The organism is Streptomyces sp. NPDC001604, from assembly GCF_042893475.1.
Taxonomy (GTDB): domain Bacteria; phylum Actinomycetota; class Actinomycetes; order Streptomycetales; family Streptomycetaceae; genus Streptomyces.
Genome location: NZ_JBIAUY010000024.1, coordinates 1 through 57,671, shown reverse-complemented (window position 1 = coordinate 57,671; position 57,671 = coordinate 1). Strand labels below are relative to the sequence as shown.

Annotated in this window: 48 protein-coding genes and 1 tRNA gene (1 of these 49 running past the window's edge); 17 read left to right on the top strand and 32 right to left on the bottom strand. The window is 70.5% G+C overall.

Annotated features, from left to right (window positions below; genetic code table 11):
• The 3 genes in view from ACFY1E_RS42115 to ybaK are tightly spaced (at most 31 nt apart) and all read left to right on the top strand, a layout consistent with a single transcriptional unit that may run on beyond the window.
• Positions 1–221, top strand: partial view of a hypothetical protein gene (locus ACFY1E_RS42115; RefSeq protein ID WP_389086331.1) — the 3' portion only. The gene continues 814 nt to the left of window position 1, outside the view; only the last 221 of its 1,035 coding nucleotides appear in the window; its start codon lies beyond the left edge, outside the window; its stop codon occupies positions 219–221.
• Between the two features lie 11 nt (positions 222–232).
• Complete coding sequence (locus ACFY1E_RS42110) at positions 233–973, top strand: LON peptidase substrate-binding domain-containing protein (protein WP_389086328.1); 741 nt, start codon at positions 233–235, stop codon at positions 971–973.
• A 31-nt stretch (positions 974–1,004) separates the two neighbouring features.
• Positions 1,005–1,508, top strand: a complete 504-nt coding sequence (gene ybaK / locus ACFY1E_RS42105) for a Cys-tRNA(Pro) deacylase (RefSeq protein ID WP_389086326.1) — start codon at positions 1,005–1,007, stop codon at positions 1,506–1,508.
• Between the two features lie 374 nt (positions 1,509–1,882).
• Here the strand turns inward: ybaK and ACFY1E_RS42100 are convergent, their stop codons facing one another.
• The 4 genes from ACFY1E_RS42100 to ACFY1E_RS42085 form a co-directional block, all read right to left on the bottom strand.
• Entirely contained in the window at positions 1,883–2,578 is a 696-nt protein-coding gene (locus ACFY1E_RS42100; protein ID WP_389086323.1) for an AAA family ATPase, read from the bottom strand.
• A 34-nt stretch (positions 2,579–2,612) separates the two neighbouring features.
• Positions 2,613–3,434 carry an ABC transporter permease gene (locus ACFY1E_RS42095; RefSeq protein ID WP_389086320.1) on the bottom strand — a complete coding sequence of 274 codons (822 nt, stop codon included), beginning with the start codon at positions 3,432–3,434 and terminating at the stop codon, positions 2,613–2,615.
• Positions 3,435–3,540: 106 nt separating this feature from the next.
• The gene (locus ACFY1E_RS42090; protein ID WP_389086517.1) at positions 3,541–4,515 is read right to left on the bottom strand and encodes an ABC transporter ATP-binding protein; all 975 of its coding nucleotides are present in this window, start codon (positions 4,513–4,515) and stop codon (positions 3,541–3,543) included.
• A 158-nt stretch (positions 4,516–4,673) separates the two neighbouring features.
• Positions 4,674–5,885: an NYN domain-containing protein gene (locus ACFY1E_RS42085; RefSeq protein ID WP_389086318.1), complete on the bottom strand. Its 1,212-nt coding sequence runs from the start codon at positions 5,883–5,885 to the stop codon at positions 4,674–4,676.
• A 224-nt stretch (positions 5,886–6,109) separates the two neighbouring features.
• Between ACFY1E_RS42085 and ACFY1E_RS42080 the strand changes: the two genes are divergently transcribed.
• Positions 6,110–6,274: a hypothetical protein gene (locus tag ACFY1E_RS42080; protein WP_389086315.1), complete on the top strand. Its 165-nt coding sequence runs from the start codon at positions 6,110–6,112 to the stop codon at positions 6,272–6,274.
• An 85-nt stretch (positions 6,275–6,359) separates the two neighbouring features.
• Here ACFY1E_RS42080 and dnaE read toward each other — a convergent pair whose 3' ends face one another.
• Entirely contained in the window at positions 6,360–9,899 is a 3,540-nt protein-coding gene (gene dnaE / locus ACFY1E_RS42075; RefSeq protein ID WP_389086313.1) for a DNA polymerase III subunit alpha, read from the bottom strand.
• A 205-nt stretch (positions 9,900–10,104) separates the two neighbouring features.
• Here dnaE and ACFY1E_RS42070 point away from each other — a divergent pair, with 205 nt between their 5' ends.
• The 4 genes from ACFY1E_RS42070 to ACFY1E_RS42055 all read left to right on the top strand — a co-directional run bounded on the left by ACFY1E_RS42070 (position 10,105) and on the right by ACFY1E_RS42055 (position 14,929).
• Positions 10,105–11,430, top strand: coding sequence for a DUF2252 domain-containing protein (locus ACFY1E_RS42070; protein ID WP_389086310.1), 1,326 nt, complete (start codon positions 10,105–10,107; stop codon positions 11,428–11,430).
• Positions 11,431–11,508: 78 nt separating this feature from the next.
• Positions 11,509–12,213 carry a hypothetical protein gene (locus ACFY1E_RS42065; protein ID WP_389086308.1) on the top strand — a complete coding sequence of 235 codons (705 nt, stop codon included), beginning with the start codon at positions 11,509–11,511 and terminating at the stop codon, positions 12,211–12,213.
• Between the two features lie 118 nt (positions 12,214–12,331).
• Positions 12,332–13,150: a thioredoxin domain-containing protein gene (locus tag ACFY1E_RS42060; RefSeq protein WP_389086305.1), complete on the top strand. Its 819-nt coding sequence runs from the start codon at positions 12,332–12,334 to the stop codon at positions 13,148–13,150.
• Positions 13,151–13,258: 108 nt separating this feature from the next.
• Complete coding sequence (locus tag ACFY1E_RS42055) at positions 13,259–14,929, top strand: alkaline phosphatase D family protein (protein ID WP_389086303.1); 1,671 nt, start codon at positions 13,259–13,261, stop codon at positions 14,927–14,929.
• Between the two features lie 15 nt (positions 14,930–14,944).
• Here the strand turns inward: ACFY1E_RS42055 and ACFY1E_RS42050 are convergent, their stop codons facing one another.
• Positions 14,945–15,514, bottom strand: a complete 570-nt coding sequence (locus tag ACFY1E_RS42050; protein WP_389086300.1) for a dienelactone hydrolase family protein — start codon at positions 15,512–15,514, stop codon at positions 14,945–14,947.
• Between the two features lie 107 nt (positions 15,515–15,621).
• Here ACFY1E_RS42050 and ACFY1E_RS42045 point away from each other — a divergent pair, with 107 nt between their 5' ends.
• Entirely contained in the window at positions 15,622–16,731 is a 1,110-nt protein-coding gene (locus ACFY1E_RS42045) for a mechanosensitive ion channel family protein (protein ID WP_389086298.1), read from the top strand.
• Positions 16,732–16,735: 4 nt separating this feature from the next.
• On the opposite strand, the gene ACFY1E_RS42040 is transcribed toward ACFY1E_RS42045, so the two are convergent.
• The 6 genes from ACFY1E_RS42040 to ACFY1E_RS42015 all read right to left on the bottom strand — a co-directional run bounded on the left by ACFY1E_RS42040 (position 16,736) and on the right by ACFY1E_RS42015 (position 22,360).
• Positions 16,736–17,476 (bottom strand): SDR family NAD(P)-dependent oxidoreductase, encoded by a 741-nt coding sequence (locus tag ACFY1E_RS42040; protein ID WP_389086295.1) that lies wholly within the window; start codon positions 17,474–17,476, stop codon positions 16,736–16,738.
• Positions 17,477–17,527: 51 nt separating this feature from the next.
• Entirely contained in the window at positions 17,528–19,114 is a 1,587-nt protein-coding gene (locus ACFY1E_RS42035; protein WP_389086293.1) for a Na+/H+ antiporter, read from the bottom strand.
• A gap of 84 nt (positions 19,115–19,198) precedes the next feature.
• Positions 19,199–19,669: a GNAT family N-acetyltransferase gene (locus tag ACFY1E_RS42030; protein WP_344404054.1), complete on the bottom strand. Its 471-nt coding sequence runs from the start codon at positions 19,667–19,669 to the stop codon at positions 19,199–19,201.
• Positions 19,666–20,610 (bottom strand): RluA family pseudouridine synthase, encoded by a 945-nt coding sequence (locus ACFY1E_RS42025; protein WP_389086290.1) that lies wholly within the window; start codon positions 20,608–20,610, stop codon positions 19,666–19,668. The genes ACFY1E_RS42030 and ACFY1E_RS42025 overlap by 4 nt, the downstream gene beginning before the upstream one ends.
• A gap of 57 nt (positions 20,611–20,667) precedes the next feature.
• Positions 20,668–21,243, bottom strand: a complete 576-nt coding sequence (gene lspA, locus ACFY1E_RS42020; RefSeq protein ID WP_389086287.1) for a signal peptidase II — start codon at positions 21,241–21,243, stop codon at positions 20,668–20,670.
• Between the two features lie 61 nt (positions 21,244–21,304).
• A complete protein-coding gene (locus ACFY1E_RS42015) occupies positions 21,305–22,360 on the bottom strand; it encodes a TraR/DksA C4-type zinc finger protein (protein WP_389086514.1) in 1,056 nt (351 codons plus the stop codon).
• A 1,393-nt stretch (positions 22,361–23,753) separates the two neighbouring features.
• Here ACFY1E_RS42015 and ileS point away from each other — a divergent pair.
• The gene (ileS, locus tag ACFY1E_RS42010) at positions 23,754–26,891 is read left to right on the top strand and encodes an isoleucine--tRNA ligase (RefSeq protein ID WP_389086285.1); all 3,138 of its coding nucleotides are present in this window, start codon (positions 23,754–23,756) and stop codon (positions 26,889–26,891) included.
• Between the two features lie 84 nt (positions 26,892–26,975).
• On the opposite strand, the gene ACFY1E_RS42005 is transcribed toward ileS, so the two are convergent.
• From ACFY1E_RS42005 to rsmH, 17 genes are all read right to left on the bottom strand, one after another.
• A tRNA-Pro gene (locus tag ACFY1E_RS42005) sits at positions 26,976–27,050 on the bottom strand.
• A gap of 113 nt (positions 27,051–27,163) precedes the next feature.
• Complete coding sequence (locus ACFY1E_RS42000) at positions 27,164–28,312, bottom strand: DivIVA domain-containing protein (RefSeq protein ID WP_389086282.1); 1,149 nt, start codon at positions 28,310–28,312, stop codon at positions 27,164–27,166.
• Between the two features lie 56 nt (positions 28,313–28,368).
• Positions 28,369–28,653: a YggT family protein gene (locus ACFY1E_RS41995; RefSeq protein WP_016435858.1), complete on the bottom strand. Its 285-nt coding sequence runs from the start codon at positions 28,651–28,653 to the stop codon at positions 28,369–28,371.
• A gap of 72 nt (positions 28,654–28,725) precedes the next feature.
• Entirely contained in the window at positions 28,726–29,367 is a 642-nt protein-coding gene (locus ACFY1E_RS41990) for a cell division protein SepF (protein WP_115908675.1), read from the bottom strand.
• Between the two features lie 128 nt (positions 29,368–29,495).
• The gene (locus ACFY1E_RS41985) at positions 29,496–30,215 is read right to left on the bottom strand and encodes a YggS family pyridoxal phosphate-dependent enzyme (RefSeq protein WP_389086278.1); all 720 of its coding nucleotides are present in this window, start codon (positions 30,213–30,215) and stop codon (positions 29,496–29,498) included.
• A gap of 5 nt (positions 30,216–30,220) precedes the next feature.
• Positions 30,221–30,958 (bottom strand): peptidoglycan editing factor PgeF, encoded by a 738-nt coding sequence (pgeF, locus tag ACFY1E_RS41980; RefSeq protein WP_389086276.1) that lies wholly within the window; start codon positions 30,956–30,958, stop codon positions 30,221–30,223.
• Positions 30,955–32,151 (bottom strand): cell division protein FtsZ, encoded by a 1,197-nt coding sequence (ftsZ, locus tag ACFY1E_RS41975; RefSeq protein ID WP_389086273.1) that lies wholly within the window; start codon positions 32,149–32,151, stop codon positions 30,955–30,957. The genes pgeF and ftsZ overlap by 4 nt, the downstream gene beginning before the upstream one ends.
• A 278-nt stretch (positions 32,152–32,429) precedes the next feature.
• Complete coding sequence (locus ACFY1E_RS41970; RefSeq protein ID WP_389086271.1) at positions 32,430–33,224, bottom strand: cell division protein FtsQ/DivIB; 795 nt, start codon at positions 33,222–33,224, stop codon at positions 32,430–32,432.
• A gap of 25 nt (positions 33,225–33,249) precedes the next feature.
• Positions 33,250–34,347, bottom strand: coding sequence for an undecaprenyldiphospho-muramoylpentapeptide beta-N-acetylglucosaminyltransferase (murG, locus tag ACFY1E_RS41965; protein WP_389086268.1), 1,098 nt, complete (start codon positions 34,345–34,347; stop codon positions 33,250–33,252).
• A 6-nt stretch (positions 34,348–34,353) separates the two neighbouring features.
• Positions 34,354–35,715 carry a putative lipid II flippase FtsW gene (ftsW, locus tag ACFY1E_RS41960; RefSeq protein WP_389086266.1) on the bottom strand — a complete coding sequence of 454 codons (1,362 nt, stop codon included), beginning with the start codon at positions 35,713–35,715 and terminating at the stop codon, positions 34,354–34,356.
• A 255-nt stretch (positions 35,716–35,970) separates the two neighbouring features.
• A complete protein-coding gene (gene murD / locus ACFY1E_RS41955; protein WP_389086263.1) occupies positions 35,971–37,389 on the bottom strand; it encodes a UDP-N-acetylmuramoyl-L-alanine--D-glutamate ligase in 1,419 nt (472 codons plus the stop codon).
• Entirely contained in the window at positions 37,371–38,444 is a 1,074-nt protein-coding gene (mraY, locus tag ACFY1E_RS41950; protein WP_181922491.1) for a phospho-N-acetylmuramoyl-pentapeptide-transferase, read from the bottom strand. The genes murD and mraY overlap by 19 nt, the downstream gene beginning before the upstream one ends.
• A complete protein-coding gene (gene murF, locus ACFY1E_RS41945; protein ID WP_389086260.1) occupies positions 38,441–39,856 on the bottom strand; it encodes a UDP-N-acetylmuramoyl-tripeptide--D-alanyl-D-alanine ligase in 1,416 nt (471 codons plus the stop codon). Before murF ends, mraY begins: the two co-directional genes overlap by 4 nt.
• 4 nt (positions 39,857–39,860) lie before the next feature.
• Entirely contained in the window at positions 39,861–41,381 is a 1,521-nt protein-coding gene (locus ACFY1E_RS41940; RefSeq protein WP_389086512.1) for a UDP-N-acetylmuramoyl-L-alanyl-D-glutamate--2,6-diaminopimelate ligase, read from the bottom strand.
• Between the two features lie 161 nt (positions 41,382–41,542).
• Positions 41,543–43,510: a peptidoglycan D,D-transpeptidase FtsI family protein gene (locus ACFY1E_RS41935; protein WP_389086257.1), complete on the bottom strand. Its 1,968-nt coding sequence runs from the start codon at positions 43,508–43,510 to the stop codon at positions 41,543–41,545.
• 5 nt (positions 43,511–43,515) lie between these two features.
• A complete protein-coding gene (locus ACFY1E_RS41930) occupies positions 43,516–44,037 on the bottom strand; it encodes a septum formation initiator family protein (RefSeq protein WP_389086254.1) in 522 nt (173 codons plus the stop codon).
• A 55-nt stretch (positions 44,038–44,092) separates the two neighbouring features.
• The gene (rsmH, locus tag ACFY1E_RS41925) at positions 44,093–45,049 is read right to left on the bottom strand and encodes a 16S rRNA (cytosine(1402)-N(4))-methyltransferase RsmH (RefSeq protein WP_389086252.1); all 957 of its coding nucleotides are present in this window, start codon (positions 45,047–45,049) and stop codon (positions 44,093–44,095) included.
• Positions 45,050–45,407: 358 nt separating this feature from the next.
• Here rsmH and ACFY1E_RS41920 point away from each other — a divergent pair, with 358 nt between their 5' ends.
• From ACFY1E_RS41920 to ACFY1E_RS41905, 4 genes are all read left to right on the top strand, one after another.
• Complete coding sequence (locus tag ACFY1E_RS41920) at positions 45,408–46,016, top strand: beta-class carbonic anhydrase (RefSeq protein WP_389086250.1); 609 nt, start codon at positions 45,408–45,410, stop codon at positions 46,014–46,016.
• A gap of 235 nt (positions 46,017–46,251) precedes the next feature.
• Positions 46,252–47,292 carry an AAA family ATPase gene (locus ACFY1E_RS41915; protein WP_389086248.1) on the top strand — a complete coding sequence of 347 codons (1,041 nt, stop codon included), beginning with the start codon at positions 46,252–46,254 and terminating at the stop codon, positions 47,290–47,292.
• Positions 47,292–48,665, top strand: a complete 1,374-nt coding sequence (locus ACFY1E_RS41910) for a DUF58 domain-containing protein (RefSeq protein ID WP_389086245.1) — start codon at positions 47,292–47,294, stop codon at positions 48,663–48,665. The genes ACFY1E_RS41915 and ACFY1E_RS41910 overlap by 1 nt, the downstream gene beginning before the upstream one ends.
• A complete protein-coding gene (locus ACFY1E_RS41905; RefSeq protein ID WP_389086243.1) occupies positions 48,662–51,166 on the top strand; it encodes a DUF3488 and DUF4129 domain-containing transglutaminase family protein in 2,505 nt (834 codons plus the stop codon). Before ACFY1E_RS41910 ends, ACFY1E_RS41905 begins: the two co-directional genes overlap by 4 nt.
• Before the next feature lie 133 nt (positions 51,167–51,299).
• On the opposite strand, the gene ACFY1E_RS41900 is transcribed toward ACFY1E_RS41905, so the two are convergent.
• The 3 genes from ACFY1E_RS41900 to ACFY1E_RS41890 form a co-directional block, all read right to left on the bottom strand.
• Entirely contained in the window at positions 51,300–51,692 is a 393-nt protein-coding gene (locus tag ACFY1E_RS41900) for a DUF3040 domain-containing protein (RefSeq protein WP_115908659.1), read from the bottom strand.
• A 277-nt stretch (positions 51,693–51,969) separates the two neighbouring features.
• On the bottom strand, positions 51,970–52,740 hold the full coding sequence (locus tag ACFY1E_RS41895; protein ID WP_389086240.1) for a methyltransferase: 771 nt from the start codon (positions 52,738–52,740) through the stop codon (positions 51,970–51,972).
• Positions 52,741–52,921: 181 nt separating this feature from the next.
• Positions 52,922–53,488, bottom strand: a complete 567-nt coding sequence (locus tag ACFY1E_RS41890) for an SAV_6107 family HEPN domain-containing protein (protein WP_389086238.1) — start codon at positions 53,486–53,488, stop codon at positions 52,922–52,924.
• Positions 53,489–53,649: 161 nt separating this feature from the next.
• Between ACFY1E_RS41890 and ACFY1E_RS41885 the strand changes: the two genes are divergently transcribed.
• The 3 genes from ACFY1E_RS41885 to ACFY1E_RS41875 are packed head-to-tail and all read left to right on the top strand — an operon-like array spanning position 53,650 to position 57,141.
• A complete protein-coding gene (locus ACFY1E_RS41885) occupies positions 53,650–54,402 on the top strand; it encodes an ATP-binding cassette domain-containing protein (RefSeq protein WP_389086235.1) in 753 nt (250 codons plus the stop codon).
• Positions 54,374–56,458: a YhgE/Pip family protein gene (locus tag ACFY1E_RS41880; RefSeq protein ID WP_389086233.1), complete on the top strand. Its 2,085-nt coding sequence runs from the start codon at positions 54,374–54,376 to the stop codon at positions 56,456–56,458. Before ACFY1E_RS41885 ends, ACFY1E_RS41880 begins: the two co-directional genes overlap by 29 nt.
• Before the next feature lie 47 nt (positions 56,459–56,505).
• Positions 56,506–57,141, top strand: coding sequence for a TetR/AcrR family transcriptional regulator (locus ACFY1E_RS41875; protein ID WP_389086230.1), 636 nt, complete (start codon positions 56,506–56,508; stop codon positions 57,139–57,141).
• The last annotated feature ends 530 nt before the right edge of the window (positions 57,142–57,671 follow it).

Sequence of the window (57,671 nt, the reverse complement as noted above, 5' to 3'; positions counted from 1 at the left end):
ACGTCCTCGTACGGCTCGACCGCTGGGAGGAGGCGCTCACCGAGCTGTACCGGATCGGCCCGTACGCCACGTCCTTCCCGTGGGGCCGGTTGTCGGACGACCCGCTGGCACTCTTCCTGAAGGTGCGCGGCGAGATCCTCGCCCGTACGACGGGCGTCATGCCCTCGCCCCGGCATCCACGAAGTGGGCGCGCCGGACGCGCCCGCTCCGCCGACCACTAGGCTCTTGCGTCGTGACCACCGTCCGTCTCCCGCTCTTCCCTCTGAACTCGGTGCTGTTCCCGGGGCTGGTACTGCCCCTGAACGTCTTCGAGGAGCGCTATCGCGCCATGATGCGCGACCTGCTCAAGACACCCGAGGACGAACCGCGCCGGTTCGCCGTCGTGGCGATCCGCGACGGCCACGAGGTGGCGCCGAGCGCGCCCGGCATGCCGGACCCCACGGCCCTGCCCGACCTCGGGCCCGCCGCGGGCTTCGGCCCCGACCCGGCGAAGTCGTTCCACGCGACGGGCTGCGTCGCGGACGCGGCGACCATCCGGGAACGCGAGGACGGCACCTTCGAGGTCCTGGCGACGGGCACGACCCGGGCGCGCCTGGTGTCCGTGGACGCGTCGGGCCCCTTCCTGACGGCGGACCTGGAGGAGCTCCCGGAACAGCCGGGCGACGAGGCCGGCGCACTGGCCGAGGGCGTGCTGCGGGCTTTCCGCCAGTACCAGAAACGCCTGGCGGGTGCGCGCGAACGGTCCCTCACGACCGGCGCCGACCTCCCGGACGAACCGGCCGTGGTCTCCTACCTGGTGGCGGCGGCGATGATGCTGGACACCCCCACCAAGCAGCGCCTGCTGCAAGCCCCGGACACCGCGTCCCGGCTGCGGGACGAGCTGAAACTCCTTCGCTCCGAGACGGCGATCATCCGTAACCTGCCGTCACTGCCGGCGTCGGAGCTGACGCGCGGCCGCACGAGCCTCAACTGAAGTCACCGCATCAGTCACTGCGAAGGCCGGAATGGCAAAGAAGCCGAAGAAGAACCAGCAGCAGGGCGGCACCCCCGCGACGGTCGCCCTGACGTCCGCCGGGGTGCCGTACACGGTCCACTCCTACGACCACGACCCGTCCCACCCGTCCTACGGCGAGGAGGCGGCGGAGGCGATGGGCGTGTCCCCGGACCGCGTCTTCAAGACCCTGGTCGCGGACGTGGACGGCGCCCTGACGGTGGCCGTGGTCCCCGTGGCGGGCCAGCTGGACCTCAAGGCCCTGGCCTTGGCGGTCGGCGGCAAACGGGCCACCATGGCGGACCCCGCCCTCGCCGAGCGCACCACGGGCTACGTCCGCGGCGGCATCTCCCCCCTGGGCCAGCGCAAGAAACTCCCCACGGTCCTGGACGCCTCGGCCTCCGCCCACGGCACGATCTGCATCTCGGCCGGCCGCCGCGGCCTGGAGGTGGAACTCTCCCCCGAGGACCTGACCAGACTCACCGAAGCGGTGGTGGCCCCCATCGGCCGTGCATGACCCCTCGACGACTGCCCGTCCCTCGGCTAAGTACGAGGGACATGTCGAAGAAAACCCGCAAACGCAAGTGGCGCACCAAGAAGGGCCGCTCCAACCACGGCCACCGCCCCGCGTAGGAGAACCGGCCGGGCTTGACCTTCTCAGCACGGCCGGATGCTTGATCTTTTCAGCCCGTCCGGAGGCTCGATCTTTTCAGCCCGTCCGGAGGCTCGATCTTCTCAGCCCGTCCGGAGGCTCGATCTTTTCAGCCCGTCCGGCGTTTGAGGACGAGGCCGTTCAGGCCGAAGCGGGGGTCTGGGGGCGCCAGCCCCCAGGGACGGGACGGGTAGGGGCGGCGGGGGCGAAAGAAACCCTGCGACCCCAAGGGCGCGCCCCTAGGCCATCGGCGCGCCATAAGGATCCTTGGGAACACCCCCGTGTTCCTGATACTGCTCCGGATCCCGAGGCCCGAACAACGCCGTCAACCCCAGATGCACCACCAGCGCAGCCAACGACCACGCCAACAACGCCCCCTTCGCCCCGAGCTTCAGCGGCGCAGAGAACGTAACCCCCTTGCCCACATGCTTCGCATGGGCGATCACATCCTGCGACGGCCCCAGCCACACCCCTAGCTTCCAGGCCAGCAACGACGCGAGCAGCCCCCCGACCCCCAGCGCCACCGCCAACGGCACACCCCCACGCCGCCGCCAGAAAAAGACCCCGAGCGCACTCACCGCTCCGAAGGCCACCGCAAGCAGCGTGAACGTTCCGTCCACCCCGATCGCCTGCTCCCCCTCACTGTCCGAGAGATAGACGACCCAGCTCTTGTCGACCACGTCACCGACGAGCGGCACATGCGGCGCCAGCCACCACCACAGCACCCCGAGCAGCGCGCCCGCGACCGTCACCGCCGCCGTGATCACGGCGGCCTCCCGCACTTCGGTCTTCATCCCGGGCCCGTCCTGTCCGTACGTGCCGTCCCACGTGACGTCATACGTCACAGGGGCCACGTACCCGGCAGCCGGGGGCTGCCACGCATTCTGCGAGGACTGTTCATGCGGCGGCGGAGGCGGAGTCAACGGTGCGGTCACCCTGCCATCGTGCCAGGCCCGTCCGTGCGGCGCGTCACCGGACGGCCGCCCGACGGTACGCCCACGTGGCGACGGCCAGTGAGACCACACCCACCCCGGCGCACACGGCGAGGTCCCCGGCCACGAAGGCCCAGTCGGGCTGCGCCCCGAAGGTCCGCGCGAAGGCCTCGACACCGTACGTCGACGGCAGCAGATCCCGCGCGAACCGCACGACCTCGGGCATCCGGTCGGCCGGCAGCACCCCGAGCAGCAGCGCCGCGGACATGCCCAACTGACCGAGCAGAGTGGCCAGTTCCGGCCGCGGAGCCAGCAGCCCGAGCGCCGCGCCCAGCCCGGCCAGCGCCGCCCCCGCCAGCGGGATCACCGCGGCGAGCACCCACAGATGCGCCAGCGGCAGCCCGAACAGCACGCATCCGAACACCGCCGTGACCACGGTCCCCGGCACGGTGAAGGACGCATACGCCCCGGCCGCCCCCAGCACCACGGACGCGGGCGGCACCGGCAGGGTCGCGTAATGGTCGAGCCCGCCGCTCGCCCGTAGCTGCCCGAAGTACTGCGCGAGCAGATTCAACGCGACGAACGCCACCACGAGCACCGACGCCCCGGCGACCACCGACTCGGCCTCGCCGCCGCCGTCCACGACCCCCCGCATCAGGATCATGATCCCGATCGACTGGAAGGTCGCCACGAACAGCAGCGGGATCCGGGCCACCCGCGCACGCGACAGCTGTGCCCGGTACACGGCGACGAGGGCCGGCCACATCCGCGCCCGCGGCCCGAGTTCGGCCGCGTCGCGGCCGTCCTCCTCCACGGCCAGGGCTCCGCCCGGCAGGACACCGGCGGGTACGACACTCACGACGCGCTGCTCCCCTTCTCGCTCGGGCCCACTGGGCCCACCGAGCCGATCGCTCGTAGGGACCATACGGCCGCGGCGGCCCGCGCACTCACACCGACGACAACGCTCATGCCTTCACCAGCCCCTGTTGCGCGGCGCCCCCCAGCGCCAGGTACACGTCCTCCAGGCTGGGCGTGGCCAGCGTGAAGTCGTCGAGCGCGGCGAAGGCGCTGCCTCCGGTGACCGTGGCGACGATCGCGCGGGCCTCCTCGGGGGCGAGCCTGAGCGTCCAGCGGCGCCCGGACTCGGCGGCCCGTTCACGCAGCGCGGCAACCTCGGGCACGTGCAGCGGCGCGCTCTCGCGCCACACCAGCTCGACCCGGACCTCCCCGGCGACCTGCTCCTTGAGCCCGGCGGGGGTGTCGCAGGCGATCACCCGCCCCTGGTCGAGGACGGCGACCCGGTCGAGAACCGTTTCCGCCTCGATGACGTTGTGGGTGACCAGCAGAACCGTCGTCCCGCGTTCGGCCCGCCGCCGGTCCACGGCCGCCCACACGGCCCGCCTGGCCACCGGATCCATCCCGGTGGTGGGCTCGTCGAGCACCAGCAGCGGTCGCTCCCCGACCAGTGCGGCGGCAAGACACGCCAGCCGCCGCTGTCCGCCGGACAGCTTCTTCAGCGGCCGCCCGGCAAGGGGCGTGAGCCCCAGTTCCTCCAGTACGGCATCCCGCTCGGCCCGCGCCTGACGGGCCTCCAGGCCGCGCAGCCGCCCGGTCGTCTCGGCGGCCAGGGACACGGTCAGTTCGTCGAGGGCGCTGGACTCCTGCCCCAGGTAGGCGAGGATCCGCGCGGCCCGCTCCGGGTGCCGCACGATGTCGTGCCCGAGGATCTCCACCCGCCCGGCGTCGGGCCGCATCAGCCCGGTCATCTGTCGTACGAGGGTGGACTTGCCCGCACCGTTCGGTCCGAGGAGACCGAAGATCTCGCCGCGCCGGATGTCGAGGTGCACATCGTCGGTGGCCCGCACCGCGGGCGTCCCCGGGGCACCCCGGCGTCCCCGCACCGCCGGATAGGTCTTGGTCAGTCCGCGCACCGCGCACACGACGTCCCCACCGTGCCGAAGTGCCTGTGCCGCGCGCGTACTCACAAAGGACGAGGGTACGGGGTCCGCGGGCCCCGCCCGCTCTCGGGTTGGTCCAAAGCGGCACAACCACCGGTAAAGAACCCGGTGAAGTACATGGTCAGCAGACCGGTGAGGAACTACTCACCCGCGGGAGCGTGCTCCGCCGCAGTCCGCACGTCGATCTCCCGCCAGAACCCGGCCCGGATCGCATACCGGTCGTGCTCGTCGATCTGGTCGTCCTTGTGGGCGAGCAGCCCGAACCGGGCGGCGTAACGCAGCAGCTCCCCGTCGATGCGGTGCGGGACGCGCGGGTACATCCCGGACAGCTTCTGCAGATGGCTCTGGTCGCCGAGGCGCTCCATCCAGCGCCGTGCGAACACCTGCCCGACCTCGTACGGGTCGCCGCCGACCGTGGTGATGTCCTCCTCGCGGTCGGCCCACCGCTGCTCGGCGGTGGTCAGCTGGGCCAGCGTCGGCATCGAGGCGGCCTCGGGGGCCTCCGCGGGGGGCCGGTCGACCCAGCCCTTGTCGGAGGACCAGCGCAGGGTGGCGTTCGCGGGATGCCGGTCGGGCTGCACCCCGGGGGCGCGCAGCGCGGCCAGGTCCTTCGGGGTGGGCACGCCCTTGGGTGCGGGCACCCGCTCCTGCGTGCCGTTCTCGGAGCGGGCCGCCGCGGGCGCGTGCTCGCCGTCCTCGGCGCTCCGCTCGGCCGCGGAGAGCGCGGACTCCGGCAGCGGCGCGGAGAGGATCGCGGCGATCTCGGGCCGCGGCACGGGTGGCGGTGCGCAGATCCCGCCGAGCTCCTTGGCCTGTACGGCCTTGGTGATCCACGTACGGTCGAGGACCCGCCGCTCGTCGGCCTCGGCGACCAGGTCCTCGGACTGGTTGTAGTCCCCGTCGGCGGCCTGCACGGCCCACAGGTGTACGGCGACGCCGTGCTCCTTGGCGGCCATCATGCCCGGCAGCAGATCGCCGTCGCCGGTGACGAGGACGATGTCGGAGCAGGCGCGGTTGCGGGCCAGCTCGGTGAGCTCGGCGTGCATGGCGGCGTCGACGCCCTTCTGCGCCCAGCGTCCGTCGCTGCGGGTCAGGGCGCCGAGCCGGACGGTGACCCGGGGCATCACGCGGAGCCTGCGGTGCTCGGGCTGCGGGACGCGGTCGGGGGCGCCGTCGAACCAGTAGATGCGCAGCAGCGGTCGTTCCGTGTCGGACTCGGCGCGTTCGCGGAGGGCCTGGATGAGGGCGGCGTGATCGACGGTGATGCGGGAGCGGGAGGGCTCCCCGGCAAGGAGACTGGCGGCGGCCCCCAGCAGATACCCGGCGTCCACCAGGACGATGCAGCGGTCCACGCGATCCACCCTCTTTCCGGGAGGTTTGCTTCGGGCTTCCTTCGAGTCTGCCCGACTACGCGGGGGTTAACGGCCCGAACTCGATCTTCGGCGTGGCGTTTCAGGTCCTCGCGCTCCGACAAACCATGTCACCGACGGTAATTATCCGAAATGCGCTCATTGTCAGCCTATGTGAATCTGGTCGCGGCCCTGGCCCCTAGACCCCCCACAGGAGGCAGATCACCATGGCCAAGAACAAGAAGCAGAACCGCAAACAGCCGCAGTCCGAGCGCAGTCCGCAGCAGACCGGGCAGTCCTCGATGGAAGCGCAGGCCGAGCAGCACGCCCCGCACCTCACGCCGGGCGACATGCCCCGCAAGGGCCGGCAGAAGAGCTTCGGTCACAACTGACATTTGCATAACGGGTTGTTGAGACCCAGGCACAGCCGAGGGGTGCACCTCGTTCAAGGTGCGCCCCTCGCGCTCGCTCATCTGCTCAGCCGGCCAGACAGGACGGTCCGAGCAGCACCTTCAGGTCTCCGAAGAGCGCCGGATCGGGCTTCACGCGATGCCGGTCCAGACGCAGGACGGTCGTCTTGGTCGGGCCCTGGAGCTTGATGCGGACCTCGCTGTCGCCCTTGTGGTGGCTGAGGATCTCGCCGAGGCGGCTGACCATCGGCGGGGTGACCCTCGTTGCCGGGATGGTGAGGATCACGGGCGCGTTGGTGCCCGCGTTGGACAGGTCCGGGACCTGGAGTTCCATCGCCACCAGCCGCGGCACGTCCTCCCGCTTGTCGAGCCGGCCCTTGACGAACACGACGGCGTCCTCGACGAGTTGGGTCGACACCAGCTGGTAGGTCGCCGGGAAGAACATGCACTCGATGGAGCCCGCGAGGTCCTCGACGGTGGCGATCGCCCAGGCGTTGCCCTGCTTGGTCATCTTGCGCTGCAGGCCCGAGATGATGCCGCCGATGGTGACGACCGCGCCGTCCGCGTGCTCACCGCCGGTGAGCTGGGCGATGCCCGCGTCGGCCTTGTCGGACAGCACGTGCTCCAGGCCGAAGAGCGGGTGGTCGGAGACGTACAGACCGAGCATCTCGCGTTCCTGGGCGAGCAGATAGGTCTTGTCCCACTCCTCGGTGGTGAACTCCACGTCGAGTCCGAAGCCGGGCTCGTTGCTCTCCTCCTCGCCCATGCCGCCGAAGAGGTCGAACTGGCCCTCGGCCTCCTTGCGCTTGACCGCGACCACGTTGTCGATCATCGACTCGAAGTGCGCGGTGAGGCCCTTGCGGGTGTGTCCCAGGGTGTCGAACGCGCCCGCCTTGATCAGCGACTCCGTGGTGCGCTTGTTGCAGGCGACCGCCTCGACCTTGTCGAGGTAGTCGGGGAAGGAGGCGTACTTGCCCTTGGCCTGGCGGCTCTTGATGATCGACTCGACCACGTTGGTGCCGACGTTGCGGACGGCCTCGAGGCCGAAGAGGATCACGTCGTCGCCCTGGGCGGCGAAGTTGTGCACCGACTCGTTGACGTTCGGCGGCAGCACCTTGATGCCCATGCGGCGGCACTCGTTGAGGTAGACCGCCGACTTGTCCTTGTCGTCCTTGACGGAGGTCAGCAGCGCGGCCATGTACTCGGCCGGGTAGTTCGCCTTGAGGTAGGCCGTCCAGTAGGAGACCAGTCCGTACGCGGCGGAGTGCGCCTTGTTGAAGGCGTAGCCGGCGAAGGGGACCAGCACGTCCCACAGGGCCTGGATGGCCTCGTCGCTGTAGCCGTTCTTCTGGGCGCCGGCCTGGAAGATGGTGAAGTTCTTCGCCAGTTCGTCGGGCTTCTTCTTGCCCATCACGCGGCGCAGGATGTCGGCCTCGCCGAGCGAGTAGCCGGCGATGATCTGGGCGGCCTTCTGCACCTGCTCCTGGTAGACGATCAGGCCGTAGGTGACGTCCAGGACCTCCTTGAGGGGCTCCTCCAGCTCCGGGTGGATCGGGGTGATCTCCTGGAGCTTGTTCTTGCGCAGCGCGTAGTTGGTGTGCGAGTCCATGCCCATCGGGCCGGGACGGTAGAGCGCGGAGACGGCGGAGATGTCTTCGAAGTTGTCGGGCTTCATCAGACGCAGCAGCGAACGCATGGGCCCGCCGTCGAACTGGAAGACGCCGAGGGTCTCGCCGCGCTGGAGGAGTTCGAAGGTCTTGGGGTCGTCCAGCGGGAGGCTGAGCAGCTCCAGGTCGATGCCCTTGTTGGACTTCACCATCTTGACGGCGTCGTCCATGATCGTCAGGTTGCGCAGGCCGAGGAAGTCCATCTTCAGCAGGCCGAGCGACTCACAGCTCGGGTAGTCCCACTGCGTGATGGTCACGCCGTCGGTGTGGCGCACCCACACGGGCACGTGCTCGGTGATGGTCTCGCTGGACATGATCACGCCGGCGGCGTGCACACCCATCTGCCGGACCAGGCCCTCGACGCCCTTGGCGGTGTCGATGACCTTCTTGACGTCCGGCTCGTTCTCGTACATCCCGCGGACCTCGCCCGCCTCCGAGTAGCGGGGGTGCGAGGGATCGGTGATGCCGTTGAGGTCGATGCCCTTGCCGAGGACGTCGGCGGGCATGGCCTTGGTGATGCGGTCGCCCATCGCGTACGGGTAGCCCAGCACGCGCGCGGAGTCCTTGATCGCGTTCTTGGCCTTGATCTTGCCGTACGTACCGATCATGGCGACCTTGTCGGCGCCGTACTTCTCGGTCACGTACCTGATCACCTCGACGCGCCTGCGCTCGTCGAAGTCGATGTCGACGTCGGGCATGGAGACGCGCTCGGGGTTGAGGAACCGCTCGAAGATCAGGCCGTGCGGGATCGGGTCGAGGTCGGTGATGCCCATGGCGTAGGCGACGATCGAGCCGGCCGCGGAGCCTCGGCCGGGGCCGACCGCGATGCCGTTGTTCTTGGCCCACATGATGAAGTCGGCGACGACGAGGAAGTAGCCCGGGAACCCCATCTGGATGATGACGTCCATCTCGTACTCGACCTGCTTCTGGCGGTCCTCGGGGATGCCGTCGGGGAAGCGGCGCTCCATGCCCCGGCGGACCTCCTCCTTGAACCAGGTGACCTCGGTGTAGCCCTCGGGGATGTCGAACTTCGGCATGAGGTTCTTCGCCTCGAACATGCCGGTGGTGTCGATCTGTTCGGCCACCAGGAGGGTGTTGCGGCAGCCCTCCTGCCAGGCGTCCGAGGAGTCGATGGCGTACATCTCGTCCGTGGACTTCAGGTAGTAGCCGGTGCCGTCGAACTTGAAGCGGTCCGGGTCGGAGAGGTTCTTGCCGGTCTGGATGCACAGCAGGGCGTCGTGGGCGGCCGCCTCGTGCGCGTACGTGTAGTGCGAGTCGTTGGTGACCAGCGGAGGGATGCCGAGCTTCTTGCCGATGTCGAGGAGACCGTCGCGGACCCGGCGCTCGATCTCGATGCCGTGGTCCATCAGCTCCAGGAAGTAGCGGTCCTTGCCGAAGATGTCCTGGTACTCGGCGGCCGACTTCAGCGCCTCGTCGTACTGGCCGAGCCGCAGCCGCGTCTGGAGCTCACCGGAGGGGCAGCCCGTGGAGGCGATCAGCCCCTCGGACCACTGGGAGATGGTCTCCTTGTCCATACGGGGCCACTTCTGCAGCCAGCCCTCGGCGTACGCGTCCGAGGAGAGGCGGAAGAGGTTGTGCAGACCCGTCGAGTTCGCCGCCCAGATCGTCTTGTGGGTGTAACCACCGGAACCGGAGACGTCGTCGCGCTTCTGGTGCGGCTGGCCCCACTGGATCTTGCGCTTGTTGCGCCGCGACTCCGGGGCGACATAGGCCTCGATACCGATGATCGGGGTGACCCCGGCCTTCTTCGCGGAATGGAAGAAGTCGTACGCCCCGTGCAGGTTTCCGTGGTCGGACATGGCGATATGGGTCATGCCCATCTCGTTGCACGCGTTGAACATGTCCTTGAGCCGCGCGGCACCGTCCAGCAGCGAGTACTGGGTGTGGACGTGCAGGTGCGTGAACGGCGGCTTTGACACGGTTCGGCCTCCAAAGGAAACGCGCGGCGACGGGCTGGCGGACAGTCCTGGGGTCAGCGTCGAAGTCTATGCCTCGGGACTGACAATCCGGGGGCTGCCCCGCGTACCTTCACTGCGAGGATCGCGGGCACTTCCGCGCACCCTCGACCGTTGCAAAAAGCAGAAACGCCGTCGTACACATCAAGGCACCAGGAGGCACCCCGCGATGTCGGTTCCCCAGCTCAACGACGAGCAGCGCGGCGAGGAGATCCTCGCCGTCTTCGACACCGCCTTCGGCCGGCTCCTGGCCGCCGACCCGGCCGCGTTCCGCGTGAAGTTCCGCAAGATGGCCGCCTCGGCCTTCGCGTTCTACCGGGGCACGGCGTGCCTCTTCTACCACGACCTGGAGGCGGAGAAGCGGGGCGGCCCGTACCTGGACGAGCGCACCTCGCGCGTGTGGATCCACGGCGACCTGCACGCGGAGAACTTCGGCACGTACATGGACGCGAACGGCCGTCTGATCTTCAACGTCAACGACTTCGACGAGGCGTACGTGGGCCCCTTCACCTGGGACCTGAAGCGGTTCTCCGCCTCCATCGCCCTCATCGGCTACGCGAAGGCGCTCGCCGACGACCAGATCACCGAGCTGGTCGAGGTGTACGCGGGCGCGTACCGCGAGCGCATCCACGCCCTGGCGACCGGCGCGAAGAGCGACGAGGTGCCTCCGTTCACGCTCGACACCGCGCAGGGGCCGCTCCTGGACGCCCTGCGTGACGCGCGCTCCCTGACCCGCTTCGGGCTGCTGGACTCGATGACGGAGATCCGCGACTTCGAGCGCCGCTTCGCGCCCGGCGGCGGCTCCATCGAGCTGGACGCCGCCACCCGCTACAAGGTCCTCGCCGCCTTCGACGGCTATCTGGAGACGCTGCCGGACGCCTCCCTGGCCCGCCCTGACTCGTACCGGGTGAAGGACGTGGTGGGCCGCCGGGGCATCGGCATCGGATCGGCCGGTCTGCCGTCGTACAACATCCTGCTGGAGGGCCACAGCGACGCCCTGGAGAACGATGTGGTGATCTACATCAAGCAGGCCCAGACCCCGGCCGTCTCCCGGCACATCACCGACCCGGCGATCCGCGACTACTTCCAGCACGAGGGCCACCGCACGGTGATCTCCCAGCGCGCCCTGCAGGCGCACGCGGACCCGTGGCTGGGCTGGACCGAGCTGGACGGCGCGGGCCAGCTGGTCGCCGAGGTGTCGCCGTACGCCGTGGACCTGGACTGGGGCGACATCGACGACCCGGAGGAGATCGCGGCGGTCGTCGCCGACCTGGGCCGGGCCACGGCCACCATGCACGCGGCGGCGGACGACCAGTCGGGCGAGTCCCTGGTGCCGTTCTCCACCGAGCGGGCCATCGACGCGGCGATCGCCGCCGACGAGGACGGTTTCGCGGGCGTCCTGACGGACTTCGCGCACGGCTACGGCGCACGCGCGCGTGCCGACCACCAGATCTTCGTGGACCTGTTCCGCAACGGCCGGATCCCGGGTCTCTAACGGTCTGCTGTCGGTCCGCTGTCTCACAGGGCACTTTTAGGGGTCCCTTACAGGACCTCGTGACACACTCTCCACGCTATGGACATATCCGGGACCCGCATCAGAGCGCTTCGCGCGGCGCTGTTCACGGCACTCGTCGTGACGCTCAGCACCGCGTCGCACGTGCTGCTGTCGCGGGTCCCGCTGCCGCTCAACACAGTGGCCGCGGTCGCCGCCGCCGTGTTCACGTTCGCCTACGCCCTGGCCGGCCGGGAGCGCGGTTTCGTGCGGATCGCCGCCCTGCTGATCCCGCTGGAGCTGGCCGCCGACACGGTCTTCACCACCGGCCAGCACGTCTGCTACGGCCGCGCGGGCGGACCCGTCGCGGGCCCCCTGCGTTCGGTCGGCTTCGACGTGCTGTGCGGCAACGGCACCGGCATCGGCTCCGGGGCGACCGCCCCGCTGGCCCGCGTGACCGGCACCGGCACCGACCGGCTCGCCGCCCTGCTCGCGCACGCCGACCCGGCCACCGCCTGGCTGCTGCTGGCCGCTCATGTCGGCGTCGGTCTGCTGGCCGCCGCCTGGCTGCGCCGCGGTGAGCGGGCGCTGGCCCAGCTGGTCCGCGCGGTGGCCGCGACCACCTTCCGTCCGCTGCTGCTGGCGGTCGCCGCGGTGACGGTCCGGCCGGCCGCGTCGGCGCCCCGCGTACGGCACACCGGCAGCCCCGCGGCCGGCGCCCGCGAGCGGATCCTCGTGCACTCCCTGGGACGGCGTGGCCCGCCGTGCTCGGTCGTCCTCGCCTGAGCGACACCCGGTGCGCTGCCCAGCACGCACCGTCCTTGCGCACAGCACCTGAGCACGACCAGTCCCCCACACGTATCCCGCGTACGACATATGCGGGTCCCACATGGAGAACACCGACATGAGCAAGCGGAACAGCCAGGCCTCGAAGACGGCGGCCCGAGAGCGGCTGCGGCAGGAGCGCGAGCGCCAGGCCAAGAGGGCCAAGGCCAAGCGGCAGGCCATCGTGGCCGGTTCGGTCGTGGCCGTACTGGCGGCGGCCGGCGGCATAGGTTACGCCGTCGTCCAGGCCAACAAGCCCAGCTACTGGGAGGGCCTGAAGGACGCCAAGGTCACGGCCCCCGCCAACACCACGGGGACCGACGGCACCACGGTCGTCATCGGCAAGAGCACCGCCAAGAAGACCCTCAAGGTCTACGAGGACCCGCGCTGCCCCGTGTGCGCCCAGTTCGAGCAGGTCGTCGGCCCCACCTTCAAGAAGGACCTCGACGAGGGCAAGTTCAAGTTCCAGTACGTCGGCGCCACGTTCATCGACCGGAAGGACAACGGTGAGGGCTCCAAGAACGCGCTGAGCGCTCTGGGTGCCGCGCTGAACGTCAGCGACCAGGCCTTCCTCGACTACAAGACCGCGATGTACTCGACGAAGTGGCACCCGGACGAGACGCAGGACAAGTTCAAGGACGACTCCTACCTCATCAAGATCGCCCAGACCGTGCCCGCGCTGAAGGACAACACGAAGTTCCAGGACGCGGTCAAGAAGGGCACCTACGACGCCTGGGCGGTGGCCATGTCGAAGACCTTCGACGACAACAAGGACGGCGTGACCGGCACTCCGGGCTTCGTCATGGACGGCAAGCAGCTCTTCGCCGACGGCAAGAGCACGCCGCTGCTGACGGTGGCCGACTTCGACCGGGTGGTGGGCGCGGCCCTCAAGGGCTGACGCCGCAAAGGGCCGACGCCGAGGGGAAGTCCGGCCTCCGCATGAAGAGCGGGCGAACATTCCGGGTTCGCCCGCTCTCACGCATACCGATCAGTAACCTGTTCGGTCGTGACCAGTCGATACAGATCATCCGAGGCGTCCCAGGCCCTCAACTCGCTCTCTCCACGCCGCCGTACGGTCGTCAAGGCCGCGGCGGCCACCGCTGTCCTGGCCGGACCGCTCGCCGCCGCGCTCCCGGCCCGCGCGGCCGCTGACGCTCCCGCCTTCCTGCACGGTGTGGCCTCGGGCGACCCGCTGCCCGACGGCATCCTGCTGTGGACCCGGGTGACGCCCACCCCCGAGGCCATACCCGGCTCGGGGCTCGGCCCGGACACCGAGGTCAGCTGGATCGTCGCCAAGGACAAGGCGCTGACGAACATCGTCGCCAAGGGCTCGACCACGGCGAGTGCCGCCTCCGACCACACCGTCAAGGCGGACATCCGGGGCCTGGAGCCGGCCACCGACTACTGGTTCCGGTTCTCCGCCGGCCCCACCGACTCCCCGGTCGCCCGCACCCGCACGGCTCCCGCCGCCGACGCCGCCGTGCCGGGCCTGCGCTTCGGCGTGGTGTCCTGCGCCAACTGGGAGGGCGGCTACTTCGCCGCGTACCGCCATCTCGCGGCCCGGGGCGACCTGGACGCCTGGCTGCACCTGGGCGACTACATCTACGAGTACAAGTCCGGCGAGTACGCGGCCCGCGGCACCGTCGTCCGTCCGCACGCGCCGACGAACGAGATCCTCACGCTCGCCGACTACCGCACCCGGCACGGCAAGTACAAGACCGACCCGGATCTGCAGGCCCTGCACCACAAGGCGCCGGTCGTCGCGATCTGGGACGACCACGAGTTCGCCGACAACGCGTGGTCCGGCGGCGCGGTCAACCACACCGAGGGCGCCGAGGGCACCTGGACCGACCGCAAGGCGGCCGCCAAGCAGGCCTACTTCGAGTGGATGCCGGTCCGCCCGGCGATCGCGGGCACCACCTACCGCCGGCTGCGCTTCGGCAAGCTCGCCGACCTCTCCCTCCTGGACCTGCGCTCGTTCCGCTCCCAGCAGGCCTCCACCGGCTCCGGATCGGTCGACGACCCGGACCGTACGATCACCGGGCGGGCCCAACTCGACTGGCTGAAGGCCGGGTTGAAGGCCTCCGACACCACCTGGCGGCTGGTGGGCAACTCGGTGATGATCGCGCCGTTCGTCATCGGCTCGCTCACCGCCGACCTGCTCAAGCCGCTGGCCAAGCTGCTGAGCCTGCCGCAGGACGGCCTCGCCGTGAACACCGACCAGTGGGACGGCTACACGGACGACCGCCGCGAGCTGCTCGCGCATCTGACCTCGAACGCGATCCGCAACACGGTCTTCCTGACCGGCGACATCCACATGGCGTGGGCCAACGACGTGCCGGTGGACGCAGGCACGTACCCGCTGTCGGCCTCGGCGGCCACGGAGTTCGTCGTCACCTCGGTGACCTCCGACAACCTCGACGACATCGTGAAGGTCCCCGAGGGCACGGTCTCCGCGATCGCCTCGCCGATCATCAAGGCGGCCAACCGGCACGTCCACTGGGTCGACACCGACCGCCACGGCTACGGCGTCCTGGACATCACCGCCGAGCGCGCGCAGATGGACTACTACGTGCTGTCCGACCGCACGAAGGCCGACGCGACCTCGGCCTGGGTGCGTTCGTACCGCACGCGCACCGGCACGCAGAAGGTCGAGCGGACGTACGACCCCGTATAGAGGGCCGGAGGGCTCCTAGAAGGTCCCGAGGAAGCCGAGCGCCACCCGCCAGGTGGCCTCGGCGGCCTCCTCGTCGTAGTCCGGCAGCCCGGGGTCGGTGTAGAGGTGGCCCGCCCCCGCGTATCTGTAGATCTCGACGTCCGCGCCCGCCCTGCCCATCTGCAGGTACCAGGCGCTCAGCCAGTCGTCCGTCTCGAAGGGGTCCGGCTCGGCGACATGCAGCTGGACCGGCAGCTCATCCACGGACGCGTTGGGCGCGATGTCCGACGTGCCGTGCAGAAGCAGCAGCCCGCGCGCCTTCTCGTCGCCGAGCGCCAGGGTCTGGGCGATGGAGGCGCCGAGCGAGAACCCGGCGTACACAAGGCCCCGCTCCGAGTAGGGCGCGGCGGCCAGGACGGCTCTCTTGAGCAGCTCGTCCTTGCCGATCTCGTCGTTGAACGCCATGCCCTCCTCGACCGTCTCGAACGTACGCCCGTCGAAGAGGTCCGGGGTCCACACCTCGTGCCCGGCGCCGCGCAGCCGGTCCGCGGCCTCGCGCACCGCGGGCCGCAGACCGTAGGTCGAGTGAAAGAGCATGATGTTCATGAAGCCATCGTGCCAGCCGGGACTGACAGCGCCGCCTCGCGGCCATACCCCCTACGAGCCCGAACTCACATGTTCATGAACCCCCGGAGCCGGTTAGGTTCGCAGGCATGGAGAACGTACTCCGCCCGCTGATCGTGATCGGTGGCTCGGTCGTGCTCACGCTGCTCATCGGCTGGGCCACCGATCTGCTGCTGCGCAAGGCCGACGAACGGCACGGCGACACCCCGCTGTGGGGACTGCTGCGCCGCGGCCGCATCCCCTACCAGCTGGTGCTGTGCTCGGCCATGCTCAGAGGCTCCTACGACGAGGCGCAACTGCTGCAGGAGCACGAGGTCGGCATCGGCCGGACGCTGACCCTGGTGCTGATCGGGTCGACGGCCTGGGTGGTGATCCGTATCGCGGCGGCCGTCGTGGAGACGTCCTACTCCCGCTACGCCCGCCTGCACCACGACCCGGCCCGGGTGCGGCGCGTACGCACCCAGGTGTCGCTGATCATGAGGGTGGTCGCGGCGGTCGTCGGCGTGGTGGCCGCGGCCGCGATGCTGCTGACGTTCCCGGCGATGCGTGCCGCGGGCGCCTCCCTGCTGGCCTCGGCCGGCATCCTCGGCATCGTCGCCGGTGTCGCCGCCCAGTCGACGCTCAGCAACCTGTTCGCGGGCCTGCAGATCGCCTTCGGCGACATGGTGCGGCTCGGCGACACGGTCGTCGTGGACGGCGAGTGGGGCACGGTCGAGGAGATCACGCTGACGTTCCTGACCGTGCGGACCTGGGACGAGCGCCGGATCACCATGCCGGTCTCGTACTTCACCTCGAAGCCCTTCGAGAACTGGTCCCGCGGCAGCAGCCAGATGACGGGCATCGTCTACTGGCACCTCGACCACTCGGCGCCGGTGGAGCTGATGCGGGAGAAGCTCCGCGACATCCTGCGCGAATGCTCGGCCTGGGACGGCCGCGACTACGGCCTGGCCGTCACGGACACCACCCCGAACACCATGCAGGTGCGGGCCCTGGTGACGGCCAAGGACGCGGACGACATATGGACGGTCCGGGTCACCGTCCGCGAGCAGATGGTCCGCTGGCTGTGCGAGCAGCACCCGTACGCGCTGCCCCGCGTCAACACCGCGGACGCGCCCCTGCCGTCGAGCCGGCGCTCCTTCGACGGCTTCTCGGACGGCGCGGCCCACCGCACACCCGCGCCGAGGACCGGCCGCGGCTAGGGCCTCAGTGGCCGCGCTCCGCGCCCCCGTTGACCTGGATCACCTGCGAGGTGACGTGTCCGGCGCCCGGTGAGGCGAGCCAGTGCAGGGTCGAGGCCACGTCGCCGGGGGTGCCGGCGCGCTTGTCCAGGGTGTCCTCGACGAGCCGTGCGCGCCGCGCGGGGTCGATCTGCGGGCCGAAGAACTCGGTGTCCTCGATGTACCCGGGCGCGACCACGTTGGCGGTGATCCCACGCGGCCCCAGCTCCCGGGCCAGGTCATGGGCGTACGGGTGCAGGGCGGCCTTGGCGCCGCCGTACGCCCCGCTGCCGGACCCCCGGTAGGCGGCGATGGAGCTGACGAACAGCACCCGCCCGCCCGGCGTGGCCAGCCTGTCCTTCAGGGCCTCCGTGAGCAGGGCCGCGGTGAGGGTGTTGATCCGGAAGTTGAGGGTCCAGTTGTGTGCGACCCGGTCGAGCGGGTCGTCGCTCTCGGCGGCGGGCTCCAGCTGCCCGGTACCCCCGGCGCTGTGGATGAGTACGTCCACGGTCCCGAACTCCCGCTCCACGAAGCCGGCGACCCCGCGCACGGCGGCCGGATCGCTCAGGTCCGCCGCGTAGGTCGAAGCGCCCGGCACCGCGGCCTTCTCCAGCACCTCCGCCCGCCGTCCGAGCAGCAGGACCCGGTCCCCGTCCGCCGCGAAGACCTGCGCCGCGGCAAGTCCAATCCCCGTACCGCCACCACTGATTACGACATTACGAGCCATGATTCGACCCTACGCACGGTCAGTCGCCGAACGCGAACGACTTCCCTGACGTCACCGCAGACTCCGCACATCGAGGTGACGCAGCACCCGGTCCACGATCTCCGGATCCGCCCCGGGCTCGCTCCGCGCCGCCAGCACCTCGTGCCGTGCCGCGCTGAGCATCTCGCCGTGGATCCGCCGCACCCGCTTCAGCCGGCGCATCCGGTGTTCATGCGCCTCCCGCCGTTCCTCGTCCGCCATGTCCGGGCTGATCCGCACCCCGATGTCGAAGGCCCGCCGCAGCATCTGCTCGGACAGCTCCTCCGGCAGCTCCTCGACCTGCTCGATCTCCCTCAGCCGCCGCTTGGCCGCCTTGGCCGCCCGGACGGCGAGGGACTTCTCGAACTCCTTCTCCCGCTCCGTGTCGGCCTGCACCCCCAGCCGCTTCACCAGCCACGGCAGGGTCAGCCCCTGCAGCACCAGCGTCCCCATGATCACCCCGAAGGCGATGAAGACGATCTCGTCCCGGTCGGGGAAGGCCGAACCGTCATCGGTCCTCAGCGGAATCGCCAGCGCCAACGCCACCGACGCCACTCCCCGCATCCCCGACCACCACATGACGACGGTCTCCCGCACACTCATCGGGATGTCCTCGTCGTGGTCCCGTCTCGCGTGCAACCGCTTGGTGAGCCAGGTCGCCGGCAGCAGGTACACCAGTCGTACGACGACCACGACGGCCACGATCACGCCCGCCCAGCCGACCATCTCGCCCCACCGGCCGGACGCCGTCCGGATCGCGTTGTGCAGTTCGAGACCGATCAGCCCGAAGGCGACGCCCGTGACGAGCGTGTCGACGATGTCCCAGAACGCATGCCCGGTCAGCCGGGCCAGCACATCGTCGGCGTCGGTGGCGTACTCGGCGAGGAACAGCGCGGTCGTGAGCACGGCGAGCACACCGGAGCCGTGCAGCTCCTCCGCGAGGACGTACGAGGCGTACGGCACCAGCAGCGTCATCCCGATCTGCAGGGTTGCGTCACCCAGCAGATCCATCAGCTTGTTGGCGCCCCAACCGAGCGCGAGCCCCACCGCCACGGCTACCACGGCGGAGAGCACCAGGTCGAGCGCGGCCCGCCCCGGTGTGAAGCTGCCGCTGACGGCGGCGGCGATCGCCACGTGGTACAGCACGATCGCCGTGACGTCGTTGAACAGGCCCTCGCCCTCCAGGATGGACACGAGCCGGCGCGGCAGGCCGAGCTGTCCGGCGACCGCGGTCGCGGCGACCGGGTCGGGCGGTGCGACGAGCGCGCCGAGCGCCACGGCGGCGGCGACGGGCAGCCCCGGCACGATCGTGTGCGCAACGACGGCCACGCACACGGTGGTGACGAAGACCAGCGCCACCGCCAGCAGGAAGATCGGCCGCCGGTTCGCCGCGAACTGCCGCCAGGACGTGCGCCGCGCCGCCGCGTACAGCAGCGGCGGGAGCAGCAGGGGCAGGATCAGCTCCGGCGGGACGTCGACGTTCGGCACGAAGTCGGCCACGGCGAGCACGATCCCGAAGAGGGTCATCAGCACCGGCGCCGGCAGTCCGAACCGGTCCCCGACCGGGACGCTCACCAGGGCCCCGAGCAGCAGCACGAACAGCAGGGCCAACTGATCCACGGTCAGCGCTCCGGGAAGGTCGACGTACGGGCAGCGGCTTTCAAGCCTGCCATGCCGTCGTCCCCGCGGGGTTTTCGGACTCTGCTACAGAGCGCGCCGCATCGCCCGGTGCGGGATGCCCGCCTCCGGGTACTCCGGCCCGTACGCCTCGTACCCGAGCCGCTCGTAGAACCCGAGGGCATGGGTCTGCGCGTGCAGATCCACCGCCGCGAGCCCCCGCGCGCGTGCCGCGTCCTCGATGGCCCGTACGAGGGCGATGCCGACGCCGAGCCCGCGGGCCTCCTTGGCGACGGCGAGTCGCCCGAGCGACCCCACCGTCAGGTCACCGCCGACCTTGGCCGCGGCCGCCTCCCCGTGCAGCAGCCGCCCGGTGCCGAGCGGCACCCCGTCCTCTCGCACGGCCAGCACATGCACGGCCACGGCGTCGTACGCGTCGTACTCGATGTCCTCGGGCACGCCCTGCTCGCCGACGAAGACCTCCTTGCGCACCGCGAAGCACGCCTGGCGGTCGGCGGGGTCCTCGGCGACGCGCACCACGTACGCGTGCGTGCTCATCCGTATGTCTCCTCGCGGACCTGGTCGAGGGCCTTCTGCAGGTCGGCCGGGTAATCGCTGGCGAACTCCACCCACTCGCCGTCCCCGGGGTGCTCGAAGCCGAGGCGGACGGCGTGCAGCCACTGGCGGGTCAGGTGCAGCCGCTTGGCGAGCGTCGGGTCGGCACCGTACGTCAGGTCGCCGACGCAGGGGTGGCGGTGGGCGGCCATGTGGACGCGGATCTGGTGGGTGCGGCCGGTCTCCAGCTTGACGTCGAGGAGCGAGGCCGCGCGGAAGGCCTCGATGAGGTCGTAGTGCGTGACCGAGGGCTTTCCGTCGGCCGTGACCGCCCACTTGTAGTCGTGGTTGGGGTGGCGGCCGATGGGTGCGTCGATGGTGCCGCTGGTCGGGTCGGGATGGCCCTGGACGAGCGTGTGGTAGCGCTTGTCGACGGTGCGCTCCTTGAACTGGCGCTTGAGCGAGGTGTACGCGCGCTCCGACTTGGCGACCACCATCAGGCCCGAGGTGCCGACGTCCAGGCGGTGCACGATGCCCTGACGCTCGGCGGCGCCGGAGGTGGAGATGCGGTAGCCGGCCGCGGCGAGGCCGCCGATGACGGTCGGCCCGCTCCAGCCGGGGCTCGGGTGGGCGGCGACACCGACCGGCTTGACGATCACGACCACGTCGTCGTCGTCATGGACGATCTCCATGCCCTCGACCGGCTCCGCGACGATCTGCACCGGCGCGGGCGCCTGCGGCATCTCGACCTCGAGCCAGGCGCCCCCGCTCACCCGCTCGGACTTGCCGACCACCGACCCGTCGACCGTGACCTTCCCCGCGGCGGCGAGTTCGGCCGCCTTGGTACGGGAGAAGCCGAACATCCGGGAGATGGCGGCGTCGACGCGCTCGCCCTCCAGGCCGTCCGGCACGGGCAGGGTACGGATCTCGGGAATCGTGCTCACCCGTCGAGTATGCCGGACACCACCGACCGCCCCGCACGAGCCTGTGGAAAGCTGGACTCAGTCCTTGTGGACAGTGCCGTCGGGGTCGAGGCCCTTGAACGACAGCAGCACGATCAGGATGCCGCCGCACACGATCGCCGAGTCCGCCAGGTTGAAGACGGCGAAGCCCTTGGGCGAGATGAAGTCGACGACGCGGCCCTCGAAGATGCCCGGCGAACGGAAGATCCGGTCGGTGAGGTTGCCGAGTGCACCGCCGAGCAGCAGACCGAGCGCGACCGCCCAGGGCAGGCTGTAGAGCTTGCGGGCGAGCCGGGCGATCACCACGATCACGGCCGCCGCGATCACCGTGAAGATCACGGTGAAGGCCCCGCCGAAGCCGAAGGCCGCGCCCGCGTTGCGGATCGCCTCGAACTGCAGCCAGTCCCCGATGATCCGGATCGGCGCGTGGTTCTCCAGCTTCGCGACCACGATCATCTTGCTGACCAGGTCGAGGGCGTACGCGAACGCGGCGACCGCGAACAGCACGGCGACACGGCGCTTGCCCCTGGGGCGTGCGGTCTCGCCCTGCTCCGGCTCGGTCCCCGCCGCCTCTGGGGTGTCCGGCGTACCGATGATGCGTTCCGCCTCTGCCACGTGAGTCCTTCAACCTAGGTACCTGACTGAGGACGAGGGTACGACACGCACGCGTACCGCCTCAGTACCGGCGTTCCTGCTTCTGCTTGCACTCCACGCACAGGGTGGCCCGCGGGAAGGCCTGCATCCTGGCCTTGCCGATGGGGTTGCCGCAGTTCTCGCACAGGCCGTAGGTGCCGGCGTCCAGCCGTACCAGGGCGCGCTCGGTCTGCGTGAGCATCTCGCGCGCGTTGGCCGCGAGGGCCAGCTCGTGCTCGCGCGTGATGTTCTTGGTGCCGGTGTCCGCCTGGTCGTCTCCCGCGCCGTCCCCCGAGTCCCGCATCAGACCGGCGACGGCGCTCTCGGACGAGCTGATCTCGTCCCGCAGCCGCTCCATCTCGGACAGCAGCTCGGCGCGCGCCTCCTCGACCTCCTCGGGGGTCCAGGGGTCCTCACCGGGGCGCACCGCAAGCTCGCCCGGCTCCGCCGCGGCGACCCGTGCCTTGGGTACGGCGGTCTTGGCCGCCGCGGCCGTGCCAGGAGTCTTCTTCGCAACCACCGTCGTGGCTCCCGTCTGCTCCGCGGCCTTGGCCGCGCCCGCCTTCTTGGCCGTGCTCTTCCCGCCGTCACGTTTCGCGACAGCGGTCTCCTTACCCGCCCGCCGCACGCCGCCACCCTCGGCCGCGGCCTTCCTGCCCTTGCCGCCGCCTTCCTCGCTCGTGCCAGGTTCGGCGGTGGCGTCCGGGCCAACGGCTCTCCCGGCTGCGTCTCTCTTGCCTGCCGCTCTCTTCACAGCCGACTCCTTCACCGCCGCCCCCGCCTTCTTCGCTGCCGACTGCCCAGTACCCCGTTCAACACTTTCCCGACCAGCACTTCCCCCGCCTACGCCCCCGCCCCCACCCGCCTTCTCCGATACGCCCTCCTCAGGACCGCCCTCCACGGCAGCCTCCTTCACACCGGCAGCCTTCTTGACCGCCGCCTTACCGCCACCGGCCTTCCTCGTCCCCGCCCCCTCGCGACCACCCTCCCCAGCAGCGCCCTCAGGAACGCCACCCTTCGGGGCCGCCGCCCCACCACCGGCCTTCCCCGCAAGCGCCTCACCCACCTCCGCTCCCCCAGGACGGCCCTCCCCGGCCACACCCTTCGGACCGGCAGCCTTCCTGGCCGCCGCCCTACCACCACCGGCCTTCCTCGCCCCCGCCCCCTCGCGACCACCCTCCTCAGCAGCGCCCTCAGGAACGCCACCCTTCGGGGCCGCCGCCCCACCACCGGCCTTTCCGACAACCGCCGCGCCCACTCCCTCAGGCTCGCCCTCCGTGGCAACACCCCCAGCGACCACGGCCTTCTTGGCCGCCGCTTTCTTCGCCGGGGCCCTTTTCGCAACGGCCCTCTTCGCCGCCGGCTTCTCTGTCGCCGCCTTCTTCGCCGTGCCCTTCTCCGCCGCGGGCTTCTCTGTCGCCGCCTTCTTCGCCGTGCCCTTCTCCGCCGTGCCCTTCTCCGCCGCAGGCTTCTCCGTAGCCGCGCGCCTCTCCGCAGCGCCCTTTCCGGCTGCCGCCCCGCCGCCCGCTGTCTTCTTTCCGGTGGCCGTCTTCTTTCCGGTGGCCGGCCTCGCGGTGCCCGTCGGGCTCTCTGGGGCTTCCTCCACGACCGGCTTCTTCGAACTCGTTCCGGAGGCGGTCGCCGCCTTGGCGGACTTCTTCCCGGGGGGAGGCTTCGCCGCAACCCCCCGCACCGTCTTCACCGGCTTCGCGGCCTTCTCCGCCGCGACCGCCGCGGTCCCCGTGGCCGCCCTGGCCGTCTTCCCCGCGCGCGCCGTGGCCCCTCCCCGCGCGCTCTTCTTCCCGGTCACATCCTTGGCCGCACCGCCGGAGGCCTGGGGGGACCCGTCGGACGCCGACTGCTGTACGGCGGTCTTCTTCGCCACCATGGCCGCGGCCCCTTCACATATTGTGATCTTGCACGCGAATCGTGCTGGGACGATAAATCGACTTCAGTCCCGCGGCAACGGGGCACACCGCCCGATTCGCCCGGCTCACGCACGCCGCTCCGCAAGCCTGCATGCGTTGTGCCCAGCTCCCCGCGGGGTAATCCGCCGGACCGCCCGTCCCAGAATCCGAACACGCGTACCGCTCCATTCGGGTCATCTCCGCACGTACGCCACCCCCGCCCCCGGGGACGCGAAAACCGGTCGGCCGCTGTCCGCGCGGCGCCGTACACTGGGCGAAGCGAAAAGCGTGGATGGGGACGAGTAGCGGCGTACGCAGCCCAGAGCGACCCGGGGACGGTGGAAGCCCGGGGGCGAGCGCGACGTGAAGATCACCCCGGAGCCGCCGGAAGAAAGCCGTAGCCGAACAGCTGCGGCCGGTAGAACCGGCATCGCGACCCCAATGAGGGGGCTCACCGTTGCACGGCACGCACCGGAGAGCCAAGGAGGGTGGTACCGCGGGAGCGCGCCGAAACCGGCGTAGAGAAGGACACAGCTCTCGTCCCTCCGGACGGAAGGCAGCAAGTCCGCCGGAGGAAGCTCGCTGATGACATCGCCGACGTACCGCCAGGTGCCCGCCCAGGTCGACCTGCCCGCGCTCGAGCACGCCGTGCTCGACTTCTGGCGCGAGCAGAAGATCTTCGCCAAGACCCTGGAGCAGTCCGAGGGCCGCCCCGAGTGGGTCTTCTACGAGGGCCCGCCCACCGCCAACGGCATGCCGGGTGCCCACCACATCGAGGCGCGCGTCTTCAAGGACGTCTTCCCCCGCTTCCGCACCATGCGCGGCTACCACGTGGCCCGCAAGGCCGGCTGGGACTGCCACGGCCTCCCGGTGGAGCTGGCGGTCGAGAAGGAGCTCGGCTTCTCCGGCAAGAAGGACATCGAGGCGTACGGCATCGCCGAGTTCAACGCCAAGTGCCGCGAGTCCGTGACCCGCCACACGGACGCCTTCGAGGCCCTCACGACCCGCATGGGTTACTGGACCGACCTCAACGACCCCTACCGCACGATGGACCCGGAGTACATCGAGTCGGTCTGGTGGTCGCTCAAGGAGATCTTCAACAAGGGCCTGCTGGTCCAGGACCACCGCGTCGCCCCCTGGTGCCCCCGCTGCGGCACCGGCCTGTCGGACCACGAGCTGGCGCAGGGCTACGAGACGGTCGTCGACCCGTCCGTGTACGTCCGTTTCCCCCTCACCTCCGGTCCGCTCGCCGGCGAGGCCGCGCTCCTGGTGTGGACGACGACTCCCTGGACCCTGGTCTCCAACACCGCCGTCGCCGCGCACCCCGAGGTCACCTACGTCGTCGCGACGAACGGCGAGGAGAAGCTCGTCGTCGCCGAGCCGCTCGTCGGCAAGGCGCTCGGCGAGGGCTGGGAGACCACCGGCCAGACCTTCACCGGCGCCGAGATGGAGCGCTGGACCTATCAACGACCGTTCGAGCTCGTGGAGTTCCCGGCGCCCGCCCACTACGTGGTGAACGCCGAGTACGTCACGACCGAGGACGGTACGGGTCTGGTCCACCAGTCCCCCGCCTTCGGTGAGGACGACCTCAAGGTCTGCCGCGCGTACGACCTGCCCGTGGTGAACCCCGTCCGCCCCGACGGCACCTTCGAGGAGAACGTCCCCCTGGTCGGCGGCGTCTTCTTCAAGAAGGCGGACGAACAGCTCACCGAGGACCTCCAGCAGCGCGGCCTCCTCTTCAAGCACATCCCGTACGAGCACAGCTACCCGCACTGCTGGCGCTGCCACACCGCGCTCCTCTACTACGCGCAGCCGTCCTGGTACATCCGCACCACGGCCGTCAAGGACCGTCTGCTGCAGGAGAACGAGAACACCAACTGGTTCCCCGACACGGTCAAGCACGGCCGGTACGGCGACTGGCTGAACAACAACATCGACTGGGCGCTGTCCCGCAACCGCTACTGGGGCACCCCGCTGCCCATCTGGCGCTGCGAGGACGACCACCTCACCGTGGTCGGCTCCCGCGCGGAGCTCACCGAGCTGACGGGCACCGACCAGTCCGAACTGGACCCGCACCGCCCGTACATCGACGACGTCACCTTCGCCTGCCCCAAGTGCCAGAAGACGGCCACGCGCGTGCCGGAGGTCATCGACGCCTGGTACGACTCGGGTTCGATGCCGTTCGCGCAGTGGGGCTACCCGTACAAGAACAAGGAGCTGTTCGAGAGCCGCTACCCGGCGCAGTTCATCTCCGAGGCCATCGACCAGACCCGCGGCTGGTTCTACACGCTGATGGCGGTCGGCACGCTGGTCTTCGACAAGTCCAGTTACGAGAACGTGGTGTGCCTCGGCCACATCCTCGCCGAGGACGGCCGCAAGATGTCCAAGCACCTGGGCAACATCCTGCAGCCGATCCCGCTGATGGACCAGCACGGCGCCGACGCGGTGCGCTGGTTCATGGCGGCCGGCGGCTCCCCGTGGGCGGCACGCCGCGTGGGCCACGGCACCATCCAGGAGGTCGTCCGCAAGACGCTCCTGACGTACTGGAACACGGTCGCCTTCCAGGCCCTGTACGCCCGCACCTCCAACTGGGCGCCCAGCGAGGCCGATCCGGCTCCGGCCGACCGCCCGGTCCTGGACCGCTGGCTGCTGTCCGAACTCCACGCGCTGACCGACCAGGTGACCCAGGCCCTGGAGGCGTACGACACCCAGCGCGCCGGCAAGCTCCTGTCGGCGTTCGTCGACGACCTCTCCAACTGGTACGTCCGCCGCTCGCGCCGCCGCTTCTGGCAGGGCGACAAGGCGGCGCTGCGCACCCTGCACGAGGTCGTGGAGACGGTCACCAAGCTGATGGCCCCGCTGACCCCGTTCATCACCGAGCGGGTCTGGCAGGACCTGATCGTGCCGGTCACCCCGGGCGCCCCGGAGTCGGTGCACCTGGCCTCCTGGCCCGAGGCCGACCTCTCCACCATCGACCCGGAGCTGTCGAAGCAGATGGTGCTGGTGCGCCGGCTCGTCGAGCTCGGCCGGGCCACGCGCGCGGAGTCGGGCGTCAAGACCCGCCAGCCGCTGTCCCGTGCGCTCATCGCCGCGACCGGCTTCGACGCCCTGGACCGGGAGCTGCACACGCAGATCACGGAGGAGTTGAACGTCACATCCCTGGCGTCGCTCAGCGAGGTCGGCGGCAGCCTGGTCGACACGACCGCGAAGGCCAATTTCCGCGCCCTGGGCAAGCGCTTCGGCAAGCGCGTCCAGGAGGTGGCCAAGGCCGTCGCGAACGCGGACGCGGCCGCGCTGTCCCTGGCCCTGCGCGAGGGCACGGCGTCGGTCCAGGTCGACGGTGAGACGATCACCCTCGCCCCGGACGAGGTGATCATCACGGAGACGCCGCGCGAGGGCTGGTCGGTGGCCTCCGACTCGGGTGCCACGGTCGCCCTCGACCTGGAGATCACCGAGGAGCTGCGGCAGGCGGGCCTCGCCCGTGACGCGATCCGCCTGATCCAGGAGGCCCGCAAGAACAGCGGCCTCGACGTGGCCGACCGTATCGCCCTGCGCTGGACGTCCACGGACCCGGCGGTCGTCGCGGCCCTCACCGAGCACGCGACCCTGATCGCCGACGAGGTGCTGGCGACGGACTTCGGCCAGGGCGAGGCGGACGACTCCTACGGCGAGGCGTTCACCGACGAGGGCCTGTCGCTCACGTTCCGCCTGCGCAAGGCGTAACGCGACGTACGAAGGCCCGGTTCCGCCAAAGATCTTGGCGGAACCGGGCCTTCGACGTTGCGTGCGCACGTACGGCTGACGTACTGGGGCGGGCCGGATTCGAACCGGCGTCCTCCGATATGCCATAGCGGCGCGACAACCCACTGCGCTACGCACCCCAGTGCGGCGAGAACGCTACCCCATGCAACAGGGCGGGGCCCCCGGATTTTCCGGGGGCCCCGCCCTGTTGAACGCTGCCGACGCCTACGGCGTACTAATGGCCGTGGCGGCCGTCAGTTGTCGTCCTCGTCGATCAGGAACCCGCGCATGGGCGAGGGAGCCTGACCCATCGGCGACGGGCCCTGCGGCCGCACCGGTGCCATCGGCTGGGTCATCGCCGGGGACATCTGCTGCTGGCCGCCGTAGGACGGAGCAGCGGGAGACGGGGCGCCACCCATGGTCGGGTTGCCGCCGTACGACGGGGCGCTCGCGCCGGCCGGTGCCATGGAAGGCGCCGGGGACGGCGGAAGCGACGCGGTCGCCGGGGTACGCGGCGGGGCCAGCGAGTCGTCGGCCTGGGTCTCCAGCTGACGCAGCTGGGACTCGAGGTACGACTTCAGGCGCGTACGGTACTCGCGCTCGAAGCCGCGCAGGTCCTCGACCTTGCGCTCCAGCGTGGCGCGGGCGGACTCCAGGGAGCCCATCGCGACGCGGTGCTTCTCCTGCGCGTCCCGCTCCAGCGCGTCGGCCTTGGCACGGGCGTCACGCTCGAGGCCCTCGGCGCGGCTGCGGGCCTCGCCGACGATCTTGTTGGCTTCGGAGCGGGCCTCGGCGATCGCCTGGTCGGCGGTCTGCTGGGCCAGCGAGAGGACACGGGCGGCGCTGTCGCCACCGGGGCCCTGACCGGGGCCGCCCATCGGACCGCCCATGGGGCCGCCCATCGGACCACCCATCTGCTGCTGCATGGGGGGCTGGCCGCCCATCGGACCCTGACCCATGGGGCCCTGGCCCATCGGCCCCTGACCCATCGGGCCGGGACCACCCTGACCGCCGGGACCGGCGGGCAGCTGCGGGGCACCGCTCGGCAGCTGGGGCGGACCACCCATGGGGCCACCCATCTGCTGCTGCGGCGGGCCCGATATGCCGGCGGGTACGGGAGCACCCGGACCGCGCATCCCCTGCGGAGGCATGCCCTGCTGCTGATCCTGCGGACCGGGACCGCCGGGACCCTCCGGGGGCTTGCGCATGTTCTGCTGGTTCTGAGCAGCAGCACGCGTGGCCGCGGCCAGTTTGGCCCGCAGGTCCTCGTTCTCGCGGAGCAGGCGGGTCAGTTCGGCTTCGACCTCATCGAGGAAGGCATCGACCTCGTCCTCGTCATAGCCTTCTCGGAGGCGGACGGTCGTGAACTGCTTGTTCCGCACGTCCTCGGGGGTCAACGGCATCTCTTCACCTCAACGTAGTCGTCGGCATTCGGCAAGACGGTAGGTCACATCGCTCATCACAGCCGGCTCACGATCGAGATCAGGATGTAGACGATGATCATCAGTACGAAGAAGGACAGGTCGAGCGCCACGCCCCCGAGACGCAGCGGCGGGATGAACCGCCGCAGAAGCTTGAGCGGTGGATCGGTGACAGTGTAGGTGGCCTCCAGAACGACCACCATCGCCTTGCCGGGTTGCCATGAGCGGGCGAACTGGAAGACGTAGTCCATGACCAACCGGAAGATGAGCACGATGAGGAAGCACATCAGCGCGATGTAGATGACATCCAGGACCACGCTCATTGCTGGTGCTTACCTCTCCCCTGTTTCCGTGCTGCTGGGTACTACTTTGTACTGCTTTTCCGGTCGTGCGTCTCAGCTCTGGTTGAAGAACCCGCCCTCTGCGATGCGGGCCTTGTCCTCCGCCGTGACATCGACGTTAGCAGGAGACAACAGGAACACCTTCTGGGTCACCCGCTCGATGCTGCCGTGAAGACCAAACACCAAACCGGCCGCAAAGTCGACAAGTCGCTTCGCGTCTGTGTCATCCATCTCAGTCAGATTCATGATCACCGGGGTGCCCTCACGGAAGTGTTCCCCGATGGTACGGGCCTCGTTGTAGGTCCGCGGGTGAAGCGTGGTGATCCGGTAAGGCTCTCGTTCCGACACGACCTTGGGCATGATCACCGGTGCGTTCTTCTCCAGACTTGCGCGTTCTTGTGTGATGGACGCCACGGGCGCGATGCGCGCCGGACGGCCCGATTCCGCGGGGAGCGAAGCGGAACGTGCGACCGGCTCGCGCGCGGCGGGCGGTTGTACGATTCGCACCTCTTCATCCCTTTGGGACTGATGTGCTACGTGGGACTGGTGGGACGGCTCGTGCCTCCGGTGGTCCCGTTCGGGTTCGGGGTCCAGTTCGGGCTCGAAGTCGTCATCGGGGTCGAATCCCCGGCCGTCGTACCCATCGTCCTCCACGAGGCCGAGGTAGACCGCCATCTTGCGCATCGCGCCGGCCATGCTCTGAGTCCTCCGCTCTGTGGTGGATCGGCTGACGACTGCCAAGTGCCCGCGATCCACGAGGTCGTTGCGCCCGCCTTCGGTGGCACTGACCATATTTTCTGCTGTGGTCCGACTTCCTGGCGACGTTACCCGAGCCTGGGGCGGACTCCGAGTACCGCGGTACCGACGCGTACATGTGTCGCTCCGGCGGCCACGGCCTGTTCGAGGTCCGCACTCATTCCTGCCGAGACCATGTTCGCAGCCGGATGAGCTCGGCGCAGGTCCGTCGACAAATCCATCAACCGCTCGAACGCGGCGAGTTCGCGCCCTGCGTAGGGGCCGGTGAGCGGCGCGACGGTCATCAGACCGTCCAGCCGCAGACCCGGCGCCCCGGCGATCAGCTCGGCCAACTCCTCGACTCCGCCGGGCCCGACACCCCCGCGCTCCCCGCGTCCGCTTTCGTCCGCGTCGAGCGCGACCTGGACCAGACAGCCGAGTTCGCGCTCCTGCCGCACCGCCTCCTTGGAGAGCGCCGTGACGAGCCGGGCCCGGTCGACGGACTGCACCAAACCGGCATAACCGACCACAGATCGCACCTTGTTGGTCTGCAATTGACCCACAAAATGCCAAGTCAAGGGCAGATCCGAGCAGGCCGCGGCCTTGGGTGCCGCATCCTGGTCGCGGTTCTCGGCCACGTGCCGCACACCGAGCTCCGAGAGAATCCGCACATCGCTCGCCGGATACGTCTTGGTGACCACGATCAGGGTCACCTCCTCGCGCTTGCGTCCGGCGGCCGTGCAGGCGGCGGCGATACGACGCTCCACCTTCGCCAGGTTTTCGGCGAGTTCGTCCTTACGGTCCCTCATGCCCCTCAGTCCAGCCAGACATATCCCGCGAGTCGCCCCGTGGTTCGATCGCGGCGGTACGAGAAGTGGTCGGCCGACTCGATGGTGCACACCGGCGACTGCTCCCGGTCGTGCACCCCGAGCCGTTCGAGCTGCGCATGCACCCCGGCGGTCACATCCACCGCCGGCGTGCCCCAACTCGTCTCGGAGTACGCCGCCGGTTCGACGGCGGCCACCTCGGAGCGCATCGCCTCCGGCACCTCGTAGCAGCGGCCGCAGACGGCGGGTCCGGTGCGGGCGACGATCCGGCCCGGCTCGGCGCCGAGTTCGGTCATGGCCCGTACGGCGGCCGGGACGACCCCGGCAACCATCCCGGGCCGCCCCGCGTGCGCCGCGGCGACGATGCCGGCGACCGGGTCGGCGAGCAGAACGGGCGTGCAGTCGGCGGTGAGGACGGCGAGGGCGAGACCACGCTGCTTCGTGACGACGGCGTCGACCTCGGGCACCGGACGATCACCCCACGGGGTGTCGACCACCGCCACCTCCGCGCCGTGCACCTGGTTCATCCAGACCACCCGGGCCGGCTCCAGACCAAGGGACTTGGCGGCCAGTTCGCGGTTGGTCCGTACGGCACCGGGGTCGTCGCCGACGGCTCCGCCGAGGTTGAGCTCCTCGTACGGAACGGCGCTCACCCCGCCCCACCGGTCGGTGAAGGCGAAGTGCGCGCCGTTCACGGTGCTCGTTTCGGAGCGCTGTCCTATCACTTCAGGAAGTCCGGCACGTCCAGTTCCTCGGCCGCGCTGTCCGCGTAGGTCCGCGACGGCGGGACCGGCGGGGCGGCCGTGATGTCGCTCGCCGGCTCCGGAGCGGGCTCCGGGTCCTCCTTCGGCGTGACGCTGCCGAGCGAGCCGAAGGACGGGCGGCTCTCGGGCTGCCGTACCGGAGTGGGTTCGTCGCGGCGGGCCGAGGACGAGGACGAGCCCATGACCGTCTCGCGGCGGGCCGGCGGCTGGCCGCCGTCGAAGCCGGCGGCGATGACGGTGACCCGCACCTCGTCGCCGAGGGCGTCGTCGATGACCGCGCCGAAGATGATGTTGGCCTCGGGGTGGGCGGCCTCGCTGACCAGCTGGGCCGCCTCGTTGATCTCGAACAGGCCGAGGTCGGAGCCGCCGGAGATGGAGAGCAGCACCCCGCGGGCACCGTCGATGGAGGCCTCCAGCAGCGGCGAGGAGATCGCCATCTCGGCGGCGGCCACCGCGCGGTCGTCGCCGCGGGCCGAGCCGATGCCCATGAGGGCGGAACCGGCCTCGGACATCACGGACTTGACGTCGGCGAAGTCGAGGTTGATCAGACCGGGGGTGGTGATCAGGTCGGTGATGCCCTGCACACCGGAGAGCAGGACCTGGTCGGCCGACTTGAAGGCGTCGAGCACCGAGACCTGGCGGTCCGAGATGGACAGCAGCCGGTCGTTCGGGATGACGATGAGGGTGTCGACCTCTTCGCGGAGTTCGGCGATGCCGTCCTCGGCCTGGTTGGCGCGGCGCCGTCCCTCGAAGGTGAACGGGCGCGTGACCACGCCGATGGTGAGGGCGCCCAGGGACCGGGCGATGTTGGCCACGACGGGCGCGCCGCCGGTGCCGGTGCCGCCGCCTTCACCGGCCGTCACGAAGACCATGTCGGCCCCCTTGAGGACCTCTTCGATCTCCTCGCGGTGATCCTCGGCGGCCTTGCGGCCGACGGCCGGGTTGGCTCCGGCGCCGAGTCCGCGGGTGAGTTCGCGGCCGACGTCGAGCTTGACGTCGGCGTCGCTCATCAACAGCGCCTGCGCGTCGGTGTTGATGGCGATGAACTCGACGCCCTTGAGACCGACCTCGATCATCCGGTTGATGGCATTGACACCACCGCCGCCGACACCGATGACTTTGATGACTGCGAGGTAGTTCTGCGGTGCTGCCACGTCGAAGGCCTCTCGCCTCGAGTTACGTGTCGCCGCTTCGCGGGTGAGTGCGATCCGACGACTGATGCCGAATGGGACGGTCCGTTACGCCGACCCGAACCCTAACGTTGAAGTTTAGGGTTACCAGTGTGACTGTTTGCTGGAGTCTTCCGAACAGGACACTAAGTCGACAAGTGGCGCACGTTCAACGAACACGCCGAACCTCCCGTTTTTCTTTTCACCCTATGTGATCAGCCATAGCGCTGCCCAACCAGGGTGCTGGCCTGCGCGGATGTGCGTCAACTCCCCGATGACGCAGGGGCGGTGGGAACCGAGACGTCGAAGTGCCGCGCATCCGGCGCCGCTTTCATGAGTGCGGTGAGCGTACGGGCCTTCGCGGCACCCTTCTCGCTGCTCCCCCACAGGACGCTCCGGCCGTCGCTCAACTCCAGTGAGATGTCGTCGTACGAACGGACCTTGACGGCCTCGGTGACGCGCGCGACGGCGGCCGGAACGGCGCGGGCGACGAGCGCCGCCTCCGCCACCAAGCGGTCCTCGCCGAAGCGCCGCAGGCTCGCGGCGGAGGACCGGGAGGAGGAGGTGTTCAATTCCAGTGCCGGAATGCCTTTCGGGGCTTCTGAAACCGTGGCGAAACGGACACCCTTGCGGTCCACTTCGACGAACTTTCCACCCTTTTGCACAATGAGAACCGGAGTACGCTCGCTCACTTTCAGCCCGATTCCGTGGGGCCAGGAACGGACCACGTCAACCGTGTCAATTCGGGGCAGTTTCCGCCGCAGTCGCGCCTCAATCGCATCCGTGTCGACGGAAATCATCGGCGCCCCGACCGGAACCTGGGCGGCCTCGCGCACCTGCGCGGGCGTCAACACCCGGGTCCCGGAGATCGATACGCGCTCCACGCGCACCCAATGCGAGCCGTACAACAGCCAGACCGTGCCCGCCCCGAGCAGGACGAGCAGCACGGCAAGAATGATGATCGTACGAAGGCGGCGCAGCCTCAACCTCCGCGCCGGAGGCGGGCCGGACGACTCCTGCTGGCGTTCACCGCGCTCGGCGGTCGTCGGTCCGGCCACGCTTCCTGCCTTTCGTCACACGTGCCTAGTGGTGTGCACGGTTGGCGGCGATCGCCTCGTACACCATGCCGACGAGCAGGTCGTCGGCGTCCCGGCGACCGAACTCGGCGGCGGCGCGGGACATCTCGTACAGCCGGTGCGGGTCGGCGAGCACGGGCAGGACGTTGGCCCGGACCCAGTCCGGTGTCAGTTCCGCGTCGTCGACCAGCAGCCCGCCGCCGGCCTTGACCACCGGCTGGGCGTTCAGCCGCTGTTCGCCGTTGCCGATGGGCAGCGGTACATAGGCGGCCGGCAGTCCGACGGCGGAGAGTTCGGCGACGGTCATCGCGCCCGCGCGGCAGAGCATCATGTCGGCCGCGGCGTACGCGAGGTCCATCCGGTCCAGGTAACTTACCGGGACATAGGGTGGCATTCCCGGCATCTGCTGCACCTGCGGCAGTTCGTTCTTCGGGCCGACCGCGTGCAGAATCTGGATACCGGCCTGCTGCAGCCAGGGCGCGACCTGCTGGACGACCTCGTTGAGGCGGCGGGCGCCCTGCGAGCCGCCGGAGACCAGCAGCGTGGGCAGGTTGGGGTCGAGGCCGAAGGCCGCGCGGGCCTCGGGGCGGGCGGCGGCCCGGTCGAGGGTGGCGATGGTGCGGCGCAGCGGGATGCCGATGTAGCGGGCGTCGCGCAGCTTGCTGTCCGGGGTGGAGACGGCGACCCTGGCGGCGTAGCGCGAGCCGATCTTGTTGGCGAGGCCGGGGCGGGCGTTGGCCTCGTGGATCACGATGGGCACGCCGAGGCGCTTGGCGGCGAGGTAGCCGGGCAGCGCGACATAGCCGCCGAAGCCGACGACGGCGTCCGCCTTGGTGCGCTCCAGGATCTGCTCGGTCGCCTTGATCGTGCCGCGCAGCCGGCCCGGGACGGTGATCAGCTCGGGGGTGGGCTTGCGCGGCAGCGGTACCGCCGGGATCAGCGCGAGCTCGTAGCCCCGCTGCGGGACGAGCGTGGTCTCAAGGCCCCGCTCCGTGCCCAGGGCTGTGATCCCCACGGTCGGGTCCTGCCTGCGCAGGGCGTCCGCGAGGGCGAGCGCGGGCTCGATGTGGCCGGCGGTCCCCCCACCGGCGAGTACGACATGCACCGAAATTCACCGCTCTCCGGACGAGCGCGCCGCCGAGGCACGCCGTCTCATCGTGTTCCATCTCCGAGGCCCCCGGTCCCGCACGGCGCCTCCCGCACGCTTTCTACCAAAGCGGGGTTGCCGCATGGAAAGCGCCGCCCGCGCAGCGGGCTCGTCACGCGCGAACGCGATCATCAGCCCGATGGCGAACATGGTCGGCAGCAGGGCGGATCCTCCGTAGGAGAACAGCGGGAGGGGGACTCCGGCGATCGGCAACAGGCCGAGTACCGCACCGATGTTGATCACGGCCTGGGCCGTGATCCAGGTGGTCACGCCTCCCGCGGCATACCTGACGAAGGGGTCCTCCGTACGTCCGGCCACGCGGATACCCGCATAGCCTAGAGCCGCGAAGAGGGCGAGCACCGACAGCGTCCCCGCCAGGCCCAGTTCCTCACCGGTGACGGCGAAGATGAAGTCCGTGTGCGCTTCCGGGAGTTGCCCCCATTTTTCCACACTCGCACCGAGCCCGGATCCGAAGATTCCGCCGGAGGCGAGGGCGTAGATGCCATGCACGGCCTGCCAGCAGTCGGCGACCCCGGACTTCGGCTCGGTGGCGCCGATGCAGGCGAGCCGGGCCATGCGGTTGGGGCTGGTCTTGATGAGGATCACACCGATCGCGGCCGCAACCGACAGCACACCGACGAACAGCCGGGTGGGCGCACCGGCCAGCCACAGCAGGCCGAAGAGGATGGCCGTCAGGATGATCGCCGTGCCCATGTCGCCGCCGAGCATGATCAGCCCGAGCAGCATGAAGGCGACCGGAACGAGCGGCACCAGCATGTGCTTCCACTGGTTGAGGAGCTTCTTGTCCTGCTTGCGGGCCAGCAGGTCCGCACCCCAGAGCACCAGCGCCAGCTTGCCGAACTCGCTGGGCTGGATCTGGAAGGAGCCGCCGAGCGAGATCCAGTTCTGGTTGCCGTTGACCGACATCCCTATCCCCGGCACCTGCACCAGGGCCATCAGGAAGACCGCACCCGCGAGAATCGGGTAGGCGAGCGCCCGGTGCAGCTTCACCGGCATGAGCGAGGCGATCAGCAGCAGGACACCGCCGATGACGGCGGCGAGGAGCTGCTTGCGGAAGAAGTACGAGCCCGGCAGGGACATCTGCAGCGCCGTGATCTGGGAGGCCGAGTAGACCATCACCAGACCGAGCACGGTGATCAGCAGGCTCCCGCCCATGATCAGGTAGTAGGCGGTCAGCGGCCGGTCCCAGGCGCGCTTGGCGTTGAGGTAGAAGCGGCGCAGCGGGTTCTCGCGGACCGGCCCGGCTGCGGCGGGCCGTCTGACGGCCCCCTGCACGGGCGGACGCCCGGTCCGGCTACCGGGCATCGGGGCCTCCGCTGTCCGTAGGGCCCGTGCGGTGGATCGGCCCGGTGCCGAGCTCGGTCCGTGGCGATCCGCGCCCGTCGCGGCCGCGGCTTATCGACACGGCTCCGCCGCCCGGGAGCCGCACGCTCCCCATGACCCGGCTGGGGGCGGCTGCACAGCGCAGTTCCCTGCAGCCGCCCTGGTCCAAACGAAAGGACCTGGCCCTCGACGATCCCACGCGTCCCTCCCAAGGTCGCCCGGCTGCAGGCGGCCGGGTCAGGCGCCGAGTTCGCGGACCGCTTCTGCGAACGCGTCACCGCGCTTGTTGTAGTTGGCGAACATGTCCATCGAGGCGCAGGCCGGGGCCAGCAGCACCGTGTCGCCTGCGGCCGCGAGCCGCTGGGCCTCCTGGACAGCCGCGAGCATCGCCCCAGTGTCGGTCCGGTCGAGGTCGACGACGGGTACTTCGGGCGCGTGTCGCGCCAGGGCTTCACGGATGAGGGCGCGGTCCTTGCCGATGAGCACGACTCCGCGAAGTCGCTTTGCCGACTTGGCGACCAGTTCGTCGAAGGTCGCGCCCTTGGCGAGCCCGCCCGCGATCCACACGATGGACTCGTACGCCGCCAACGAGGCCTCGGCCGCATGCGTGTTGGTGGCCTTGGAGTCGTCGATGTACGCGACCCCGTCGACGTCGGCCACATGCGCGATGCGGTGCGCGTCCGGGGTGAAGTTCCTCAGCCCGTCGCGTACGGCCGCGGCGGGCACCCCGAAGGCGCGCGCGAGGGCCGCTGCCGCAAGGGCGTTGGCGATGTTGTGCGGGGCCGGCGGGTTGACGTCGGAGACCTCGGCGAGCTCCTGGGCGTTCTTCTGCCGGTTCTCCACGAAGGCGCGGTCGACCAGGATGCCGTCCACCACGCCGAGTTGGGAGGGACCCGGGGTGCCGAGGGTGAAGCCGATGGCCCGGCAGCCCTCCTCGACGTCGGCCTCGCGCACCAGGTCCTCGGTGGCCTTGTCGGCGACGTTGTAGACGCAGGCGACGCGATTGCCCTCGTAGATACGGCCCTTGTCGCGCGCGTACGCCTCCATGGAGCCGTGCCAGTCGAGGTGGTCGGGGGCGAGGTTGAGCACCGCCGCCGAGTGTGCCCGCAGGGAGGGCGCCCAGTGGAGCTGGTAACTCGACAACTCCACGGCCAGGACGTCGTGGTCCTCCTCGCCGAGTACGACGTCCAGCAGCGAGACGCCGATGTTGCCGACGGCTGCCGTGCGCAGACCCGCGGCCTTCAGGATCGACGCCAGCATCTGGACGGTGGTGGTCTTTCCGTTGGTGCCGGTGACGGCGAGCCAGGGGGCCGCGTCGGGGCCCCGCAGGCGCCAGGCGAGTTCGACGTCGCCCCAGATGTCGACGCCGGCCTCGCGGGCCGCGACGAACAGCGGCTTGTCCGGCTTCCAGCCCGGCGCGGTGACGATCAGCTCGGTGCCCTCCGGCAGGGTGGCGCCGTCGCCCAGGCGCACGGTGATCCCGAGTGCCTCCAGCTCGGCGGCCTGCTCACGCGCGCGTGCGTCGTCGCCGTCGTTGACGACCGTGACGAGAGCCCCGCGCGCGTGCAGCACCTTGGCCGCCGGGATTCCGGAGACGCCGAGCCCGGCGACGGTGACGTGCTTGCCCTGCCAGTCGGTCACTTGTCCGCTGCCCATCCCGCGTAGAAGAGGCCCAGTCCGACGATCACACAGATGCCCTGGATGATCCAGAAGCGGACCACCACAAGGACCTCGGACCAGCCCTTGAGTTCGAAGTGGTGCTGGAGTGGCGCCATCCGGAAGACGCGCCTGCCGGTGAGGCGGAAGGAGCCGACCTGGATGACCACCGACATGGTGATGAGGACGAACAGGCCGCCCATGATGGCCACCAGCAGCTCCGTGCGGGAGAGGATGGCCAGGCCCGTGAGGACACCGCCGAGCGCGAGCGAACCGGTGTCGCCCATGAAGATCTTGGCCGGCGAGGTGTTCCACCACAGGAAGCCGAGGCAGGCGCCCATCAGCGCGGAGGCGATGACCGCGAGGTCGAGCGGGTCGCGCACCTCGTAGCAGGCGCTGGGGTTGGTCAGGGTCTGCGCGTTGGCGCAGGACTCCTGGAACTGCCAGACGCCGATGAAGGTGTAGGCGCCGAAGACGAGGACGGAGGCGCCGGTCGCCAGACCGTCCAGACCGTCCGTCAGGTTCACGCCGTTCGACATCGCGAGGATCATGAACAGCGCCCAGACCACGAACAGCACCGGGCCGATCGACCAGCCGAAGTCCGTGATGAACGACAGCTTCGTGGAGGCCGGGGCGTTGCCGCGGGCGTCCTGGAACTGGAGGGCGAGCACCGCGAAGCTGATGCCGACGATCAGCTGGCCGGCCATCTTCGCCTTGGCCCGGAGGCCCAGCGAGCGCCGCTTGACGATCTTGATGTAGTCGTCGAGGAAGCCGACCAGGCCCATGCCGCACATCAGGCCGAGCACCAGCAGACCCGAGTAGCTCGGGGCGTAGCCGGTGATGACCTTGGAGAGGAAGTACGCGGCCACCGTCGCGAGGATGAAGGCGATGCCGCCCATGGTCGGCGTACCGCGCTTGCTGGCGTGCTCGCGCGGGCCGTCGTCCCGGATGTACTGGCCGTAGCCCTTGCGGGCCAGCAGCTTGATCAGCAGCGGGGTGCCGACCAGCGTCAGGAAGAGGCCGATGACTCCCGAGAACAGGATCTGCTTCATCATCGGGCGGCAACCTCACCCTCGGCACCGGTCTCGAGCAGCGCCTGGGCGACGCTCTCGAGGCCGACCGAACGGGACGCCTTCACGAGTACGACGTCTCCCGGGCGCAACTCGCTGCGCAACAGGTCGACCGCCGCCTGTGCGTCGGACACGTGCACCGACTCCTCACCCCACGAACCCTCGTTATATGCGCCCAGTTGCAGCCAGGACGCTTCCCTGCCCCCGACCGCGACGAGCTTGCCGACATTGAGCCGGACGGCGAGCCGTCCGACCGCGTCGTGCTCGGCGAGCGCCTCGTCCCCGAGCTCGGCCATCTTGCCGAGCACCGCCCAGGTCCGCCGCCCGTTGCCCATGGCCGCGAGCGCGCGCAGGGCGGCTCGCATGGACTCGGGGTTCGCGTTGTAGGCGTCGTTGACGATGGTCACGCCGTCCGGTCGCTCGGTGACCTCCATGCGCCAGCGGGAGAGGGAGCCCGCCTCGGAGAGCGCGGTGGCGATCTCTTCCGCGGACATGCCCAGCTCATGGGCGACGGCGGCCGCGGCGAGCGCGTTCGACACGTGGTGCTCACCGTACAGGCGCATGGTCACATCGCTTGCACCGGAGGGTGTGTGGAGCGTGAAGGCAGGCTGTCCACTGTCCGTGAGTCGCACGTTCTCGGCGCGTACGTCCGCTTCGTCGGCCTCCCCGAAGAGCAGCACCTTCGCCTTGGTACGGGACGCCATGGCCCGTACGAGGGGGTCGTCAGCGTTGAGGATCGCGGCTCCGCCGTCTTCTGATGACGGCAGGGACTCCACCAGTTCGCCCTTGGCCTGCGCGATCTGCTCGCGGCCGCCGAACTCGCCGATGTGGGCGGTGCCGACGTTGAGGACGAGGCCGATCTTCGGGGGCGTCAGACCGGTGAGGTAGCGGATGTGGCCGATGCCGCGGGCGCCCATCTCCAGGACGAGGAACCTGGTCTCCTCGGTGGCGGACAGGGCGGTGAGGGGCAGCCCGATCTCGTTGTTGAGCGAGCCGGGCGTGAACACCGTCGGCGCCTTGCGCTGCAGGACCTGGGCGATCAGGTCCTTGGTGCTGGTCTTGCCCGCGGAGCCGGTGAGGGCCACGAGGGTCGCGCCGAGGCGTCGTACGACATGGCGGGCGAGGGCTCCGAGGGCGCTCTGGACGTCCTCGACGACGATCGCGGGCACGCCGACGGGGCGCGACGCCAGTACGGCGACCGCGCCCGCCTCGACGACCTGGGCTGCGAAGTCGTGGCCGTCGACCCGTTCGCCGACGAAGGCGGCGAAGAGGCTGCCGGGCTGTACCTCGCGGGAGTCCCGGACGACCGGAGCCGTGACCTGGACGGACGGATCCGGTATGTCGTGCGTCTGCCCGCCGACGACTTCTGCGATCTCGGCGAGAGAGAGGGCGATCACAAGTTCATCCCTGGGTCTTCTGGATGGCTTCTCGAAGCACCTGGCGGTCGTCGAAGGGACGGACCACCCCGGCGATGTCCTGGCCCTGCTCGTGGCCCTTGCCCGCGACCAGCACGGTGTCTCCGGGCCGTGCTCGGGCGACGGCTGCGGCGATCGCGGCGGCCCGGTCCTCGAAGACCTGGACCTCGCCGCGTTCGTGTGCTGGTACGGACGCCGCGCCCTCGAGCATGGTTGCAAGGATGGCGAGGGGGTCCTCGGAGCGGGGGTTGTCGGAGGTCAGTACGGCGGTGTCGGCGAGGCGGGCGACGGCGGCGCCCATCGGCGCCCGCTTGGTCCTGTCCCGGTCGCCGCCGCAGCCGAGCACGACGTGCAGCCTGCCCTCGGTGACCTTGCGCAGGGCGCGCAGGACCGATTCGACGGCGTCGGTCTTGTGGGCGTAGTCGACGACGGCGAGATAGGGCTGTCCGGCGTCCACGCGCTCCAGGCGGCCCGGCACGCCCGGCACGGCGGCGATGCCGTCGGCGGCGGTCTGCGGGTCGAGGCCCGCCGCGGCCAGGGCGACGATCGCGGCGAGGGTGTTGGCCACGTTGAAGCCGCCCGGCAGCGGCGCCTTCGCCTCGATCCGCTCGCCCTCGGGGCCGATCACGGTGAACGTCGAGTCCAGCGGGCCGACTTGGACGTCCTCGGCGCGCCAGTCGGCGTCGGGATGGCCCTCGGCCGAGTAGGTCACGACCGGGACGCCGGCCTCGTCGATCAGCCTGCGGCCGTACTCGTCGTCGAAGTTGACGACGCCCAGCTTGCTGCGTTCCGGCGTGAACAGCTGTGCCTTGGCCCGGAAGTAGTCCTCCATGTCGGAGTGGAACTCCATGTGTTCCGGGCTGAGGTTGGTGAAGACGCCGATGTCGAAGACGCAGCCGTCGACCCGGCCGAGGACCAGCGCATGGCTGGAGACCTCCATGGCGACCGCCTCGACCCCGCGTTCGCGCATGACGGCGAACAGGGCCTGCAGGTCGGTGGCTTCGGGGGTGGTGCGCTCGGACTTGATGCGCTCGTCGCCGATGCGCATCTCGACCGTGCCGATCAGACCGGTGTTGCTCTTGGTCTTCAGGCCGCCCTCGACCAGGTAGGCGGTGGTGGTCTTGCCGGAGGTGCCGGTGATGCCGATCTGGAGCAGATCGCGGCCCGGGTGGCCGTAGATCGTGGCCGCCAGCTCGCCCATCCGCCCGCGCGGGTCGTCGACGACCAGGACCGGCAGACCGGTCGCGGCGGCGCGCTCGGCGCCGGTCGGGTCGGTCAGCACGGCGACCGCGCCGAGGCCGGCGGCCTGGGTGACGAAGTCGGCGCCGTGCAGACGGGCACCCGGCAGGGCGGCGTACAGGTCGCCGGGGCGGACGGCGCGCGAGTCATGGGTGATGCCCGTGACCTCGGCGGCGCTCTCCGGCGCGATGGCACCCAGCTGATCGGCGAGTTCCGCGAGGGGTGTGGCGGAGACCTGCACCGGCCTGGGCGGCCCCGGGTATGTCACGGATGCGCCCTTCTGGGTGGTTTGGGACTGATCAGCGTGTGGCACGGCGGTGAGCGTACCGGGCGCACCCGCTTGGGAGCGAAGCGAGGGGGCGGGGGTGCCCGGCTTGCCGGAGTCGGGAGTGATCATGGTCACGGAGCGTTCCTGGCTGGTTGCGCTGATCAGAAGGTGACGGGCAGGTTCGCGGCCTGCGCACCCGTGGGCGGGACCTGGAGGGTCTTCAGTGCGAACTCCATCACCTCCTTGTAGATGGGTCCGCAGATCTGGCCGCCGAAGTAACTTCCGCTCGTGGCGTTCTGGATGGCGCAGTACACGGTGATGCGGGGGTTGTCCGCAGGTGCGAATCCGGCGAACGAGGAGGTGTAGCCGCGGTACTGGCCGGTGGCCGGATCCACGCGGTTGGCCGTACCCGTCTTGCCCGCGACCCGGTAGCCGGGGATACGGGCCTTGTTGCCGGTTCCCTCCCGGTCGTCGACGACCGACTCCAGCATCTGGGCGAGGGTCCTCGCCGTCTTCGCGCTGACGACCCGTGTCTTCTCGGGCTTCGGGGTCGGGGTGAAGCGCCCGTCGGGTCCCTTGGTGCCGCGCACCAGCGTGGGCTGGATGCGGATGCCGCCGTTGGCGATGGTCGAGTAGACGGACGCCGCCTGCAGCGCGTTGATGGAGAAGCCCTGGCCGAAAGGAATCGTGTACTGCTGCGACGTCGACCACTTGGCGGGCGGGGCGAGGATGCCCTTGGTCTCGCCGGGCAGGCCGAGTCCGGTGTAGCTGCCGATGCCGAACTTCCGCAGATACGAGTAGAGGACGTCGTTGGCCTGCGCCTGCGTCCTGCCCAGCTGGCCGGTGGCCAGGATGGTGCCGATGTTGCTGGACTTGGCGAGCACGCCGTTGAGCGTGAGGTTCCAGGTGTCGTGGTCGATGTCGTCCTTGAAGAGCCGGTCGCCGCGGTGCAGCCGGTTCGGCACGACGACATGCGTCAGCGGGGTGGCGACGTTCTCCTGGAGTACGGCCGCCATCGACATGATCTTGGCGGTGGAGCCGGGCTCGTAGGCGTCCTCGACGGCCCAGTTGTGCAGGGCGTTCGGGTTCGCCTTGGAGAGGTCGTTGGGGTCGAAGCCCGGCGCGTTGGCCATCGCCAGGATCTCGCCGGTGCGGGTGTCCTGCACTATCACGTACCCGCGGTCCGCACCGGACTTCCTCACCTGCTCGCTGATCGCGTTCTGCGCGGCCCACTGGATGTCGCGGTCGAGGGTGAGCTCGACGTCGCTGCCGGGCACGGCGGGCGTCTCGGTGGAGCCCGCGGTGGGCACCAGGCGGCCGCCGGACTGGGCGTAGCGGATCTTGCCGTCCTTGCCGGCCAGCTCCTTGTTGAGCTCCTGCTCGACGCCTCCGCCGCCCTTGCCCTGGTCGTTGACCCAGCCCAGTATCCCGGCGGCGAGGTCCCCGTTGGGATAGATCCGCTTGCTGCTGGGGTCGGCGAAGACACCGGCGAGGACGTTGACCGTGGACTTGTCCTTCTCGCCCTTGGCGGTGAGCGCGGTCTTCAGGTCCTTGATCTGCTTCCAGACCTGCGGGGTCTGGCGGCGGGCGAGCAGGACGTAGCGCAGCTTCTTGTTCTTGGGGCGGAGCTTGTGGACGAGCGTGTCCTGGTCCATGCCGAGGATCGGCGCGAGGAGCGCTGCGGCCTGCTCGGGGCCGTCGCCGACCTTCAGCTGGTCGCGGGTGAACATCGTGGGGTCGGCCGTGAGGTCGTAGGCGTCCACGCTGGTCGCCAGGGCCACGCCGTTGCGGTCGAGGATGCCGCCGCGCTCGGCGGTCAGGACATGGCCCACGTAGCGGTTCTGGTCGGCCTTGGCGGCGTAGGCGCTCGCGTCCACGGCCTGCACCTGCAGCAACCGTACGACGAAGGCGATCAGCACCAGGGTGAGCGCCAGGCTGACCATGCGCAGCCGGGGGCGGGGGCTGCCCAGCCGCAGGGCGGCCGGGGCCGCAGGGCGGCCCGGAGCCGGGCGGCGGGCGGGGCGGGCGCCGGAGCCCGGGCGCCTGGCGCCGGCGGCGGGGCGGTCGGGGCGCGCGGGGCCGGGCACGCGGCGGCGCGGCGGTTGCCTTTCTCCAGAAGTGTCTGGCACTTCCGTCACCTGCCGGGGGTCGTGGTCGTCTGGGCGGGATCGGCTTGTGGGGTGGCCGGCGTACCGGCGGCCGGCGGGGCCGCGGCGGGCGCCGGCGGGAGCAGGACGAGCGGCATCTGCACCGCGGACTGCTGGGCTGCCCGGCTGACGGCCTGTTGGCCGGCGACCGAGGGGACGCCCTTGACGGTGCCGTCGGGGTTCAGGAACACGGGGTCCCCGCCGGGGATCATGCCGAGCTCGCGGGCCCGCTGCTGGAGGGCTTCGGGGGCGGAGTAGGAGTCGATGTCCCGCTGGAGCCCCTGTTCCTCGTCGGTGAGGCTCTTGGTGTCCCTCTGGAGGTCGTCGAGCTTGAACGAGCCTTCGCTGAGCGCGGAGTTCAGCACCAGGAGCGCGATCAGGCCGCCGCCCAGGAGGAGCACGACGAGCAGGACGAAGGGGGTGCGGGCCGCCTGTGCACGGCTTCCAGGTCCGGGGAAGAGGCGTGCGAGACGAGCGGCCCGCCCCCTCAGTTCGGGTTTCCTGCTCACTCGGCCTCCAGTGAGTCCGGTCGCCAGGCCCACTCGCTCGCCAACTCGTTCACCCTCATTCGATGGACTCCCTGATGCGCTGGGCTCCGCGCAGCCGCGCCGGTGCCGCCCGCCGGTTCTCGGCGACCTCTTCCTCGGTGGGAAGTTCGGCACCGCGGGTGAGCAGCTTGAGCCGGGGCTGGTACTGCTCGGGCACGACCGGCAGTCCGGGGGGCGCGGTGGTGGCGGCTCCGGCCGCGAAGACCTGCTTGACCAGGCGGTCCTCGAGCGAGTGGTACGACAGCACGGCGATCCGTCCACCCACGGCGAGCGCCTCCACGGCGGCCGGGATCGCCCGCTCCAGGACGGACAGCTCGCCGTTGACCTCGATGCGCAGGGCCTGGAAGGTGCGCTTGGCCGGGTTGCCGCCGGTGCGCTTGGCGGCCTGCGGCAGCGCGTCCCGGATCAGTTCGACGAGCCGCGCGCTGTTGCTGAACGGCTCCTTCTCACGCTCGCGCACGATGGCGGCCACGATCCGCTTGGCCTGCTTCTCCTCGCCGTAGGCCCGCAGGATCCGGACGAGCTCACCGGCCGGGTAGGTGTTGAGGACCTCGGCGGCGCTCATGCCGGTCGTCTGGTCCATGCGCATGTCGAGGGGGGCGTCCTGGGCGTAGGCGAAGCCGCGGTCGGCCTCGTCGAGCTGCATGGAGGAGACGCCGAGGTCGAACAGGACGCCCTGCACGCGCGGGATGCCGAGCCGCTGGAGTACGTCCGGGAGCTCGTCGTAGACCGCGTGCACCAGGGTGGCCCGCTCACCGAAGGGCGCGAGGCGCTCGCCGGACAGGCGCAGCGCCTCCTTGTCGCGGTCCAGGGCGACCAGCCGGGCCTCGGGGAACTGCGTGAGCAGGGCCTCGCTGTGCCCACCGAGGCCGAGGGTGCAGTCGACGACCACCGCTCCCGGCCGCTGCAGGGCGGGGGCCAACAGGTCCAGGCACCGCTGGAGCATCACCGGGACATGTCGACTCTGGCTCAAGGGGCCCTCTCAGATCCGGCGCGGGTGATACGCACCGCCGGGTCCCCGCCCGCTCGTGAAGGGGAGGTCTGCCGGCGCCAGGAGCGTCAGCCGACCGGGAGCGGGAGGAGGCCGAGCCGTACGTACGCGCCGCGCACGTGGGGAGACCGTCCGTGCGAGCCGGGGTCTCCGGGGATTTCAGTCCAGCAGGGAGATCCTCGCCTCCCGCTTCGCGTCACTTTAGTCCACGGTGTCTCGCGGTCAATCAACTGGCCTGCGCGTCGCGCCCCGGCGTGACTGCGAAGCCGCAAATCCGGGAATTTCACCCGTACGGCTTCACCTCCGCCACCCGTGTGGGTTACCTCACAAGAGGACTGTGATGACGCTCTTCTCCCGCTCTCACACCGCGACCGGATCGCCTGTGACCAGTACCGTCATAGCTATGACGACTTCTGCATCTGTTCCCACCGAGTCCGAAGGCGCCATACCCGGCGGCACCGTCACCGACCGCCTGGTCGAGGCGAACGGACGGTACGCCGAGGCATTCACCGACCCCGGGATGGACGCCCGTCCGGTGCTGCGCGTGGCGGTCGTGGCCTGCATGGACGCCCGTATCGACCTGCACGCCGCACTGGGCCTGGAGCTCGGCGACTGCCACACCATCCGCAACGCGGGCGGCGTCGTCACCGACGACGTGATCCGTTCGCTCACCATCAGCCAGCGCAAGCTGGGCACCCGCAGCATCGTCCTCATCCACCACACGGGCTGCGGCCTCGAGGCCATCACGGAGGACTTCCGCACCGAGCTGGAGATGGAGGTCGGCCAGCGCCCGGCCTGGGCGGTGGAGTCCTTCCGGGACGTCGACCAGGACGTACGGCAGTCCATGCAGCGGGTGCGCACCTCGCCGTTCCTGCAGCACACCGACGACGTACGCGGCTTCGTCTTCGACGTGAAGACGGGTCTGCTGCGCGAGATCGACCCCGCGTAGGCGCTCGGCCCTTCTCGTTTTTCGCAAATCCCGCGCCTGCTGGAGCCCAAGCGTCGTAAAACCCGACATACCGCAGCCAGTTGTCCACAGTCGAGTGACACGAAACGGTAACGGCAGCAAGAATGCGGGGTGAGGCGTCACGCGGAACTATTCACGCGTGGTGTCCGTGTTTCGGGGTGGGCCGGTCCGCACAGCAAGCGTCGGCCCGGAGAAAGAACGGGCCGAGGAGGGCCGGGTGACGACCTATGACGATCGAGCGAGCCTTACAGATCTGACTGCCACTGTGGAGCGGGTCCGCAGTTCGGTGGAAGGAGTGATCGAGGGCAAGCCCGAGGTCGTACGGCTTTCGCTGACCGTACTGCTCGCCGAGGGACATCTTCTGATCGAGGATGTCCCCGGCGTGGGCAAGACCATGCTGGCCAAGGCGCTGGCCAAGTCCATCGACTGTTCGGTGCGGCGCATCCAGTTCACCCCGGACCTGCTGCCCTCGGACATCACGGGTGTGTCCATCTGGGACCAGCAGCGCCGGGACTTCGAGTTCAAGCCGGGCGCGATCTTCGCGCAGATCGTGATCGGCGACGAGATCAACCGCGCCTCGCCCAAGACGCAGTCCGCGCTCCTGGAGTCGATGGAGGAGCGCCAGGTCACCATCGACGGGCAGACCTACGAGCTGCCCAGCCCCTTCATGGTGGTGGCCACGCAGAACCCGGTCGAGATGGAGGGCACCTACCCGCTGCCCGAGGCCCAGCGCGACCGCTTCATGGCCCGGGTCTCGGTGGGCTACCCCAGCGTCGAGGCCGAACTGCAGATGCTCGACGTGCACGGCGGTGTGTCCCCGCTGGAGGACCTGCAGCCGGTCGCGCACGCGCACGACATCGTGAAGCTGATCGAGGCCGTGCGCGGCGTGCACGTCGCCGAAACGGTCCGGCGCTACGCGGTGGACCTGGTCGCCGCCACCCGCAACCACCCCGACCTCAGACTCGGCGCCTCCCCGCGCGCGACGCTGCACCTGCTGCGCGCGGCGAAGGCCTCCGCCGCCCTGAGCGGCCGGGAGTACGCGCTCCCGGACGACGTGCAGGCACTCGCCGTCGCCGTCCTGGCCCACCGGCTGCTGCCCACCGCCCAGGCCCAGCTCAACCGCCGTACCTCGGAGCAGGTCGTCCAGGAGATCCTGCAGCGCACCGCGGTGCCCGCGGCGCCCCAGCAGCAGCCCGGCTTCGGCGGCCTCGGCCGCGGTGCACCCGCGTACCCCCAGCAGCCGCCGCGGAGGCTGTGATGACCTCCGGGGGGACGGGCCACCCGGACAGCGGCCACAGCGAGAAGGGCGGCATCCGTACCGCCCTGGCGGGCCTGACCACCCGCGGACGCTCCTTCCTGGCCGCCGGGATCGCGGCCGCCATCTGCTCCTACGTCCTGGGACAGAGCGATCTGCTGCGGGTCGGTCTGCTGCTCGCCGCACTGCCCCTGATCTGCACGCTCTTCCTCTACCGCACGCGCTACCGGGTGGCCGGCAGCCGCCGTCTGACCCCCGCGCGCGTGCCCGCCGGCAGCGAGGCCCGCGTCCATCTGCGGATGGACAACGTCTCGCGGCTGCCCACGGGCCTGCTGATGCTCCAGGACCGGGTGCCCTACGTGCTCGGCCCGCGCCCCCGCTTCGTCCTCGACCGGGTGGAGCCCGGCGGCCGCCGCGAGGTGTCCTACCGGGTCCGCTCCGACCTGCGCGGCCGCTATCCGCTGGGCCCGCTGCAGCTGCGCCTGACCGACCCGTTCGGGATGTGCGAGCTGACCCGGTCCTTCTCGACGTACGACACCCTGACGGTGATCCCGCGCGTGGAGGCACTGCCGCCGGTGCGCCTGAGCGGCGAGTCCAAGGGGTACGGCGACGGGCGGCAGCGCTCGCTCGCGCTGGCCGGCGAGGACGACGTGATCCCGCGCGGCTACCGCTACGGCGACGATCTGCGCCGCGTCCACTGGCGCTCCACCGCCCGCTACGGCGAGCTGATGGTGCGCCGCGAGGAGCAGCCCCAGCGCGCCCGCTGCACGGTGCTGCTGGACACCCGGGGCCTCGCCTTCCAGGGCGCGGGCCCCGATTCGGCCTTCGAGTGGGCGGTCTCGGGCGCGGCCTCCGTCCTTGTGCACATGCTCGAACGCGGCTTCTCCGTCCGGCTGTTGACCGACACCGGCAACTCGGTGCCCGGCGAGGGCGCCGACGGGTTCGCGGGCGCCAGCCAGGAGACGGCGGACGCGGCCGGCCTCATGATGGACACCCTCGCGGTGGTCGACCACTCCGACGGGGCGGGTCTGTCGAGGGCTTACGACGTGCTGCGCGGCGGGAACGAGGGGCTGCTGGTGGCCTTCTTCGGCGACCTCGACGAGGAGCAGGCCGCGATCGTCGCCAAGATGCGCCAGCGCAGCGGAGGCGCGCTCGCCTTCCTGCTGGACAGTGACGCGTGGGTGCGGGAACCGAGCGATGTGCCCGGCCCGTCGGACAGGAGCGGGGAACGGCTGCGGATGCTGCGGGAGGCGGGCTGGACGGCCCTGAAGGTGCCGCGGGCCGCATCGCTCGCGGAGTTGTGGCGCCTGGCGGACCGCGAGCGCACGGGCCTCGCCGCGACGGGCGGGACGAACGGCGGGGGGACGGGCTCATGAGCGGGCGGGCACGACTGGCGCTGTGCGCCTGGGCGGCCACGCTGATGGCATCCTGCTCCCTGCTGCCGCTGGTCTCGCCGGCCACCTGGATCCTGCAGGTGGCGGCCATGCTCGCCGTGCAGACGGGCGTGGGCGCGGCGACCCGGCGGGTGCCGCTGGCCCGGCCGCTGACGGTGGCGGCGCAGGCCCTGGTCACGCTGATGATGCTGACCCTGGTCTTCGCCCGGCAGCAGGCCCTCATAGGCATCGTCCCCGGCCCCGAGGCGTTCCGTCACTTCGCGGACCTGCTGCAGCAGGGCAGCGACGACATCGCGCGGTATGCGATCCCGGCGCCCCTGGAGTCCGAAGGCATCCGGCTGATGGTCCTCGGCGGGGTCCTGGTGATCGGTCTCGCGGTGGACACCCTCGCGGTGACCTTCCGCAGCGCGGCCCCGGCCGGACTGCCGCTGCTGGCGCTGTACTCCGTCGCCGCGGGCCTGTCCCACGGCGGCGCCGACTGGCTGTGGTTCCTGGTCGCGGCGGGCGGCTATCTGATGCTGCTCCTGGCCGAGGGGCGGGAGCGGCTCTCGCAGTGGGGCCGGGTCTTCGGCGGGGCGGCGCGTGGCCCGGGCGGGGAGCCCGGCGCGCTGGCGCCGGTGCGCACCGGGCGCCGTATCGGAGTGGTCGCGCTCGGTGTCGCCCTGATGGTGCCGATCGCCCTGCCCGCGATGAACGGCGGCCTGCTGGACGCGGCCGGGACGGGCGTGGGCGGCGGCAACGGCAGCGGCGGCACGATCTCCGCGGTGAACCCGCTGGTGTCCCTGCGCGACAGTCTGAACATGGACCAGGACCGCGAGGTCATGTCCCTGAAGACGAACAGCAACGACCTGTCGAACATGTACCTGCGGATCGTGTCCCTGGACGACTTCGACGGCAGCACCTGGAAACCGGCCAAGCGGCACGTCACCGGCGTACCGGAGAGCTTCCCCACCCCGGTCGGCCTCGGTGGGGACATCAAGCGGGTGGAGATACAGACCCGGATCTCGGCCGCCGACTGGTACGCCCAGGACTGGCTGCCGATGCCGTACCCGCCCAGCGGCGTGGACGTCAACGGCAAATGGCGTTACGAACCGGTGGGCATGACGCTGGTCGGCGACCACGGCGAGACCACCCGCGGGAAGACCTACCTGGTCAAGAGCCTCGATGTGCAGCCGACGGCGGCGCAGCTCGCCGACGCTCCGGAGCCGCCCGCCGCCCTGAAGCGTGACTACACCAAACTGCCGGACTCGGTGCCCTCGGTGGTGGCCAGGACCGCCCGTCAGGTCACCGACGGTGCCACCAGCCACTACGAGCAGGCGGTCAAGCTCCAGGACTACTTCGCCTTCAGCGGCGGCTTCCAGTACAGCACCCAGGTGCAGGTGGGCACCGGTCCCGACGCGATCGCCAAGTTCCTGAAGGACAAGACGGGCTTCTGCGTCCACTTCTCCTTCGCGATGGCGGCGATGGCCCGCAGCCTGGGCATACCCGCCCGGGTCGCGGTGGGCTTCGCCCCGGGGACGCCCCAGGCGGACGGCTCGGTGTCGGTGGGGCTGAAGGACGCACACGCCTGGCCCGAGCTGTACTTCGAGGGGGTGGGCTGGACCCGCTTCGAGCCGACCCCGAGCCGGGGCGTGACCCCCTCGTACACGCAGTCGGACACGCCGGACAACAATCTCCCGCCGGTGTCGCGGCCCTCGCAGTCGGCGGGTTCGTCCGCGTCGGCGGCGCCCTCGGCGAGCACGAGCTGCTCGGCGCAGCAGAAGAAGCTCGAGGCCTGCGCCGCCGCGCTCCCGCTGGAGACGGCCAAGCCGGGCGACGAAGGTCTGCCCTGGTACAAGCTCGCCGGCTGGTCCCTGCTGGGGCTCCTGGCGGTCGCTCTGCCGCTGTTGCCCATGCTGTGGCGGCTGCGGCGGCGCTCGGTGCGGCTGGCCTCGGCCCAGCACGCCGTCTCCGGCCCGGCGTCGGCCCGGGAGGGCCGCAGGGCACGGGGCGCGGACGCGGGGAGCTCGGGCGATGTCGACGTGACGGCGCTGTCGGTGGAGGCGGATGCCCGGTACGCCGCGGAGGTGGCCGCGGGCCATGTCCTGGCGGTCTGGCGCGAACTCACCGACACGGCCTGGGACTACGGCATCGTGCCGGACGACGCGCTGACCCCGCGCAAGGCGGCCGCACGCATCGTGCGACTGGGGCAGCTGGACACGGCGACCGCCGAGTCGGTGCACCGGGTGGCGGGTGCCGTGGAGCAGGTGCTGTTCGCACCCGCGCCGCGGGACGTGCCGGGGCTGGCCGACCATGTGCGCAGCCTGCGGGCGGCGCTGCGGTCCAGGGCGAGCTGGACCACCAGGGTGCGCGCGGTCGTGGCGCCCCGGTCGGCGATCCGCGCGGTGTGGGATCTCACGGACCGCTGGACGGCCTTCAAGGCCCGCTGTGCCGAGCGCTGGTCGGCACTGGCGCGGCGCCCCTCCGGGCAGCAGAGCGGCTGACGGTGTGGTGCGGCCGACCGCACCACACCGGTCTTCCGGGCATAGGTGAGGGGGTGACCACCCCGCCGGGGTGGTCACCCCCTCACCTGTGTCTGCGAGACCGTCCGGGAGGGACGGCGCGGCGGAAGAGGAGCTAGTGGCCCTGCTCGTCGCGGCGGCGCTGCCAGCGCTGCTCGATACGGTCCATCACGGAGCGCTTCTGCCGACCCTGACGGCGCGCGTGCGGGGCACCGGCCGCGGGCTGTTCGCCCGGCTTGGGGGCCTTGCGCCAGCCGGTCACGGCGAGCACGGCACACCCCAGCATCACCAGGAAGCCCACCACGCTGAGCCAGACCTGCTTGGCCACCATTCCAGCCATGAGGAGCGCGATACCCACGAGGAAGCCCGCGACCGCCTGGTAGACCCGCCGCCGGGTGTACGTACGCAGCCCGCTTCCCTCGAGCGCCGACGCGAACTTGGGATCTTCGGCGTACAGCGCTCGCTCCATCTGCTCGAGCATGCGCTGCTCGTGCTCCGAGAGCGGCACGGAGTCCTCCTCATCGTGCAGTCGCCGGGGCGACCCGGGGGGTCCCTTCAGGATAGGCAGGGAATCGCCCCCTTGAAACCCGCCCCTCTGCGCCAATTGGCCAACCGGAATCCGCCATGGACGCACCGGCTCGCTGAATCTTGCATTCCCCAGCGGCCGACCCGTCATGCCGGGCGGTCTCCCTCGATCATACGGCGCTGAACGCCCGATCGGGGGGCCTGTGGCGTACTCCATGTGCGGCCAAGTCCCTGATCAGCGGCGCACCACAGGAGTCGGCTCAGGCCTCGGTGGCCCCCTGCGTCTCGCCGAGCACATGGAGTTGCGTGGCCACGGAGTGGAACGCGGGGAGTTCGGCCGCCGCCTCCTCCAGCTTGAGCAGCGCCTCCAGGGCGCCGGGCTCGGTGTCCACGAGGACGCCCGGGACCAGGTCGGCGAAGACCCGTACGCCGTGCACGGCACCGACCCTGAGGCCCGCGCCCTCGACCAGCCCGGTGAGCTGCTCCGCGGTGAAGCGGCGCGGCACGGGGTCGCCCGCGCCCCAGCGGCCGTCCGGATCGGCGAGGGCCTGACTGGCCTCCTTGAAATGGCCGGCGAGGGCGCGCGCGAGCACGGCGCCGCCGAGGCCCGCGGCGAGCAGGCTGAGCACGCCCTCCGAGCGCAGGGCGGCCACGGCGTTGCGCACGCCCTCGGCCGGGTCGTCCACGTACTCCAGGACGCCGTGGCACAGCACCACGTCGTAGCCGCCGCGCTCGACCACGTCGAAGAGGCCGTGGGCGTCGCCCTGGACGCCCTGCACCCGGTCGGCGACGCCGGCCTCGGCGGTGCGGCGCTCCAGCGCGAACAGCGCGTTGGGGCTGGGGTCGACGACGGTGACGCGGTGGCCGAGGCGGGCGACGGGCACCGCGAACTTGCCGCTGCCGCCCCCGGTGTCGAGGACGTCGAGCGACTCCCGCCCGGTGGCCTTCACCCGGCGTTCGAGGGCGTCCTGGAGGACCTCCCAGACCACGGCGGTACGGAGGGAGGCGCGGGGGCGGCTCGGGTCCGACACGGCAGTTGACTCCTCGGCGCGGCACCGCCCATGGCACGGCGGAGCGAACGGGGTGCCTCCCCGGCCGGGGTCACGGGAGGGAAGGCTTCAGGCGCTCTCCACCCTATTGCCTCCACCGCCCCACCTGGTCACCGCGCGGGCCTGCCCCGCCGATCGTCTCGTACGGCGGACTCGCGCCCGCTCAGCCCGTGTCCGGGAGGCCCCGGTCGCCGTCCGCGTCGGCCTGCGGACGGTCGGCGTCCTGGCGTGGCTGCGGCAGGACCGGCTGGAGGACGAGCATCCGCTCGACGAGACGCAGGAACATCGCCACGTCGCGTATCAGGTCGTCGGCGTCCCGGCGGCTGGCCGCGCCCTGGATGCCCGCCTCGGCCCGGGCGCGGCGCCGGGCCCCGGAGGCGAACAGGGCGCTCCACTCGGTCAGTTCGGGCGCGATCTCGGGGAGCACTTCCCAGGCGCTCCTGATGCGGGCGCGGCGTCGGGAGGTGGGCTCAGGCCGGCCTCGCGCGGCGAGCACGGCGGCGGCCGTGCGCAGGGCGGCGAGGTGTGCGGTGGCATAGCGCTCGTTGGGCGTCTCGAGGACGGCTGCCTCGTCCAGTCCGGCGCGGGCCTGGGCGAGCAGGTCGAGGGCGGCGGGCGGGGCCGTGGTCCGGCGGAGCACCGGGTGGACGTCGCTCGCCGGGCCGGTCAGTGAGGGGGCAGGGCCGGTGGCGCGGCGCCGGCGGGCGGCTGCTGCGTGATAGCTGGCCATGACGAACCTCCTGTCGTCTGCGTGACGGCATGCCCTGATACGGGATGCCGTATGTGCCCATCGTGGGGTATGCCACTGACAATCCGTTCTGACCTGCGCTTTTGCTTCGATCGAAGGTTCGGAGTAGTTTTTGCACTGACCAGTCAGTTCAAATACAGGGGATGGGGGGAACCGTGCCCGGAATCGGTGTCACGGCCCGCGGCCTCGGAGTCAGGGGCCCTCGCGGCTGGGCGTTCCGCGACGTCACGTTCGACGCGGAGCCCGGCTCGCTGATCGCGATCGAGGGACCGTCCGGGTCCGGCCGTACCTGCCTGCTGCTCGCGCTCACGGGACGGATGAAGCCCACCGCGGGAGCGGCCGAGGTGGGCGAGTGGAAACTGCCCAAGCAGATGGCGGCCGTGCGCCGGGTCAGCGGGCTCGCGCACGTCGCCGGGGTCACCGACCTCGAACCGGCCCTGACCGTGGGTGAGCATCTGCTCGAACGGGCGCTGCTGCAGCGCCGTTTCGGCGACTCGCTGCGTGCACTGCTGCGGCCGCGCAAGGAGCGCACGGCCGAGGCCAGGCTGCGCATCGACACCGCACTGACCGCCGCCGGGCTGGACCGGGAGTCCCTGCCCAAGGGCTCCCGCACGGCCGTGCGGGATCTGGAGCGGCTGGAGGCGCTGCGGCTGTCGATCGCGCTCGCCCTGCTCGGACGGCCCCGGCTGCTCGGCGTCGACGACACCGACCTGAAGCTCTCGGACGCCGAACGGGCCGAGCTCTGGGCGCTGTTGAGGTCGATCGCCGCGGACGGGACGACCGTCGTGGCGGTGTGCAGCGAGGCCCCGGAGGACACCGTCGTCGTAACCACCACGGAGAAGGCCACCACGGAGAAGGAGAAGGCCGATGCGCTCGCCGAAACTGGCCGCTCTTGAACTCAGGCGATTCCGCCGGGGCAGGCTGCCGCGTGCCGCCCTGGTGGCGCTGCTGGTGCTGCCGCTGCTCTACGGCGCCCTGTACCTGTGGTCCTTCTGGGACCCGTACGGCCGTCTGGACCGCATCCCCGTGGCGCTCGTCAACGACGACAAGGGGGCCACGGCCGACGGGAAGAAGATCGCCGCGGGCGACGCCATCACCGAGGGGCTGCGCGACAGCGACACCTTCGACTGGCACGAGGTGAGTGCCGCCGACGCACGCGCGGGCGTGGAGGACGGCACGTACTACCTGTCGCTGACCATGCCGGCCGACTTCAGCAAGCGGATCGCGTCCAGCGCGGGTGCCTCCCCGGAGACGGGCGCGCTCCAAGTGCGTACGAACGACGCCAACAACTACATCGTCGGGCAGATCTCCCGGACGGTGTTCAGCGAGGTGCGCCAGGCCGCGTCCACGAAGGCCTCGCGGTCCTTCCTCGACAAGATCTTCATCTCGTTCTCCGACATCCACGGCGCGACGGTGAAGGCCGCGAACGGCGCCGACCAGCTCAACGGCGGCATCGGGAAGGCGGAGAAGGGCTCCAAGGATCTCGCCGACGGCCTGAAGGACGCCAAGGACGGCAGCGACCGGCTGTCCGGGGGCCTGACGAAGCTCGCCACGGGAGCGGGCGACCTCGCGGACGGCTCGAAGCAGGTCGCCGCGGGTACGCAGACCCTCGCCGACAAGGTCAACGGGATCGACAAGAAGGTCGGCCCCTTCCTGAAGGGCAACGAGAAGACCATCGGGGACACCGCCCGGCTCGTCGCCGACTCCTCGAAGGCGATCCGCGACAACCTCGACACCCTGGTGAGGACGGCCCCGGCCGCCGCCAAGGGCGCCCACGCGGCCTCCGACGCCCTGAACGAGGTCTACCGGACGCGCTGCGAGAACCCCGTGCTGCCGGATCCGGCCTGCTCCGACCTGAAGAAGGCGAAGGACGCGGCCGCCGACGTGGCGACGATCGCCGACGATCTCAACACGCTGATCGCCGACCAGCACGGCGACCTGAAGAAGCTCGACGGCAACCTGGCCACTCTCCAGACGCAGGCCCAGGCGCTCGCCGACCGGGCACCGCACCTGTCCGAGGACCTCTCCGACGCAGTCGCCAAGATCAACAAGCTGAACGAGGGCGCCGGGAAGGTCGCCGCCGGCGCACAGAAGCTGCACCAGGGGCTCGGCACGGCGAAGAGCGGCGCGGGTGACCTCGACGAGGGTGTCGGCCAGCTGAAGACCGGTGCCGAGACCCTCAACGGCGGCATGTTCAAGCTGGTCGACGGCTCCGGGAAGCTGGCGGGCGGACTGCACGACGGCGCCGGGAAGATCCCCGACTACGACAAGAAGGACCGCGACCGGCGCACCGCGGTGATGTCCGACCCCGTCAAGCTCGTCTCCAAGGACATGCACCACGCGCCCAACTACGGCACCGGCTTCGCCCCGTACTTCATCCCGCTGTCCCTGTGGGTGGGCGCGATGGTGGCGTACATGCTGATCCCGCCGATGAACCGGCGCGCGCTCGCCACGGGCGCCCCCGCGTGGCGGATCGCGCTGGCCGGCTGGCTCCCGGTGGTGGCGATCGGCGTGCTGCAGACGGTGTCCCTGATGGCGGTCCTGCACTGGGCGATCGGCCTGCAGATGGCCCGGGCGGCCGGCACGATCGGCTTCCTGTTCCTGGTGACGGCGTGCTTCGGAGCGATCGTGCAGTGGCTGAACGCACGCTTCGGAGCGGCGGGCCGGATCCTCGTCCTTGCCCTGCTGATGCTGCAGTTGACCTCTGCGGGCGGCACCTATCCGGTGCAGACCAGCCCTCATTTCTTCAACGCGATCCACCCCTTCCTGCCGATGAGCTACATCGTGGAGGCCCTCAGGAGGCTCATCACGGGCGGCGGCCTGGGACCGGTGTGGCACGCGTGCGTGGTGCTCGTCGCGTTCACCGCCGGCGCCCTCGCACTGACCGCCGTGTCGGCCCGCCGCCGGCAGGTGTGGACCCTGGACCGGCTGCACCCGGAGCTGAGCCTGTGAGCGCGGAGGTGACATCCCGGGGCACGGCTCCTGTGACAATCAGGCCCATGGAAAGCAGCAGCGCCACGTCGGGCGGCAGCACCCGCCGCGAGGCCACCCGGCAGAAGCTCTACGAGGCCGCCGTCACGCTCATCGCCGAGCAGGGTTTCTCCGCCACCACGGTGGACGAGATCGCCGAGCGGGCCGGGGTCGCGAAGGGCACGGTCTACTACAACTTCGCGAGCAAGTCGGTCCTCTTCGAGGAGCTGCTGCGGCACGGTGTCGGCCTGCTCACCGCCTCGCTCCGGGAGGCGGCCGAGCGCACGGCCAGGGACGGCGGCACCAAGGTGGACGCCCTGGACGCGATGATCCGGGCCGGGCTCGTCTTCATCGAACGCTATCCGGCCTTCACGCAGCTGTACGTGGCCGAGCTGTGGCGCACCAACCGGACCTGGCAGTCGACCCTGATGGTGGTCAGGCAGCAGGCGGTCGCGGTCGTCGAGGACGTCCTGCGCGCGGGCGTGGCGGGCGGCGAGTTCAGCGACGAGATCGATGTGCCGCTGACCGCGTCGGCGCTGGTCGGCATGGTGCTGGTGGCCGCCCTCGACTGGCAGTCCTTCCAGCCGGAGCGCTCCCTGGACGACGTCCATGCGGCGCTGTCGCGGCTGCTCCAGGGGCGTGTCAGCGGCCGCAGCGTCAGCTGATCGCACACGAAAGCGCCGGTCCGGTGTGGCCGCGTCCCCCGCGGGCCACCTCGAACCGGCGCCTTCTCGTGCTCCCCCGTTGTGCTCCCCCCGGTTTCCCGGGTTGGGCCCCCGTTTCGGTCGTTCCCCCGGGTTCCCCCGTGCCTCGCTCCCGCCGACCTCGGCCGGCGGAAGGAGCGGATCCGGGGCGGCTCCGTTCCGGCGCCCCGTGTCGCCGGTGCCGGAGCCGTGCCCCTTTCCGTGTCTCCACTCTCTCGTTCGCGCAGGTCGGACCCCATCCGCGCGCGTACTCATCTCACTCACTAGGTACGGATACTCAGACCTGCGCACTCATGCGCAGAACGCTCCGTTTCCGACTGGTCGGGTTCGCCTCCGCTCTCGTACTCCCCTCGGGCCGGGAGCTGGGCTTCGCCGGGCGGGCCGCCCGTGCCGTGACTGATGCTCCTATTGCCCGTCAAGCGGCTTGGAGCCAGTTGCGGTAGGCGTGGGCGAGGTCGTCGTCTCGGCGGATCCCGCGTTCGAGGGTGGAG

Bases quoted from the DNA above. Each gene is read 5' to 3' on its own strand.
- ybaK (WP_389086326.1), top strand. From the start codon at position 1,005: ATGGCAAAGAAGCCGAAGAAGAACCAGCAGCAGGGCGGCACCCCCGCG.
- ACFY1E_RS42080 (WP_389086315.1), top strand. From the start codon at position 6,110: ATGGCCAAGAACAAGAAGCAGAACCGCAAACAGCCGCAGTCCGAGCGC.
- ACFY1E_RS42070 (WP_389086310.1), top strand. From the start codon at position 10,105: ATGTCGGTTCCCCAGCTCAACGACGAGCAGCGCGGCGAGGAGATCCTC.
- ACFY1E_RS42065 (WP_389086308.1), top strand. From the start codon at position 11,509: ATGGACATATCCGGGACCCGCATCAGAGCGCTTCGCGCGGCGCTGTTC.
- ACFY1E_RS42060 (WP_389086305.1), top strand. From the start codon at position 12,332: ATGAGCAAGCGGAACAGCCAGGCCTCGAAGACGGCGGCCCGAGAGCGG.
- ACFY1E_RS42050 (WP_389086300.1), bottom strand. From the start codon at position 15,514: ATGAACATCATGCTCTTTCACTCGACCTACGGTCTGCGGCCCGCGGTG.
- ACFY1E_RS42045 (WP_389086298.1), top strand. From the start codon at position 15,622: ATGGAGAACGTACTCCGCCCGCTGATCGTGATCGGTGGCTCGGTCGTG.
- ACFY1E_RS42040 (WP_389086295.1), bottom strand. From the start codon at position 17,476: ATGGCTCGTAATGTCGTAATCAGTGGTGGCGGTACGGGGATTGGACTT.
- ACFY1E_RS42030 (WP_344404054.1), bottom strand. From the start codon at position 19,669: ATGAGCACGCACGCGTACGTGGTGCGCGTCGCCGAGGACCCCGCCGAC.
- ileS (WP_389086285.1), top strand. From the start codon at position 23,754: ATGACATCGCCGACGTACCGCCAGGTGCCCGCCCAGGTCGACCTGCCC.
- ACFY1E_RS42000 (WP_389086282.1), bottom strand. From the start codon at position 28,312: ATGCCGTTGACCCCCGAGGACGTGCGGAACAAGCAGTTCACGACCGTC.
- ACFY1E_RS41995 (WP_016435858.1), bottom strand. From the start codon at position 28,653: ATGAGCGTGGTCCTGGATGTCATCTACATCGCGCTGATGTGCTTCCTC.
- ACFY1E_RS41990 (WP_115908675.1), bottom strand. From the start codon at position 29,367: ATGGCCGGCGCGATGCGCAAGATGGCGGTCTACCTCGGCCTCGTGGAG.
- ACFY1E_RS41985 (WP_389086278.1), bottom strand. From the start codon at position 30,215: ATGAGGGACCGTAAGGACGAACTCGCCGAAAACCTGGCGAAGGTGGAG.
- ftsW (WP_389086266.1), bottom strand. From the start codon at position 35,715: ATGCCCGGTAGCCGGACCGGGCGTCCGCCCGTGCAGGGGGCCGTCAGA.
- murD (WP_389086263.1), bottom strand. From the start codon at position 37,389: ATGGGCAGCGGACAAGTGACCGACTGGCAGGGCAAGCACGTCACCGTC.
- mraY (WP_181922491.1), bottom strand. From the start codon at position 38,444: ATGATGAAGCAGATCCTGTTCTCGGGAGTCATCGGCCTCTTCCTGACG.
- ACFY1E_RS41920 (WP_389086250.1), top strand. From the start codon at position 45,408: ATGACGCTCTTCTCCCGCTCTCACACCGCGACCGGATCGCCTGTGACC.
- ACFY1E_RS41910 (WP_389086245.1), top strand. From the start codon at position 47,292: ATGACCTCCGGGGGGACGGGCCACCCGGACAGCGGCCACAGCGAGAAG.
- ACFY1E_RS41905 (WP_389086243.1), top strand. From the start codon at position 48,662: ATGAGCGGGCGGGCACGACTGGCGCTGTGCGCCTGGGCGGCCACGCTG.
- ACFY1E_RS41890 (WP_389086238.1), bottom strand. From the start codon at position 53,488: ATGGCCAGCTATCACGCAGCAGCCGCCCGCCGGCGCCGCGCCACCGGC.
- ACFY1E_RS41885 (WP_389086235.1), top strand. From the start codon at position 53,650: ATGGGGGGAACCGTGCCCGGAATCGGTGTCACGGCCCGCGGCCTCGGA.
- ACFY1E_RS41880 (WP_389086233.1), top strand. From the start codon at position 54,374: ATGCGCTCGCCGAAACTGGCCGCTCTTGAACTCAGGCGATTCCGCCGG.
- ACFY1E_RS41875 (WP_389086230.1), top strand. From the start codon at position 56,506: ATGGAAAGCAGCAGCGCCACGTCGGGCGGCAGCACCCGCCGCGAGGCC.